57 protein-coding genes (1 of these 57 running past the window's edge) are annotated in these 55,245 nt (G+C 61.9%); 31 read left to right on the top strand and 26 right to left on the bottom strand.

Translation table 11 applies throughout. The features are described 5' to 3' along the window. The 5 genes from RA25_RS11235 to RA25_RS11215 form a co-directional block, all read right to left on the bottom strand. Window positions 1–214, bottom strand: partial view of a DUF3035 domain-containing protein gene (locus RA25_RS11235; protein WP_019295132.1) — the 5' portion only. It extends 308 nt beyond the left edge of the window; 214 of the gene's 522 nt are visible here — the first part of the coding sequence; its start codon is at window positions 212–214; its stop codon lies beyond the left edge, outside the window. Between the two features lie 55 nt (window positions 215–269). After that, complete coding sequence (lspA, locus tag RA25_RS11230) at window positions 270–752, bottom strand: signal peptidase II (RefSeq protein WP_019295133.1); 483 nt, start codon at window positions 750–752, stop codon at window positions 270–272. 16 nt (window positions 753–768) lie between these two features. After that, window positions 769–2,358: a bifunctional phosphoribosylaminoimidazolecarboxamide formyltransferase/IMP cyclohydrolase gene (gene purH, locus RA25_RS11225; protein ID WP_019295134.1), complete on the bottom strand. Its 1,590-nt coding sequence runs from the start codon at window positions 2,356–2,358 to the stop codon at window positions 769–771. A 24-nt stretch (window positions 2,359–2,382) separates the two neighbouring features. Beyond that, window positions 2,383–4,125, bottom strand: coding sequence for a heparinase II/III family protein (locus RA25_RS11220; RefSeq protein ID WP_039172226.1), 1,743 nt, complete (start codon window positions 4,123–4,125; stop codon window positions 2,383–2,385). 99 nt (window positions 4,126–4,224) lie between these two features. Continuing rightward, window positions 4,225–5,487, bottom strand: coding sequence for an RsmB/NOP family class I SAM-dependent RNA methyltransferase (locus RA25_RS11215; protein ID WP_039172224.1), 1,263 nt, complete (start codon window positions 5,485–5,487; stop codon window positions 4,225–4,227). Window positions 5,488–5,564: 77 nt separating this feature from the next. Between RA25_RS11215 and RA25_RS11210 the strand changes: the two genes are divergently transcribed. Beyond that, window positions 5,565–5,756 (top strand): DUF1674 domain-containing protein, encoded by a 192-nt coding sequence (locus tag RA25_RS11210; RefSeq protein WP_019295137.1) that lies wholly within the window; start codon window positions 5,565–5,567, stop codon window positions 5,754–5,756. A gap of 66 nt (window positions 5,757–5,822) precedes the next feature. On the opposite strand, the gene dapB is transcribed toward RA25_RS11210, so the two are convergent. Then, window positions 5,823–6,632, bottom strand: a complete 810-nt coding sequence (gene dapB / locus RA25_RS11205; protein ID WP_019295138.1) for a 4-hydroxy-tetrahydrodipicolinate reductase — start codon at window positions 6,630–6,632, stop codon at window positions 5,823–5,825. Between the two features lie 86 nt (window positions 6,633–6,718). Here dapB and rbfA point away from each other — a divergent pair, with 86 nt between their 5' ends. Together rbfA and RA25_RS11195 are read left to right on the top strand one after the other, a co-directional pair. Continuing rightward, on the top strand, window positions 6,719–7,114 hold the full coding sequence (gene rbfA, locus RA25_RS11200; protein WP_019295139.1) for a 30S ribosome-binding factor RbfA: 396 nt from the start codon (window positions 6,719–6,721) through the stop codon (window positions 7,112–7,114). Further along, a complete protein-coding gene (locus RA25_RS11195; protein WP_019295140.1) occupies window positions 7,111–7,860 on the top strand; it encodes a phosphodiester glycosidase family protein in 750 nt (249 codons plus the stop codon). Before rbfA ends, RA25_RS11195 begins: the two co-directional genes overlap by 4 nt. Window positions 7,861–7,865: 5 nt before the next feature. Here RA25_RS11195 and rarD read toward each other — a convergent pair whose 3' ends face one another. The 5 genes from rarD to mutM form a co-directional block, all read right to left on the bottom strand. Next, window positions 7,866–8,768: an EamA family transporter RarD gene (gene rarD, locus RA25_RS11190; protein ID WP_039147831.1), complete on the bottom strand. Its 903-nt coding sequence runs from the start codon at window positions 8,766–8,768 to the stop codon at window positions 7,866–7,868. 185 nt (window positions 8,769–8,953) lie between these two features. Beyond that, window positions 8,954–10,357, bottom strand: a complete 1,404-nt coding sequence (gene dnaA, locus RA25_RS11185) for a chromosomal replication initiator protein DnaA (RefSeq protein ID WP_019295142.1) — start codon at window positions 10,355–10,357, stop codon at window positions 8,954–8,956. 546 nt (window positions 10,358–10,903) lie between these two features. After that, window positions 10,904–11,167, bottom strand: coding sequence for a 30S ribosomal protein S20 (gene rpsT / locus RA25_RS11175; protein WP_039172221.1), 264 nt, complete (start codon window positions 11,165–11,167; stop codon window positions 10,904–10,906). Window positions 11,168–11,378: 211 nt separating this feature from the next. Then, window positions 11,379–12,155 (bottom strand): enoyl-CoA hydratase, encoded by a 777-nt coding sequence (locus tag RA25_RS11170; RefSeq protein WP_019295145.1) that lies wholly within the window; start codon window positions 12,153–12,155, stop codon window positions 11,379–11,381. A 63-nt stretch (window positions 12,156–12,218) separates the two neighbouring features. Continuing rightward, complete coding sequence (gene mutM / locus RA25_RS11165) at window positions 12,219–13,070, bottom strand: bifunctional DNA-formamidopyrimidine glycosylase/DNA-(apurinic or apyrimidinic site) lyase (RefSeq protein ID WP_039172219.1); 852 nt, start codon at window positions 13,068–13,070, stop codon at window positions 12,219–12,221. Window positions 13,071–13,156: 86 nt separating this feature from the next. Between mutM and ubiE the strand changes: the two genes are divergently transcribed. From ubiE to RA25_RS11140, 5 genes are all read left to right on the top strand, one after another. Further along, window positions 13,157–13,909 carry a bifunctional demethylmenaquinone methyltransferase/2-methoxy-6-polyprenyl-1,4-benzoquinol methylase UbiE gene (gene ubiE / locus RA25_RS11160; RefSeq protein WP_039147704.1) on the top strand — a complete coding sequence of 251 codons (753 nt, stop codon included), beginning with the start codon at window positions 13,157–13,159 and terminating at the stop codon, window positions 13,907–13,909. 3 nt (window positions 13,910–13,912) lie between these two features. Further along, complete coding sequence (gene ubiB / locus RA25_RS11155; protein WP_039147703.1) at window positions 13,913–15,442, top strand: 2-polyprenylphenol 6-hydroxylase; 1,530 nt, start codon at window positions 13,913–13,915, stop codon at window positions 15,440–15,442. A gap of 272 nt (window positions 15,443–15,714) precedes the next feature. Next, entirely contained in the window at window positions 15,715–16,104 is a 390-nt protein-coding gene (locus RA25_RS11150; RefSeq protein WP_019295149.1) for a response regulator, read from the top strand. A gap of 79 nt (window positions 16,105–16,183) precedes the next feature. Beyond that, window positions 16,184–19,447, top strand: a complete 3,264-nt coding sequence (locus tag RA25_RS11145; RefSeq protein ID WP_039172216.1) for a chemotaxis protein CheB — start codon at window positions 16,184–16,186, stop codon at window positions 19,445–19,447. 384 nt (window positions 19,448–19,831) lie between these two features. Continuing rightward, on the top strand, window positions 19,832–20,710 hold the full coding sequence (locus tag RA25_RS11140) for a sensor histidine kinase (RefSeq protein WP_241477395.1): 879 nt from the start codon (window positions 19,832–19,834) through the stop codon (window positions 20,708–20,710). Window positions 20,711–20,724: 14 nt separating this feature from the next. On the opposite strand, the gene RA25_RS11135 is transcribed toward RA25_RS11140, so the two are convergent. Both RA25_RS11135 and RA25_RS11130 read right to left on the bottom strand, forming a co-directional pair. Then, entirely contained in the window at window positions 20,725–21,111 is a 387-nt protein-coding gene (locus RA25_RS11135) for a response regulator (protein WP_019295153.1), read from the bottom strand. 265 nt (window positions 21,112–21,376) lie between these two features. After that, the gene (locus tag RA25_RS11130) at window positions 21,377–22,552 is read right to left on the bottom strand and encodes an acetyl-CoA C-acyltransferase family protein (protein ID WP_039172212.1); all 1,176 of its coding nucleotides are present in this window, start codon (window positions 22,550–22,552) and stop codon (window positions 21,377–21,379) included. A gap of 198 nt (window positions 22,553–22,750) precedes the next feature. Here RA25_RS11130 and RA25_RS11125 point away from each other — a divergent pair, with 198 nt between their 5' ends. Both RA25_RS11125 and RA25_RS11120 read left to right on the top strand, forming a co-directional pair. Further along, on the top strand, window positions 22,751–23,317 hold the full coding sequence (locus tag RA25_RS11125) for a helix-turn-helix domain-containing protein (RefSeq protein ID WP_039147698.1): 567 nt from the start codon (window positions 22,751–22,753) through the stop codon (window positions 23,315–23,317). A gap of 244 nt (window positions 23,318–23,561) precedes the next feature. Further along, complete coding sequence (locus tag RA25_RS11120) at window positions 23,562–23,768, top strand: cold-shock protein (RefSeq protein WP_019295156.1); 207 nt, start codon at window positions 23,562–23,564, stop codon at window positions 23,766–23,768. 67 nt (window positions 23,769–23,835) lie between these two features. Here the strand turns inward: RA25_RS11120 and RA25_RS11115 are convergent, their stop codons facing one another. Then, window positions 23,836–24,237 (bottom strand): VOC family protein, encoded by a 402-nt coding sequence (locus RA25_RS11115; RefSeq protein WP_019295157.1) that lies wholly within the window; start codon window positions 24,235–24,237, stop codon window positions 23,836–23,838. 163 nt (window positions 24,238–24,400) lie between these two features. Between RA25_RS11115 and RA25_RS11110 the strand changes: the two genes are divergently transcribed. Beyond that, window positions 24,401–25,588 carry a glycine C-acetyltransferase gene (locus tag RA25_RS11110; RefSeq protein WP_039172209.1) on the top strand — a complete coding sequence of 396 codons (1,188 nt, stop codon included), beginning with the start codon at window positions 24,401–24,403 and terminating at the stop codon, window positions 25,586–25,588. 14 nt (window positions 25,589–25,602) lie between these two features. Continuing rightward, window positions 25,603–26,631: an L-threonine 3-dehydrogenase gene (gene tdh, locus RA25_RS11105; RefSeq protein ID WP_039172206.1), complete on the top strand. Its 1,029-nt coding sequence runs from the start codon at window positions 25,603–25,605 to the stop codon at window positions 26,629–26,631. Between the two features lie 78 nt (window positions 26,632–26,709). On the opposite strand, the gene RA25_RS11100 is transcribed toward tdh, so the two are convergent. Further along, window positions 26,710–27,438, bottom strand: coding sequence for a metallophosphoesterase family protein (locus tag RA25_RS11100; protein WP_039172375.1), 729 nt, complete (start codon window positions 27,436–27,438; stop codon window positions 26,710–26,712). Window positions 27,439–27,618: 180 nt separating this feature from the next. Here RA25_RS11100 and RA25_RS11095 point away from each other — a divergent pair, with 180 nt between their 5' ends. After that, window positions 27,619–28,011: a hypothetical protein gene (locus tag RA25_RS11095; RefSeq protein WP_039172204.1), complete on the top strand. Its 393-nt coding sequence runs from the start codon at window positions 27,619–27,621 to the stop codon at window positions 28,009–28,011. Window positions 28,012–28,068: 57 nt separating this feature from the next. Here RA25_RS11095 and serA read toward each other — a convergent pair whose 3' ends face one another. Both serA and RA25_RS11085 read right to left on the bottom strand, forming a co-directional pair. Then, on the bottom strand, window positions 28,069–29,664 hold the full coding sequence (serA, locus tag RA25_RS11090; protein ID WP_039172201.1) for a phosphoglycerate dehydrogenase: 1,596 nt from the start codon (window positions 29,662–29,664) through the stop codon (window positions 28,069–28,071). A gap of 63 nt (window positions 29,665–29,727) precedes the next feature. Next, window positions 29,728–30,882 (bottom strand): phosphoserine transaminase, encoded by a 1,155-nt coding sequence (locus RA25_RS11085; protein WP_039172198.1) that lies wholly within the window; start codon window positions 30,880–30,882, stop codon window positions 29,728–29,730. Between the two features lie 280 nt (window positions 30,883–31,162). Between RA25_RS11085 and serB the strand changes: the two genes are divergently transcribed. The 5 genes from serB to RA25_RS11060 all read left to right on the top strand — a co-directional run bounded on the left by serB (window position 31,163) and on the right by RA25_RS11060 (window position 33,975). After that, the gene (gene serB, locus RA25_RS11080; protein WP_039172195.1) at window positions 31,163–32,038 is read left to right on the top strand and encodes a phosphoserine phosphatase SerB; all 876 of its coding nucleotides are present in this window, start codon (window positions 31,163–31,165) and stop codon (window positions 32,036–32,038) included. Between the two features lie 8 nt (window positions 32,039–32,046). Further along, on the top strand, window positions 32,047–32,805 hold the full coding sequence (locus RA25_RS11075) for a TSUP family transporter (protein ID WP_039172193.1): 759 nt from the start codon (window positions 32,047–32,049) through the stop codon (window positions 32,803–32,805). Between the two features lie 65 nt (window positions 32,806–32,870). Continuing rightward, window positions 32,871–33,191: an ArsR/SmtB family transcription factor gene (locus RA25_RS11070; RefSeq protein WP_039147687.1), complete on the top strand. Its 321-nt coding sequence runs from the start codon at window positions 32,871–32,873 to the stop codon at window positions 33,189–33,191. After that, window positions 33,188–33,625: an SRPBCC family protein gene (locus RA25_RS11065; RefSeq protein WP_039147685.1), complete on the top strand. Its 438-nt coding sequence runs from the start codon at window positions 33,188–33,190 to the stop codon at window positions 33,623–33,625. The genes RA25_RS11070 and RA25_RS11065 overlap by 4 nt, the downstream gene beginning before the upstream one ends. Window positions 33,626–33,654: 29 nt before the next feature. Next, entirely contained in the window at window positions 33,655–33,975 is a 321-nt protein-coding gene (locus tag RA25_RS11060) for a YciI family protein (protein WP_039147683.1), read from the top strand. 35 nt (window positions 33,976–34,010) lie between these two features. Here the strand turns inward: RA25_RS11060 and RA25_RS11055 are convergent, their stop codons facing one another. Beyond that, the gene (locus tag RA25_RS11055; protein ID WP_039172191.1) at window positions 34,011–35,009 is read right to left on the bottom strand and encodes an asparaginase; all 999 of its coding nucleotides are present in this window, start codon (window positions 35,007–35,009) and stop codon (window positions 34,011–34,013) included. A 181-nt stretch (window positions 35,010–35,190) separates the two neighbouring features. Here RA25_RS11055 and RA25_RS11050 point away from each other — a divergent pair, with 181 nt between their 5' ends. The 3 genes from RA25_RS11050 (at window position 35,191) to rlmN (ending at window position 37,511) form a co-directional block, all read left to right on the top strand. Further along, window positions 35,191–35,721 carry an invasion associated locus B family protein gene (locus tag RA25_RS11050; protein WP_029204711.1) on the top strand — a complete coding sequence of 177 codons (531 nt, stop codon included), beginning with the start codon at window positions 35,191–35,193 and terminating at the stop codon, window positions 35,719–35,721. A 100-nt stretch (window positions 35,722–35,821) separates the two neighbouring features. Continuing rightward, window positions 35,822–36,217, top strand: a complete 396-nt coding sequence (locus tag RA25_RS11045; RefSeq protein ID WP_052254216.1) for a lysozyme inhibitor LprI family protein — start codon at window positions 35,822–35,824, stop codon at window positions 36,215–36,217. 106 nt (window positions 36,218–36,323) lie between these two features. Continuing rightward, window positions 36,324–37,511: a 23S rRNA (adenine(2503)-C(2))-methyltransferase RlmN gene (rlmN, locus tag RA25_RS11040; protein ID WP_039147679.1), complete on the top strand. Its 1,188-nt coding sequence runs from the start codon at window positions 36,324–36,326 to the stop codon at window positions 37,509–37,511. Between the two features lie 38 nt (window positions 37,512–37,549). Here the strand turns inward: rlmN and RA25_RS11035 are convergent, their stop codons facing one another. Beyond that, window positions 37,550–38,791, bottom strand: coding sequence for a reprolysin-like metallopeptidase (locus tag RA25_RS11035; RefSeq protein ID WP_019295174.1), 1,242 nt, complete (start codon window positions 38,789–38,791; stop codon window positions 37,550–37,552). 46 nt (window positions 38,792–38,837) lie between these two features. On the opposite strand from RA25_RS11035, the gene RA25_RS23465 reads away from it, so the two are divergent. Further along, window positions 38,838–39,332, top strand: a complete 495-nt coding sequence (locus tag RA25_RS23465) for a hypothetical protein (RefSeq protein ID WP_342586127.1) — start codon at window positions 38,838–38,840, stop codon at window positions 39,330–39,332. 27 nt (window positions 39,333–39,359) lie between these two features. Here RA25_RS23465 and RA25_RS11025 read toward each other — a convergent pair whose 3' ends face one another. Further along, window positions 39,360–40,208, bottom strand: coding sequence for an LOG family protein (locus tag RA25_RS11025; RefSeq protein ID WP_019295176.1), 849 nt, complete (start codon window positions 40,206–40,208; stop codon window positions 39,360–39,362). Between the two features lie 148 nt (window positions 40,209–40,356). Between RA25_RS11025 and RA25_RS11020 the strand changes: the two genes are divergently transcribed. The 4 genes from RA25_RS11020 (at window position 40,357) to RA25_RS11005 (ending at window position 44,432) form a co-directional block, all read left to right on the top strand. Further along, window positions 40,357–41,277, top strand: a complete 921-nt coding sequence (locus tag RA25_RS11020; RefSeq protein WP_039172188.1) for a threonine/serine dehydratase — start codon at window positions 40,357–40,359, stop codon at window positions 41,275–41,277. Window positions 41,278–41,315: 38 nt separating this feature from the next. Continuing rightward, window positions 41,316–41,915: a GntR family transcriptional regulator gene (locus tag RA25_RS11015; RefSeq protein ID WP_029204714.1), complete on the top strand. Its 600-nt coding sequence runs from the start codon at window positions 41,316–41,318 to the stop codon at window positions 41,913–41,915. Between the two features lie 118 nt (window positions 41,916–42,033). Continuing rightward, window positions 42,034–42,861: a 2,3,4,5-tetrahydropyridine-2,6-dicarboxylate N-succinyltransferase gene (gene dapD / locus RA25_RS11010; RefSeq protein WP_019295179.1), complete on the top strand. Its 828-nt coding sequence runs from the start codon at window positions 42,034–42,036 to the stop codon at window positions 42,859–42,861. A 203-nt stretch (window positions 42,862–43,064) separates the two neighbouring features. Continuing rightward, window positions 43,065–44,432 (top strand): formimidoylglutamate deiminase, encoded by a 1,368-nt coding sequence (locus tag RA25_RS11005; protein ID WP_039172186.1) that lies wholly within the window; start codon window positions 43,065–43,067, stop codon window positions 44,430–44,432. Here the strand turns inward: RA25_RS11005 and RA25_RS11000 are convergent. Continuing rightward, window positions 44,429–45,046 (bottom strand): HutD/Ves family protein, encoded by a 618-nt coding sequence (locus tag RA25_RS11000; RefSeq protein WP_241477394.1) that lies wholly within the window; start codon window positions 45,044–45,046, stop codon window positions 44,429–44,431. The genes RA25_RS11005 and RA25_RS11000 overlap by 4 nt on opposite strands. Window positions 45,047–45,109: 63 nt before the next feature. Here RA25_RS11000 and RA25_RS10995 point away from each other — a divergent pair, with 63 nt between their 5' ends. Further along, complete coding sequence (locus RA25_RS10995) at window positions 45,110–45,457, top strand: hypothetical protein (RefSeq protein WP_029204715.1); 348 nt, start codon at window positions 45,110–45,112, stop codon at window positions 45,455–45,457. A gap of 2 nt (window positions 45,458–45,459) precedes the next feature. Here RA25_RS10995 and RA25_RS10990 read toward each other — a convergent pair whose 3' ends face one another. From RA25_RS10990 to RA25_RS10980, 3 genes are all read right to left on the bottom strand, one after another. Further along, complete coding sequence (locus RA25_RS10990) at window positions 45,460–46,479, bottom strand: transporter substrate-binding domain-containing protein (protein ID WP_039172367.1); 1,020 nt, start codon at window positions 46,477–46,479, stop codon at window positions 45,460–45,462. Window positions 46,480–46,622: 143 nt separating this feature from the next. Next, a complete protein-coding gene (locus RA25_RS10985; protein WP_241477393.1) occupies window positions 46,623–47,546 on the bottom strand; it encodes a Hint domain-containing protein in 924 nt (307 codons plus the stop codon). Window positions 47,547–47,701: 155 nt separating this feature from the next. After that, the gene (locus RA25_RS10980; RefSeq protein WP_039172177.1) at window positions 47,702–49,297 is read right to left on the bottom strand and encodes a Hint domain-containing protein; all 1,596 of its coding nucleotides are present in this window, start codon (window positions 49,295–49,297) and stop codon (window positions 47,702–47,704) included. Window positions 49,298–49,607: 310 nt separating this feature from the next. On the opposite strand from RA25_RS10980, the gene dapE reads away from it, so the two are divergent. From dapE to rnr, 4 genes are read left to right on the top strand one after another with little or no spacing between them, the layout of a single operon-like run. Beyond that, on the top strand, window positions 49,608–50,753 hold the full coding sequence (dapE, locus tag RA25_RS10975) for a succinyl-diaminopimelate desuccinylase (RefSeq protein ID WP_039172176.1): 1,146 nt from the start codon (window positions 49,608–49,610) through the stop codon (window positions 50,751–50,753). Next, entirely contained in the window at window positions 50,750–51,175 is a 426-nt protein-coding gene (locus tag RA25_RS10970) for a GNAT family N-acetyltransferase (protein ID WP_039172173.1), read from the top strand. The genes dapE and RA25_RS10970 overlap by 4 nt, the downstream gene beginning before the upstream one ends. Then, entirely contained in the window at window positions 51,172–51,744 is a 573-nt protein-coding gene (locus tag RA25_RS10965; protein WP_039172171.1) for a TIGR04282 family arsenosugar biosynthesis glycosyltransferase, read from the top strand. The genes RA25_RS10970 and RA25_RS10965 overlap by 4 nt, the downstream gene beginning before the upstream one ends. Window positions 51,745–51,795: 51 nt before the next feature. Next, window positions 51,796–54,069: a ribonuclease R gene (rnr, locus tag RA25_RS10960; protein WP_039172168.1), complete on the top strand. Its 2,274-nt coding sequence runs from the start codon at window positions 51,796–51,798 to the stop codon at window positions 54,067–54,069. Window positions 54,070–54,101: 32 nt separating this feature from the next. Here rnr and RA25_RS10955 read toward each other — a convergent pair whose 3' ends face one another. Next, window positions 54,102–54,524, bottom strand: coding sequence for a DUF1801 domain-containing protein (locus tag RA25_RS10955; protein WP_039147661.1), 423 nt, complete (start codon window positions 54,522–54,524; stop codon window positions 54,102–54,104). Then, window positions 54,521–55,174 (bottom strand): glutathione S-transferase family protein, encoded by a 654-nt coding sequence (locus tag RA25_RS10950; protein WP_275041668.1) that lies wholly within the window; start codon window positions 55,172–55,174, stop codon window positions 54,521–54,523. The genes RA25_RS10955 and RA25_RS10950 overlap by 4 nt, the downstream gene beginning before the upstream one ends. Window positions 55,175–55,245 lie beyond the last annotated feature (71 nt).

Genomic DNA, 55,245 nt, shown 5'->3' with positions numbered 1-55,245 from the left:
CAGCGCTCGGATTTGGGTCGGTCAGATTACTGCCACCGGGGGTCGGTGCGGGAAGGGCCGCATAACTGTCCGGTGCGGTCAGAGGCTTGGATGGCAGGATCAAAAACTCATCGGGGCCGGATCCGGGTTTCTGCAGGACACGCAGCCCTTTTTGCGCGCAGCCGGACACTGCCAGCGCGCCTGCAAGAACGATCACTCCGAACGGGATCCGCATTGCCCCAAACTCCTGCCTGTTTCCCAGCGCTTTTAACGCAATTGCCTGGCGAGGTCTACGCAGGCTTTTTACGGCGCCCGTCAAAGAAGATTAGCCCCGCTGCGCCCGCAAAAATGAAGATGTCCGCAACATTGAACACAAACGGGTTCTGAATGCCGCAGCAGGATGTGTTGAGGAAATCCAGGACATAGCCGTAAAGCAGCCGGTCCGCGACGTTGCCCAAGGCACCGCCGATCACAAGGCCGGCTGACAGCTGCATGCCTCTGGACTTGCTCTGCCCCCGCAATAACCACACGGCCAGAGCAATGCAGATCACCACAGAGAGCCCGATCAGGATCCAGCGGGCGGCCTCGTCGCCGCCGCCGAACAGGCCGAAGTTGATACCGGTATTCTCGCCGTAGCGGAAATTGAGAAACGGCGGCAGCACGTCGATCCGGTGGCGCTGATCCAGCCCCATCCAGTGGATCACCAGGTATTTGCTGGCCTGATCCGCCAGGAAGGAGAGGACTGCGCCCCAAATCATCCAACGTGCTGCCATGACTTAGTCGCTCTGCTTAGTGGCGGAAGTGGCGCATGCCAGTGAAGACCATGGCGAGGCCTTTTTCGTTGGCCGCCTTGATCACCTCGTCATCGCGCATCGAGCCGCCCGGCTGGATCACGCAGGCACCGCCCGCAGCCGCCGCTTCCAGCAAACCGTCCGCAAAGGGGAAGAACGCGTCCGATGCCACCGCACAGCCCTTGGCGAGGCTTTCCTCGAGGCCCAGTTCAGCAGCCATGCGGCCTGCCTTGGCGGCAGCCACATTGGCGCTGTCCAGACGGCTCATTTGGCCCGCGCCGACGCCGACGGTTGCGTTGTCTTTGACATAAACGATGGCGTTGGATTTGACGTGCTTGGCAACCTTCCAGGCAAACAGCAGGTCCTGCATCTGGGCGTCAGACGGTGCCTTTTCGGTCACCACCTTCAGATCGTCCATGCCGACATAGCCAACATCCTTGTCCTGCACCAGCATGCCGCCGGCCACCTGCTTGTAGGCTACGATGGGCTTGCGCGGATCCGGCAGGCCGTCAGTCAGCAGCAGGCGCAGGTTCTTCTTGGCGGCAAAGATTTCCTTGGCTTCGTCCGACGCGCCCGGAGCAATTACCACCTCGGTGAAGATCTCGGTGATCTTGGCGGCGGTCTCCGCGTCCAGCGGCTGGTTCAGCGCCACGATGCCGCCGAAAGCGGAAGTGCGGTCGCAGTCGAAAGCCTTCTGATAGGCTTCTGCCAGGGTTGCGCCCTTGGCAACGCCGCAGGGGTTGGCGTGTTTGATGATCGCAACGGCCGGGCTTTCGGACGGGTCGAATTCCGCCACCAGCTCATACGCTGCGTCCGTATCGTTGATATTGTTGTAGCTCAGCTCCTTGCCCTGCAGCTGCACGGCGGTGGCAACGCCCGGGCGGTTCGAGCCATCAGTATAGAAGGCAGCTTCCTGATGGCTGTTTTCGCCATAGCGCAGGGTCTGCTTAAGCTCGCCGGCAAAGGCGCGGCGCTTGGGCGCTTGCAATTCCAGTTCACCCGCCAGCCAGTTGGACACAGCCGCGTCATAGGCTGCAGTACGGGCATAAGCCTTTTGCGCCAGCTTGCGGCGGAAACGCGGGCAGGTCGCGCCGTCGTGCTGATCCATGTCGCCCAGCAGCTTTTCATAGTCCTCGACATCCACAACCACATTCACAAAGGCATGGTTCTTGGCTGCCGCGCGGATCATCGCCGGGCCGCCGATGTCGATGTTCTCGATGCAGGTGTCATAGTCTGCGCCTTTAGCCACAGTGGCCTCGAACGGATAGAGGTTAACGACCAGCAGGTCGATGGCGCCGATGCCATGCTCATTCATCGCGGCAACATGGGTGTCGTTGTCGCGCAGCGCCAGCAGGCCGCCATGCACCATCGGGTGCAGGGTCTTGACCCGGCCGTCCATCATTTCCGGGAAGCCGGTCACTTCGGAGACATCCTTCACGGCGAGCCCTGCGTCACGCAGCGCCTTGGCGGAACCGCCGGTCGAAAGCAGCTCGACACCGCGCGCGGCCAGCGCCTGGCCCAGCTCAATCAGGCCGGTCTTGTCGGATACGGAAAGCAACGCACGGCGTACGGGGTGAAGGTCGGTCATGGCAGGGCAGGTCCTTTTAAAGGCTCAGTCAAACGTCTCGGGTTCGTCCCGGTTCAGGTCTCGCACGGCAATGGCAGTCTCCTGCGCTTTGCTGAGCGTCCACCGGACGCGGGTGGCATATCCCATCGCCCGCCCGGATAAAACGATCTGCTTTGCCGCACGCGGCTTCAAGCGGGTCTTTTCCAGGAAAACGCTTGGCTCCAGCCGCAGATGGCAGGCGCCGTCATGCCGGAACACCCAGATTTCCCCGCTCTTGAGCGCCATGGATACTGCTGCGCCGCCCAAGTCAAGGGTTGCATCGACTTCAGGGTGCAGATGCAGGCGGATATCAAAGCTGACACCACCATCCGGGTTGCTGCTGCTGGCCTTGTCAAAGCGGGCCTTGGCCGAGTCTTCCAGCGCCAGCAGCATGTCCTCCCCGGCCAGGGCGCGGCCGTCAAAGGATAGATCCAGGGTGCGGGCATGGGTCAGGCCGAAATGCGCGGCATAGCCGTTGTGGCCGCCCTGGAAACGCAAGCCATCGGTCAGTTCAGCAAGGTCCAGCGGAACATCATCAGGCGCCTCGATCAGTTCCTCATGGCCGGTGGTTTTATGCGGCGCGGCCAGCCTGGCGCTGGAGTGGCCTTCGATGCACAACGTGCTGTGCGAGGGCGTCGCCCGGCCGGCGCGGCGCCACTCCACCCCAAAGGACTCGCCCGACCCGCAGTTAACAACGAGCGGCCTCCGGCCAGAGGTCAGTTCAAACGCAAGAGTCGAGGCATGGCCATTATAGGAGGCCTTGCCCGTGGGCGGCGCCGAGGCATCCACGATTACAGAGGTCCGCCGCGCCGACAGCCGGGCAAAGCCCATCGCCAGCCCGTCCGCATGACGCTCGGCCACATGGCTGGCTGCCAGCGCATGGTCCAGTCGCCCCTCCAGCCCGCGGCCGCCACCATGGAATCGCGCCAGCCCGCCGTCACTGTGGCGCAACGTGCGCAGGGTCGGCGCGATCCGTTCGATGGCGGCGATATGGGCAGGCGGCACCATCCGGCCGGCCTCATGCAGCGCCGCCGCCGCCCAGGTCAGGAGGGTGAACACCTCCAGCAGTTCTTCCGGGTTGCGGGTCGGCAAGCCGCCCTGCTCGTCGATCTGGGCCTCGCATTCCGCCGCCAGCGCCTTGACCGCCGGATCGGCCAACTCCTCGCGGCCTTGCAATGAAAGACCTGCATAGATCAGCCCGCACAGCGCCTCAAACCGCGGCAGCCCGGGCGCAGCCCCTTGCCAGCGTTGCGCCAGATACCATGTCTGCTGCGCCAGGGAGCCATAGAAGGCTTCGGTCTCGTCCTTATCCTTGCCGCTTAGCAGGAACAGCGCGTGGTTGATCCAGCGGATCACCCGCCGCCCGGTCAGGTCCGGCAGCCAGGCCAGCCCTCCGCCGCGACCGTGCTGTTCGATCCAGCCCCAGACCCATTTCTGCGCCTTGAGCCGGGCCTTGAAATCGCCAACAGCCGCCAGATCGTCGAGCCAGGCAAACCCGTGCCGTTCCGCGTCAAAGGCCGTGTCCGGCGCGGCAACCTCCCACAGGCCAGTGTCTGGCGATTCGACCAGGTAGCCGGCAAACAGCAGATTGCCCGCAACTAGCTGCCGCCCGCGGGCAAAGCTGCCAATGGTACGTGGCTCCGGCTGCGAGACAAAACCGGTTGCCGCTGGCTGGCTGCGCGCGCGCCAAGCGAAATACCGGTTCAGCAGGCGGGTACCGCGGCCTGCCATTCTGTCATAAGTGGACATGCTCTGTTGCCTCACGCCGGATTGTGCCAGGGCGTTTTGGCGGGAGCATAGCGCGGGCTTCGGGCCAAGTCACCGGCGAATGCCGGAGACGCCCCGGGGTCACGCGGATTTGCGCAAAAGGGCCATGTAGAAACCGTCCATGCCGCCACGCTCCGGCCAGTAATCCGGGCGCAGGCGCAGGCCGCCTTCCTCGGTGATCCAGTCCGCATTGACGCCAGGCACTGTCAGCGCCTCACGGTCTGCGGCCATTTCCGGGTACATGTCCAGCGCCTCCTCCACCTGGCATTCGCCTTCATCCGGCAGCAGCGAGCAGGTGCAGAACATCAGCCGCCCGCCGGGTTTCACCAAAGTCCAGGCATAGGCCAGCATTTGCGCCTGCAGCTCAATCAGCTCTCCGAATTCGCTGCCGTCTTTGGCCTGCGGCAGATCCGGGTGGCGGCGGATAGTGCCAGTCGCAGAGCAAGGCGCGTCCAGCAGCACGGCGTCATACTTGCCGGTCTGCGCCAGTGCGTCCCCCACGATCAGTTCCGCCTGCAGCCCGGTGCGTTCCAGGTTTTCCCTGAGCCGGGCAACCCGGCTCTCCGAAACATCAACAGCCGTCACCTGTGCTCCGGCAGCTGCCATTTGCATGGTCTTACCACCTGGCGCCGCGCATAGTTCCAGCACGCGTTCACCAGGCTGGACGTTCAGAATGCGGGCAGGCAGCGACGCGGCGGCGTCCTGGACCCACCAATCGCCAGCCTCATAACCCGGCAGGGCGGAAACCTGGCCTGCATTGGCGAGTCTGACAGAACCGGTTGGCAGCACCTCTCCGCCAAGCTCGACCAGATCAGCACCGGGTTTGCCGGTGATATCCAGCGGCGCGCCGGCAAAATGCGCGGCCTCGATGGCCAGCATTACCTCAGCGCCCCAGGCCTGCACCAGGGGTTTCCGGATCCAGTTCGGCAGGCGCGGCGTGCGCAGTTTGGCCCATTCCGCCGGACCTTCGTCAGCCACCTTGCGCAAAACAGCATTGACCAGCCCCTTGAGCTGCCCATGGCGGCGGTGCTTGGAGACAATCGCCACCATGGCATTGACCACCCCATGCGCGGCGGCGCCCGAGCACAGCTCCACCGTCCCCAGCCGCAAGGCATTCATGACAGTGAGCGGAGTTGATTTCTTCAGGTGTTTCTTGAGCACCCGGTCGGCACGTTCCAGGCTGCGCAGGGTTTCCGCTGCCAGCCGCTGTGCACGGGCTCGGTCTTCCGGTGCCAGCTTTTCCAGCGCCCCGGCGGCATAACACTCCGCCAGCAGCCGCCCCTCTCCCAGCACCTGATCCAGCAGGTAGACCGCAGTGCGGCGGGCGTGGTTGGCATCGGACATGGGGCAACTCCTTAGGGCGCGCCTTGTGCACGCGGGACAGGGGCGTATATCATGCGCAAAGAATAAAGGAACCCGCGATGAGCGACGACACTGCGCCTGTGAAGAAAGACCTGCCGCCCGCCGCACAACGCGCGCTGGCGGAGGCAGAGGAGCGCCGGAAAGCCGCCGAGGCTGAGGAACCGCGCCCCAAGGAACTAGGCGGGCGCGATGGCCCTGATCCGGCACGTTACGGCGACTGGGAGAAAAAGGGAATCGCTGTCGATTTCTGATAAATCGCGGGTGCCAGCTCTAACGCTCCCTAAGGGCAGCGGCCTATCAGGGCCGCCGTTCAGACTTTAAAGCCCCAGCACATCCACCATGTCGTACTGGCCAGGGCCCTTGTCCTGGCCCCACAGCGCGGCTTTCAGCGCGCCGCGGGCAAAGATCGCACGGTCGGTGGCCAGGTGGCGCAGCACGATCCGCTCACCCGCTGCGGCAAACAGCACGTCATGCTCACCCACGATGTCGCCGCCGCGGATGGCGGTGAAGCCGATGTCGCCCCGTTTGCGGGCACCAGTGATCCCGTCGCGGCCGGAGTCGCGTACATCCGCCAGTTTCACACCGCGGCCCTCGGCAGCGGCCTCGCCCAGCATCAGCGCGGTGCCGGAAGGCGCATCCACCTTGTGGTGGTGATGGGCCTCGATCACCTCAATGTCGAAATCTTCGTCCAGCGCGGCGGCGACCTTTTTGGTCAACTGCACCAGCAGGTTCACCCCCAGGCTCATGTTGCCCGCGCGCACGATCACCGCGTGGCGCGATGCCGGTTCCAGCTGGGCGATCTGCTCATCCGTCATGCCGGTTGTGCCGATCACATGCACCGCGCGGGCCTGCGCCGCGAGCTTGGAAAACGCCAGCGTTGCCTCAGGCGCTGTGAAGTCGATCACCGCCTGCGCCTTGGAAAACGCCTCCAGCGCATCCGAGGTCACGGTAACTCCAACCGGCGCCCCGCCCATGGCTTCGCCCACATCACGGCCAACCCAATCGTGACCCTCACGCTCCACGGCTCCGGCCAGCGTGGCCTTGTCGCTTTCCAGCACCGTCTTGATCAGCATCTGCCCCATGCGGCCCGATGCGCCGGTAATCACGATCCCTGGTTTGTGAGTCATTGGCCCATTTCCTTGTTCAAGCTGGTTTTGTCCTACATCGCCGGGCAGCGCTTGGCAAAGCCTGCGATCCGGCATAGATCGGAACTATGGCAAAGAACAAATTCCACGATGGGCCCGGCCCCTCCCAGCGCCAGCTTCGCGTCGGCGAACTGATCCGCCGCTCGCTCTCTGAAGTGCTGGCGCGCGGCGATGTGCATGACCCGGACCTGAACCGCATGTCGATCACCGTGGGCGAGGTACGCACCTCACCCGATCTGAAAATCGCCACTGCCTTTGTGCTGCCCTTGGGCGGCAAAGGGCAGGAGGATGTATTGAAACTTCTGGCCCGCAACAAGAGCGAACTGCGCCGCATGGTCGGCAAGAAGCTGGGCTTGAAATTCACCCCGGATCTGCGGTTCCGGCTGGATGAGACCTTCGACCAGATGGACGAAACCCGCCGGATGCTGAGTCAGGACGCGGTGCGCCGCGACGTGGAAGAGTGATCCGCAAGGCCGCATTTCTGCTGACGGCGCTATGGACCGCACCCGCGGCCGGCGCGGTCGAGTGCAGCGATGTGGCCTATGAGGGCAACCGGTACTCGATCTGCGAAGTCGACGCCGCACAGGAACAGCTTCAGCTGTTCCTGAAGGATGGCGAAAACCAGGTCTACGGACACTTCTCCTCGCTGGAGGATGCGCTGGCAAAGGACGGCAAGACGCTGGCCTTTGCGACGAACGCCGGCATGTATCACACGGACCGCTCCCCCGTCGGCCTGTATGTAGATGAAAACGGTGAGGCGATGCGGCTGGTGACCAATGCCGGTCCAGGCAACTTTGGCCTGCTGCCAAACGGGGTACTATGCATCGGTGAACGCCGTGCCGATGTGTTCGAAACCCTGGATTTCGAACACAGAGCGCCCGCCTGCACCTATGCTACCCAGTCCGGACCGATGCTGGTGATCGACGGGGAGCTGCATCCGCGCTTCCTGGCGGATTCAGACAGCTATTACATCCGCAACGGTGTAGGCACCTCGGCAGATGGCAGCCGCGCAGTCTTTGCGATCTCGCGCAATGCAGTGACGTTTCACCAGTTCGGCAGCCTGTTCCGCGACTATCTGAAGCTGCCCAATGCGCTTTACTTCGATGGAAATATCTCGCGCCTGCACGCGCCGGAACTTGGCCGCAGCGATGCCGGTTTCATGATGGGCCCGATTGTGGGTGTGATCGAGGACGCGCAGCCGTCCGATTGAACCCCTCAGCCTGTTCGCTTGCGCATCTGACGAATCATCGGCACTGAGTAGATCACCAGCGCCGCCCAGATCATCGGAAAGGCGATCATCCGGGCGCTGCCGAATTCCTCGCCGAACAGCAGCACCGCCGCCAGCATGATCATCGTCGGCGCAATGTACTGCAGGATTCCCATGGTTGAGAGCCTGACCAGCTTGGCGCCATTGGCATAGACGATCAGCGGCACGGCGGTCACCAAACCGCAGCCCAGGAGCAGCCAAGTGTCCGTCAAAGAGGCACCAAAGCTGCCGCTGCCCGTGGCAGCCAGATATGCGAAATACCCAAGTGCCGGCGCCAGCAGGATCAGCACCTCAAGCAGGAAGCCCTGGTTGGGGCCGATCGGCAGAGACTTCTTGAAGAAGGCATAAAACCCCCAGGACAAGGTCAGGCCAACTGCCACCCAGGGCACCCTGCCCGCCTCCAATGTCAGCACCAGCACCGCCGCCGCGGCCAACGCCACGGCGGCCATTTGCGCCTTGCCAAGAGGCTCCCGCAGCAGCAGAGCGCCCAGCGCAATGCTGAACAACGGGTTGATATAATAGCCAAGCGCGGCATCCAGCGCCCGCCCTGCTGCGATGGACCAGACATAGATCCCCCAGTTGACGGAAATCAGCGCCGCGGTGATGCAAGCCATGCCGAGCATGCGGGTATTTTTCAACGCAGCGCGCAGATCTTTGGTGCGGCGCAGGACTATCAGCAGTGCGCCGGCCACCGGCACCGACCAAATCACCCGGTGGGTAACAACCTCAGCCGCCGGAATATGCGACAGTGCCTTCATGTAGAGCGGCAGAAATCCCCACAGCAAGTAGGCGGTGACGGCGAAGGCCAGCCCGCGGGGCGTGTCCAAGTTCTGTGGCGTCTGATCAGTCATGCCGCGCTCCTCATCCAGGGCGCTGTTATGACCGGTTTTCCGCGTCATGAAACTTCGTTTTCTGTGATACCGGGCATTCACCGCTGTTATGGGTCTTGGCGGCCGCCGTTGAGCCAACAAAAAACGGCCCCGGAAACCGGGGCCGCAGTGCAATTTGGGGTTTGCAGTTCTAGCTTTTTTGCGCGTCAGGCTTCCAGCGAACGCCGCAGCATTTCGACGTCCTCGGCGATCTGGCCGTCGGTCAGCTTCAGCTCCTCGATGCGCTTCACGCCGTGCATCACGGTGGTGTGGTCGCGCCCGCCAAAGCGGCGGCCGATCTCTGGCAGGGAGCGGCTGGTCAGCTGTTTGCACAGATACATCGCCACCTGACGCGGGCGCGCATAAGAGCGCAGGCGCTTGGGGCCGATGATATCGGACATGCGGATGTTGTAATACTCGGAGACCTTGCGCTGGATTTCCTCGACGGTGATCTTGCGCTCGGAGGCGCGCAGCACGTCTGCCAAACAGTCCTGGGTCAGGTCCATGTCGATCTCACGGCCGACCAGAGACGCAAATGCGAACAGACGGGTCAGGGCGCCTTCAAGCACGCGCACATTGGTCGAGATCCGGTGTGCCAGGAATTCCAGCACACCATCCGCGATACGCAGGTCGGGGTAGGTCTCACGCTGCTGCTGCACCTTGGTCTGCAGGATGCCCAGACGCAGTTCATAATCGGTCGGGTGCAGGTCCACGACAAGACCGCACTGCAGGCGTGACTTCACCCGGTCTTCCAGATCCTTGATCTCACCCGGGGCGCGGTCGGCCGAGATGATGATCTGCTTGTTCTGATCCACCAGCGCGTTGAAGGTGTGGAAGAATTCTTCCTGGGTCGAATCCTTGCCGGCGATGAACTGAACATCATCCACCATCAGCACATCGACCGAGCGGAACAGGTGCTTGAAGTCCATCATCTTACGCTCACGCAGAGCTTGCACAAAGCGGTACATGAACTGTTCCGCCGACAGGTACAGCACGTTCAGCGAAGGGTTCTTTTCCTTCAGCTCCCAAGCGATGGCGTGCATCAGGTGGGTCTTACCCAGACCCACTCCGCCATACAGAACCAGCGGGTTGAAAGTGACCGGACCGCCCTCTCCGACGCGGCGTGCGGCAGCGTGGGCCAGTTCGTTCGGCTTGCCGACAACAAAGCTGTCGAAGGTAAAGCGCGGATCAAGCGGTGCAGCTTGCAGCGCTTCCAAGGTGTCCTTGCCAGCGGAAGAAGCCGCGGGCGCAGTCATGACGGCCACATCACCATCGGCGCTGCTATAAGCCTCTGCGCCAGCTGCGGGCTCTGCCGGGCGGACCGGGCTGTTAGCAGCAACCCGGAAAGCCAGCCGCTGGACCTGTTCCCCGGACATCGTCAGCTCATGCAGAATCAGATCTGCAAAGTTTTGGCTGACATAGTTGCCCATGAAATTCGTCGGCACCTTGAAGACGGCAACCCCACCGTCCACGGCGTCAAATTCAAGCGGCTCGATCCAGGTCGTGAAATTGTTCTGGCCGACCGTTTTCAACAGCCGGTTTCTGAGCTGTCCCCATTTTTCTTCTGTCATGCTGCGCCTCACGCATCCCCAAAAAGCAGCGGCCCATTTGCCGGGCCAGTTCTATTCTTACCCCCAACCACCCGGGGGGCATCCACGCACAGGGTTATCGTGTGCGGGCCAGCAGTGGCCGCATTACCCGAAGGCTTGACGTTCGCCTTGAACAGCAAAAACGGCCGCAAAAAGCGGCGGATTTGCCGTCACGAACAGTATCGCACACAATTGAGACAAGGCTGCTGACCCTTAACGATACAGCAGTGGATCCCGGCAACTAGCGCGCATCAGATGCGCGTCGTGCCGAGCAACCTGGCAATCTTGATGCCCGTCAAGATCGCCTCGAGCAGCCTGTCCCCCCAGCGAGTGAATCGCTGAAACAGTGGTAGCAATTTGAGGGGGGCAGCGGCAACGAAACTATGATGTTGACTCAGTCTTTGGCAGCAAAGAATCTCCTGCGCCCAGCGAGTCCCGGCAAGGGTTTTCCCAAAAAACAAGGCGCTGCAATCTGCAGCGCCCTGACAACTTTTTGACGGCCCGTGAGCCTGCTCAGCGGAGCGAATCTCAGGCCAGTGTCTTCACGCGTGCGGACAGGCGCGAGATTTTCCGGGAAGCGGTGTTTTTGTGATACACACCCTTGGTGACGCCGCGCATCAGCTCGGGCTGAGCCGCGCGCAGAGCTGCGGTTGCAGCTTCTTTGTCGCCGGAAGCGATGGCTTCTTCAACTTTACGCAGGAAGGTGCGGATGCGCGAACGACGGGCTTTGTTGACGGCAAAGCGCTTCTCGTTCTGACGTGCGCGCTTCTTGGCCTGGGGCGAATTTGCCATGGTGTCTGACCTTATCTTCGGGTTCTGTTTCTATCGGACGCAATGCCAGCCAGCCCCGGATCATTCACCGGTGTGATTCTAGCCAAAGCGGGCTGCACGCGCATGTATGAGGGCGGCGTTTATCCAACTCTGCATGGAATTGCAAGGGCACCGGCCCGGAATGTAAAACGGCGAGCCGAGCGGCCCGCCGTTCCGTTTTCGGATGTACCGCTTACTTGTCGCGGAACTGTGCTTCGCGTTTTTCCAGGAAGGCGGCCATGCCCTCTTTCTGGTCTTCGGTCGCAAACATCGAATGGAACACGCGGCGTTCGAACAGAATGCCTTCGCTCAGCGGCAGCTCATAGGAGCGGTTCACCGCTTCCTTCACTGCCATTGCAGTCAGCTGCGATTTCTCGGCGATCTTCTGTGCTGCCGCTGTGGCTTCCTCGATCAGCTTCTTCGCTGGCACCACGCGCGACACCAAGCCTGCGCGCTCAGCCTCTTCGGCGTTCATGAACCGGCCGGTCAGGTTCATGTCCATCGACTTGGACTTGCCCACGAACCGGGTCAGGCGCTGGGTGCCGCCGATGCCAGCTACGACACCCAAGTTGATTTCCGGCTGGCCGAACTTGGCGGTCTCGGCAGCGATGATGAAATCGCACAGCATCGCCAGCTCGCAGCCGCCGCCCAGTGCGTAGCCGGCCACCGCGGCGATCACCGGCTTGCGGATCGCCGAAATGCGGTCATTGGCGTCGGCAAACAGATTGGTGGAAAACACCTCGGTGAAACTCAACTCCGACATCTCTTTAATGTCGGCACCGGCGGCAAAGGCCTTCTCCGAGCCGGTCAGGACAATGCAGCGCACCTTGTCGCTGGCATCGGCCTCTTCCAGAGCATCGCAAAGCTCGCCAATGAGCTCCTTGTTGAGAGCGTTCATCGCCTCAGGGCGGTTCAGCTTGATAAGGCAAACGTGGTCCTGCACATCGACGTTGATCGTCTCGTAGGCCATGATTTCTCTTTCGGTTGTTCCGTTCAGTCCTGAGTCCTTACCAAAAGGGTCCCTCTGATCAAGCTATCTTTGGCACTTTACACAGTAGAAGGTGGAACGCCCCGACTGGGTGATTCTGGCAATTGACCCGGCGCAGCCCTCTCGGCGGCAGGCCTCGCCCTCGCGGCCGTAGGCATCAAAACTATGCTGAAAATATCCAAGTTCACCAGAGGCTTGCCTGAAATCCTTGAGCGATGAACCGCCCGCTTGGATGGCATCCTGCAGCACCTTCCGGATGATCGGCACCAACGCCGCTACCCGATGCGCGGCAATCTGCCCGGCCCTGCGGCGTGGCGAAATTCCCGCACGGAACAGCGCTTCGCAGACGTAGATGTTACCGAGACCAGCAATGATTCCCTGATCCAGTAATGCGGATTTCACCGGCGTGTTACGCCCCTTGAAGGCAGCCACCAGGTGGTCCTCGTGAAAATCATTGCCCAGCGGCTCCGGCCCCAGAACGGCCAGCAGCTTGTGGCTTTCAGCCGTTGCGGTCTCCAGCAGATCCATCGCCCCGAACCGCCGTGGGTCGTTGAAGGTGATGCGGGCGCCATTGTCCATGTCCAAGACCACATGGTCATGCTTCTCCGCCTTTGGATGCTCATGCACGAACTGCCCCAAGGGGTCGCCTGACACCGTCATACGGCCCGACATGCCGAGGTGAATGAGCAGCGTCTCGCCTGTGTCGAGATCAGCCAGAATGTATTTCGACCGCCGCCTGAGGGCATTGACCCGCGCGCCTGTCAGCCGCTCGGCCATCCGCTCCGGAAACGGCCAGCGCAGATCCGGGCGGTTCACCTGCGCCTTCACGATCACTGCGCCCTCCATCGCAGGCGCCAAACCGCGTTTCACCGTCTCGACCTCGGGCAATTCTGGCATTACACCCCTCCTGAACCAACGGGCCGCATTGTGCCTGCCCCACAGCGCCTTATAACAAGGGCGAAACTCAGCAAACGGCAAGCCTGATGAGCAACACGAGCGACAACACCACCCATTTCGGGTTCGAAACCGTCCGCGAGGAGGAGAAGGCAGGCCGCGTGCAGGGGGTCTTCAACTCGGTCGCCTCGAAATACGACATCATGAACGATGTGATGAGCGTGGGCATCCACCGGGTCTGGAAGGACGCGATGATGGACTGGCTGGCGCCGCGGCCCGGTCAGCGGCTGCTGGATGTGGCAGGCGGCACCGGCGACATTTCCTTCCGTTTCCTGAAACGCGCAGGCTCCGGCCACTCCACCGTGCTCGACCTCACCCGCCCGATGCTGGAGGAAGGCCGCAAGCGCGCCGAAGCAGAGCAGATGGCCGACAGCCTCGACTGGGTCACCGGCGACGCGATGAAGCTGCCGTTCAAGGACAACACTTTCGACGTCTATACCATCTCCTTTGGAATCCGGAATGTAACGCGGCCGCAGGAGGCACTGAACGAGGCTTACCGGGTGCTGCGCCCCGGCGGGCGGCTTATGGTGCTGGAATTCTCGCAGCTGCCGAACGACGGGCTGCAAAAGCTTTACGACCTCTATTCCTTCAACGTGATCCCGCGGATGGGTCAGCTGATCGCCAATGATTACGACAGCTACCAGTATCTGGTGGAATCGATCCGCAACTTCCCGGATCAGGAAACCTTCCTGGGCATGGTGAAACAGGCGGGGTTCGAGAACGCCAAATACCGCAACCTGTCGCTGGGCATCGCCTGCCTGCATTCCGGCTGGAAGATCTGACCCATGCGCGGCCCCCATAATATCCTGCGCCTGATCCGAACAGGCGCCACATTCGAACGCACCGGCGCCATGCATTCCGTGCTGGAGGCGTTTGAGGCGCCAAAACCCCTGCGCATACTCGCCCGCACCTTGGGCTGGCCGTTCAAATGGCTGGGCTACAAGGGCGATCCGGCAATGCCGCCCGAAACCCGCGCACTGAACGCGCTGGGGCCTGCCTATATCAAGTTCGGACAGGTGCTTTCGACCCGGCCGGACGTGGTGGGCAAGGATCTGGCCAACCAGCTGCGCGTGCTGCAGGACAAGCTGCCGCCGTTTTCCCGCGCCCAGGCGCTGGCTGAGGTGGAAAAGGAGCTGGGCCGTCCGGTCTCCGAGATATTCTCGGACTTCAGCGACCCGATCGCCGCCGCCTCCATCGCCCAGGTGCACCGGGCGACGCTTGCGGAAACCGGCGAGGAAGTGGCGGTCAAGGTGCTGCGCCCCGGCATTGAGCGCGCCTTCAACAAGGATGTGGATGCGTTCTATTTCGCGGCCCGCATCGTGGACCTCTTCGCCCCCGGCGCCCGCCGCCTGAAGCCGATGGATGTGATTGAGCACTTCGACGGTGTGGTGCAGGGCGAACTGGACCTGCGGCTGGAAAGCGCCGCCGCCTCGGAGTTCGCCGCCAATACCGCCAAAGACGAAGGTTTCCAGCTGCCGGAAATTCGCTGGGGCTATTCGGCGCGCCGGGTGATGACCATGGGCTGGGCCGATGGCATTCCACTGGGCGACAATGAGGCGCTGGATGCAGCCGGCCACGACCGCAAGCTGCTGGCCAACCGGGTGCTGTCGCTGTTCCTGCGCCATGCGCTGCGCGACGGTTTCTTCCACGCCGACATGCACCAGGGCAACCTCAAGGTGGCTAGCAACGGCGATATAATCGCCTATGATTTCGGGATCATGGGCCACATCGACGAATATACCCGCCGGGTCTATGCCGAAATTCTCTACGGCTTCATCAAGCGCGACTACAAACGCGTGGCCGAGGTGCATTTCGAGGCCGGCTACGTGCCTGCCAACCGTGACGTCGATGAATTCGCCCGCGCCCTGCGCGCGGTGGGTGAGCCGATCTTCGGCATGGACGCCTCGCAGATTTCAATGGGCCGGCTGCTGAACTACCTGTTCGAGGTGACTGAACGCTTCGGCATGGAAACCCGCACTGAGCTGATCCTCTTGCAGCGCACCATGGTGGTGGTTGAGGGCGTTGCCCGCTCACTGGATCCGCGTATCAACATCTGGGAAGCCGCCCGGCCGGTGGTCGAGGATTACATCAAGAAATCCATCGGGCCCCGCGCAGTCGTTACCGACCTGCTGGACACCGCCAAGGTGATGGCCCGCTTTGGCCCCCGTCTGCCTGCACTGGTGGAACAGGCGCTGATCGCGCAGGCCGCACAGAACGGTGCACGGCCACGCAGCAGCAGAAGCTGGGCGGTCCCCGCCGTTCTGGGTGCTGCCGGCGCCACCAGCCTCTTCGCTGTCATTGCCTTGCTGACTTGATAAAGGCCGCGGATTGAAGGTGTTACCACGTCAGCACCGCAAGACGTGTGTCTCAAACTAAAAAACTCGCAAAAGAAGATTATCAGCCAGCTCGGACACGTTGACCGGAGGTTGAAAGAGTCCCATGATGCCAAAGGGACCCAAATCCGGCCACCCCGCTGAAATACCTGACTTTGCGGAACCGATTAGGAGCCGGCTTGGTCACCCTCGAGACAATGCCGTGACCGGATCCCTGTTTCTGATCGCAGCCGCAGCACAGACGGAATCAGCTGATGAACAACCCGCGGAAAGTCCTGCTCGTCGAAAATGACGAATTCACGCGATACATGATGCGAGAGATCATTGTGGCGCTTGGGGTTGACGTTGAGATTGCCGAAGACGGTCAGGCCAGCATCGACATGCTCAGCAGCGCGCCGAACGAGTATGGCCTGGTGCTGATGGATCTGCACATGCCGCGGCTGTCGGGGATTGAGGCGACACAGCAAATCCGGGAAGCTCCGATGGATCCTCCCAGCAGCGTGCCTATCATCGCCGTGACTGCTGATGCTGCCTATCACGATGATACGATCGTCAAGGACTTGGGCATGAACGGGTTTGCACCAAAGCCAGTGACACCCGGCCAGATTCTGAACCTAATCGACAAATTTTGCGCTGCCGCATAGGCCGCAAGCGCCGCCTTTCAGGCACAACGAGTGCAGGAAGATTTTTTGCACCGCTACTTTGCATTACGGTTGAATATTCATGGAAGACTTAGAAAAGCGCATGTCCACCGAAACGTCAGCAGCCTCACCGGAAAATGATAGCGCGGATGCCTCAGCTGAAGACAGCGGCCTTCACGTGGTCGGTGTGGCCGCTTCGGCGGGCGGGCTGGAAGCGCTTTCGCAACTGGTGCAACACCTTCCGCAATCCGCCAACGCAATCTACGTGATTGCGCAGCATATGTCGCCAACCCATAAAAGCGTGCTGACATCTTTGCTGGCCCGCGAAACCTCCCTGCCAGTAGAAGAGCTGGGCCGGGAAACCGACCCTGTACCGGGAACCATTTACATTACCCCTCCGGATACTGATGTTATGCTTGAGGGCGGCAAGCTGCGCTTGCGCAACCCCGCAGGGCACCCGGCATCCCCGAAGCCGTCCGCTGACCGGCTGTTCAAGAGCATTGCTCAAGAGTGCGGAGAAAACTGTGTAGGTATCGTGCTGTCGGGCACTGGAAGCGACGGCAGCTATGGCGTGCAAGCGATCCGTGAATGCGGCGGAATCACCATCGCCCAGGATCCCAGCTCCGCGAAATATGATGGCATGCCAGCCTCGGCGATTGAAACCGGTTGTATCGATCTGACCCTGACACCGGGGCAAATCGGCGACCATTTCGAGAAAATTCTGACCCGGCCGCGCGATCTGGCATTGCTGCGCCCCGAAACGGATGAACCCAGCAAGCTCAGCGAACTGTTCGGCATCCTTCTAGCCCGCACCCAGGTCGACTTTGCCAACTATAAGGAAAACACACTGAACCGCCGCATTGCCCGGCGGATGACGGCACTGGGTATCGAAGACTACGACGGCTATGTCGATTATTGCAGGTCAAACGTGGACGAAGTCGACGCGCTGCACCGCGATTTGCTAATTTCGGTGACCCGGTTCTTCCGCGATCCTGAACAGTTCCGGAAATTGAATGAACAGCTGGCAAACAGCGGCCCGGGCCCCGTTCGGGTGTGGGTCGCGGGATGTGCGACCGGCGAAGAGGCTTATTCCATCGCGATCCTTATCGCGGAACTGCTCGGCGGGCTCCACGCGCTGACCAAGACCAATGTTCAAATCTTCGCCACGGATATCGACCAGAATGCCATCGAAGTTGCGCGAAAGGGGATTTACCCCATTTCAGCAGCGCAGGACATTCCGCCCCAATATCTGAAGGAATACTTCACCGTCGGCGAAAACGACATCTCGGTCCGCCAGGAGCTTCGAAATGTGACACTGTTTTCGCAGCACAATGTGTTCCAGGACCCGCCCTTTATCAATCTCAACCTGGTCACCATCCGAAACGTCCTGATCTATTTTAACCTGGCACTGCAGGAACGTGTGCTGACCCGCCTGCACTATTCCCTGGCCTCGGGCGGGCTGCTGTTTCTGGGCACTTCGGAAACAGTGGGCGAAATGGGCATCTACTTCGAAGCCCGCCAGGGGGCCGATAAGATTTTTGGCAAACGCCGCGGCATTTCCAGGGAACTGACCGTATTGCCCAGCACGCCGGGCAGCTCCTATCTGCGGTCGCAGAGCATGCGGCGGTCAGCGGCGCAAACGGCGGCCGATCAGGCTGCGCAGGCCGACCTTTCGCTTGCCCGGGCAGTTGCGCCGAATGGCGTTATTTGCACCCGTAACGGCGACATTATCGAAATCCTCGGGGATATCAGCGTCTACAGCGAAATCCGGGCCGGCATGTCGACGTCGCTGAACGTTAGGATGCTGATCGACCCGCTGCGCACCGAGGCCGCCAGCCTGATTGCGGTGGCCACCCGCACCGAAGAACGGCGGGACGGGCGCTGGCATAAAGCCTCCTTGCCCAATGGCAACCGCGTTCAGCTGCAGGCCTTCCCCTTCTTCAACCACAAGGGTGGCGAACTGCATTGCCTGCTGGCGATCAATTCCAAGTTCGAGGAGGAAAAGGAGCTGAACTTCAGCGAAATTTCCGACCGGGAACAGCGGGACTATGTCGAGCGGATGGAGCTGGAAATCCGCTCCACCCAGGAGGCGCTGCAGCAGACGATCGAGGAACTTCAGACCGCCAACGAGGAGCTGCAGTCCACCAACGAGGAGTTCCAGGCCACAAATGAAGAACTGGAAACCTCCAACGAAGAACTGCAATCCACCAATGAAGAGCTGCTGACCGTCAACGAGGAATTGCAGATCAGCTCGGCAGAGCGCCAGGCGCTGGCCTCCGAGCTGGAAGCGATGCTGGTCTCTTCGCCTTATGCCATTGCGCTGGCGGATCAGGCGCTGATCATCCGGCGGCTGTCGCGCGTCGCGCAGGAGGTATTTGGCATTGGCGAGCTTCCTCCGACCGGCCTGCACCTCAGCCATTGCAACCTGCCCAATGGCTTCCCGGCACTTGCGCCAATTGCCAACACAGTGCTGCGGCTGCAGGAAACGCGCCGCATTCCCGTCCTGTCAGGCAGCGACTACTACACCCTGATCCTGTCACCCGTTCTGGACATGCACCAAAGGCTCATCGGCATCTCTATCACTGTGTCCCGGTTCGACAACGAACCTTTCAATGATGTCCTCCGGCAGATCAGCAAAGTAACCAGGGTCGGGTTCTGGACGCAGAACCTGCAATCCAACGATACCTACGTCTCGCCAGAGGTGCATGCCATTCTGGGGATGGATGACACCGCAGCCGGCCTGAGCCTTGACACGATTCTGGCGCGCGCCCACCCCGAAGACCGTGCAAGCTTGCAGTTGCAGCTTGACCCTCTGTTCAAGGACGGCGGCTCCTTCGAATTTGATGCACGCTTCTTCGATGACAGCGGAAACACCCTGAACATCGGGGGCAGCCTGATGGTTTTCCAGGATTCCCATGGCGAAAACATCCAGTTGATCGGCGTGTGCTGGGACAAGGCAAAGTTTGACGAGCGCGACCTCATGCTGGGCTGCAGCGCAGCGGTGCAGAATCATTTCGCCGTTGGCATTTTCTCCTTTGATGTGGTCAACAACGTGCCGTCCTGGAACCCGCCGATGTACGATCTTCTGGGGTATGCTCAGGGAAAGCACGTCCCGTCGGTGGAAATGATGCTGGAGCGCATCCACCCTGAGGACCGGGATTTTGCCAAGGACGGGCTGCAGGATGTCCTGACGATGGGACAGCCGTTCCACTACCCGCTGCGCCTGCAGACCAGCGATGGCAGCTACGCCGCAGCAGAACTGTTTGCACAAGCCCGGAGCGGCGATGCAGACCGCATAACCCATGTCTTTGGCGGCCTGCAGCTTTACCGGCGTGAACCGGAGTAAAACGCGCGTGTTGTGTTGCACTAAACCTTTCAAGGTCATGCAGGCGGACCAGGCTCATCCCGCGTCCGCCCGCATTTTGCAGCCTGCACCCGCGGACAAACCGGCCCCTAGGCGGTGACTGCATTGATGCCGGATGGGAACAACCTGGACGCTGAGGTCTTGGGAAACGCCTTTTTCTGGTCTCCCTATGCGTCCTTTGTCCTCGATTGGAATGGCCGCATTCTTGCGTGCAACCGCAGGGCCGAACGCAGTTTCGCACCGGGTTGCGAACCCGGCAGCGGTGCGCTTCAAGGCACATGCATCAGCAGCCTGACCCTGCTGGATCCGGACCGGGTGATTGCAAGGCTCAGGCAAGGCACAGCGCATGGCGCAACGACTTTGCCCATGAATGCGAACATCCGCCCGTCCACGGCGCCAGAAACGGATTTCCGCGTTTCGCTGTTAAAGTCTGACGCCAAGGGTGAGCGGCTGATCATGTTGACCCATGACCAGCTGCGAGTCACCGCTGAGTCGTTCCGGCAAATGAATGACCTGCGCAGCAAGCTCAACGATGAGCTGCGCAGCGCCAAGGAAGCCAACCTGAAACTGCAGGAAACCTTGCTGTCGATGGAGGCCTTTGCCCACGCCGCCTCTCATGATCTGCGAACACCGATCAGCACCCTGAATGGCGCCTTGCACTACTTCTCGCAGCACTATGCCGCCGGTCTGCCGGAGACAGCCCAGGAATTCCTGAAGCACATGAGCCGGGCCACCAGCCAGATGGACCGGCTGACAACGGAGCTTTTGGAACATTCGGTTTCAACGTCCGCCCGGATCAACATTCAGGAAATTTCAATTCAGGACGCAGTATCAGAGGCCTGCGCAGGCCTTGCCCAGGAGCTGCAAGCCTGCGGCGGCCAAATCAGCGTGTCAGGCAACGGTTTCCGGCTGCATGCCGACCCTACCCTGCTGCACCTCGTCCTCACCAACCTGTTGACCAACGCAATCAAGTACCGGCACCCTGGGCGCCCTCTGGAAATCAAAATCAGACAATCTTCCGCAGGGCCGAACAAATGGCAACTGTCAGTTTCGGATAATGGAACCGGTTTTGACCCCAAAGACAAGTTCTTGATCCTCCAGCCGTTTCATCGCGCACACCGTGAAATCGAAGGCAGCGGCATCGGACTGTCGACTTGTGCGGAGATTTGCCGCCGCCACAACTGGCAGTTCACAGCCGATGCAGACCAAGGCAAAGGCGCCATCTTTACAATTGCCTGCAGCTAGGTCCCGGAACCTGCTCAGCTTGCTTCTGCGGTAACACTCTGGCCGGTTACATAGTCGACCATGCTTACAAGGTCCGGCAGGTTAACCGGCTTGTGCAGCACCCACCGGATATTGCGGCTCAGCCCAAACAGTTCTCCGCCGGTGAACAGCCGGCTGCCGGTGATGTAGACCACCGGAATATCGGGGCGCATGAGCGCGGCATAATCCGCCACTGGCAAGGACATTTCCTCCCCGATCTTCAGATCAAGGATCAAAATACCGGTTTCGATGCCGGAAAGAGCTGAGATGGCTTCGGAACAACTGGCAACGGCGGTGACATCATATCCGGCGTCCCGCAAAGCCATCTCGAACGTGAACCGGACACCCTTGTCGTCTTCCAGAAGCAGGACCTTGGCTGTCATTTTACCCCCTTACCATCCAGCAGGCTGCCCTGGCAGCGCGCGAGCCTTGTGCCGGATCGCTGGTCAACTATCCCGTAGAAGTTATTCCAGCGAAGCTTCGGTAAGAAGTTGTTAATATTCTTTGATTCCTACCGTTTCTTTATTTCTACTTTGAATTGCATCTCCTGTATATGAAAGAAGCGTAATATGCCCGTTAAACAAAGAGCTCCCAATGGTGAAGGCCAGACATGGGACCCCGTCATTCGCAATCCCATGCCGTTTGCAATCAAATGCGCTCAACCGCCAGTGCGATACCCTGACCGCCGCCAATGCACATGGTGATCAGCCCTTTGGAACCGCCGGTTCGCTCCAGTTCATAAAGTGTTTTCAAGGTGATAATGGCACCTGTGGCCCCCACCGGGTGGCCCAGCGCAATGGCGCCGCCGTTGGGGTTCACCTTGGCCGGATCCAGCCCCAGCTCCTTGTTCACCGCCAACGCCTGCGAGGCAAAGGCCTCGTTCGACTCGATCACGTCGAAATCGCCGGCAGACAGCCCGGTCTTCGCCAGCAGGTTGCGCACCGCGGGCACCGGGCCGATGCCCATCACCTCGGGGCGCACACCTGCATGGGCATAGCCCAGAATCCGCGCCTTGGGTTTCAGCCCGGCCCGCTCTGCAGCGGCGGCAGTGGCCAGTACCATGGCCGCGGCGCCGTCGTTGATTCCACTGGCATTTCCGGCAGTTACCCGGCCGTCCTTCTGGAACACAGCGCGCAGGCCCGCCAGCGCCTCTGGCGTGGTGGGCTTGGGGTGCTCGTCCACTTCGAAGGGCACCATGTCGCGCTTCACCTTGACCTCCACGGGCGTGATCTGGGACTTGAAATGGCCCGCCTCGATCGCCGCCGCGGCGCGGGTCTGGCTGGTGAGGGCAAACTCGTCCATCTGCGCGCGGGTGATGCCGTGCTCATCGGCGACGTTCTCAGCCGTCACCCCCATATGGCCGGTGCCGAAGGGGCAGTTCAGCGCGCCCAGCATCATGTCGAGCGATTTCACATCACCCATCTTGGCGCCCCAGCGGCTTTGCTGGAGGATATAGGGGCTGCGCGACATATTCTCGGCGCCGCCGGCCAGGGCAAACTCCGCATCCCCTAGGGCAAGCGATTGAAAGGCTGAGACAATTGCCTGCACGCCGGAGCCGCAGAGGCGGTTCACATTCATTGCAGGTACCACGTCCGGGACGCCTGCCTGCATCGCCGCAACCCGGCTCAGGTACATGTCGCGGGGTTCGGTGTTGATGATATGGCCGAACACCACATGGCCGATCTGGCCGCCCTCCACCCCGGAGCGTTCAAGTGCTGCCTTGGAAACGGTGGCAGCCAGGTCGATCGGCGCGGTGTTTGCCAGCGCGCCGCCGAAGGTACCGATGGCGGTGCGGGCGCCGTCCAGGATCACGATCTCTGTCATTGGTCTTACTCCTCAACTCCTGCGTTGGCGCCAGTATGCGCCCGCAGCATCGACCTGTCTGCCGGGACGTGCCGTCATGGGAACGCGGCGTCACCCCCCGTGCACCCCCTGTACACCCCCTGTGCACCGCCGCGGCGCAGCATCTGCAGTTTGCCGGATCAATTGACAAATGCAGCCCATCGGCGCAGAGAATCCGTCATGACGGAAAACACAGACGATATCCTGACCCTGCTGCCCGCCCGCCTGAAGGAGGCGCGCCGCGCCCAGGGCCTGAGCCTGGAGGCGGTGGCGAACCTGTCGGGCGTCAGCCGCTCGATGGTGAGCCAGATCGAGCGCGGCGAAAGCTCCCCCACCATTGCAACGCTGTGGAACCTGACCCGCGCGCTGCAGGTGGATTTTGCGGGCCTTCTGGAAGCGGGCGACATGCAGGACCGGATCGAGGTGCTGCGCGCGTCGGATGTGCCCAAGATCGAGAACATGGGCCAGGGCTGCCGCATCCGCATCCTGTCACCGCCGGAAGAGGCTGGCGGGCATGAGGTCTATGACATCCGGTTCGATCAGGGCGGCGCGCTGGTCAGCCAACCGCACACCCGCGGCGCGGTGGAGCAGCTGACGGTACTGGAAGGCGAGATTGCAGTCAGCTCCGGCAACGCAAGGGACCAGCTGCAGGCCGGCGACACCGCGCGCTATGCCGCCGACGTCGCCCATTCGATCACCGCACCGGAGGGGCCGGCACGGGTGTTTCTGATTGTGAAGAATGCGTAGTCCAACCCCGTTCCAGCCGTACTGGTAAGTTTTGCCTGCACTTTTCGGCAGGAAATCCCCACCTTGTGCCTTTTATGCACATTCCCCTTGAACGACTCGGGGGTCCGGCCCATATGTGGTCCGCTAACGTTATTCTTGTCGATCCACTGTCTCCCGTTTACCGGCGCTTTCAGTCTCTCGATCCAGACCGACTACGCCAGGCTGCCGCACTTCCGCGGGCAGCATCAAAAAGGAGACTACGGATATGGCCACCGGCACCGTAAAATGGTTCAACACCACCAAAGGCTACGGCTTCATCGCGCCCGAGGGCGGCAGCAAAGATGTGTTCGTGCACATTTCCGCTGTTGAGCGTTCCGGCCTGACCGGCCTGGCGGACAACCAGAAAGTTACCTTCGACATCGAGCCCGGCCGTGACGGCCGCGAGTCGGCGGTGAACCTGCAGCTGGCATAAGCCTCGCAGCAGTACTGATCGGAAGCGCGGTCCCTGAAAAGGGGCCGCGTTTTCTTTTGTGCGGGTGTCAGCCTTTGTTCTTCTCATCCCAGAGCTTGGGTTCCCACAGTTCAACCTTGTTGCCTTCAGGATCCATGATCCAGGCGAAGCGGCCGTTTTCATGGGCATCCGGCCCTTTCAGCACCGGGATGCCTGCGTCCGTGAGCTGTGCGATCATCCCGTCCATATCGTCGATCCGGTAGTTGATCATGAAACCGGCGGTGCTGGGGTCAAACCAGGTGCCGTCCGCATCTGCGGTGCCCCAGACGGTCAGACCGCCATCCTCTGCGGTGTCGTCCTGCCAGTTCAGGACCGCACCGCCGAATTCCTGCAGGTCCAGTCCCAGATGGTCGCTGTACCACTTGGCCAGTGCTCTGGCGTCGCCGCGTGCCTTGATGAATACCCCGCCGATTCCTGTGACCTTTGCCATGGACGCACGCCTCCCTGTTTCAGTGGCAGATAGTCCGGTTTGGCGGATTTCCACTCACACATTCCAGTTTCACGGATTTTTTTCCGCAATCCTGAAATCCTGTATTCCGGAAACGCATCCGCTATGATAGACACGCGACTCGAGACACCAAGGGAGTTTGCGCATGTCCACTGCTTTTCTGACCGACATCTCCAACACGCTGGCCCAGATCGAGGGCGAGGGGCTGTACAAGCGCGAGCGAATGATCACCTCCCCGCAGGGGGGCGAGATCACGGTTGGCGGGCGCGAAGTGATCAACCTGTGCGCCAACAACTATCTGGGTCTGGCCGACCACCCCGCCCTGATCAATGCTGCAAAGGACGCGATGGAGCCGAAAGGGTTCGGCATGGCGTCGGTGCGGTTCATCTGCGGCACCCAGGACATTCACCGGGAGCTGGAGCAGCGGCTGGCGAAGTTCCTCGGCAAAGATGATGCGATCCTGTTTGCCGCCTGTTTCGACGCTAATGGCGGGCTGTTCGAGCCGCTGTTGGGGCCGGAGGATGCGATCATCTCCGACAGCCTGAACCATGCGTCGATCATCGACGGGATCCGGCTGTGCAAGGCCAAGCGCTACCGCTACCTGAATAGCGACATGAACGACCTGGAGGCCTGGCTGAAGCAGGCCCGCGAGGACGGTGCACGGCATATCATGATTGCAACCGACGGCGTGTTCTCGATGGACGGTTATCTGGCCAAGCTGCCGGAGATCCGGGCGCTGGCGGACAAATACGATGCGGTGGTGATGGTGGATGACTGCCACGCCACCGGTTTCATGGGTGCGACAGGCGCCGGCACGCCGGAGCATTTCGGGGTGGACGTGGACATCCTGACGGGAACTTTGGGCAAAGCACTTGGGGGGGCCATCGGCGGTTATATCGCCGGGCCGCAGCCAGTGATCGACCTGCTGCGGCAGCGGGCGCGGCCCTATCTGTTCTCCAATTCGCTGCCGCCATCGATTGTTGCTGCCGGGCTGGAGGCGATCCGGCTGGTGGAGGAAGGGGACGGGCTGCGGGCGCAGCTGTTCGAGAATGCCAAGTACTGGCGCGCGGGGCTGGAAAAGCTAGGTTTTGACCTGCTGCCGGGTGAGCATCCGATCATCCCGGTGATGCTGGGCGAGGCGCAGCTGGCGCAGGACATGGCGGCCAAGCTGTTTGATGAGGGCGTCTATGTCTCCGGCTTCTTCTTCCCGGTGGTGCCGCGCGGCCAGGCGCGCATCCGCACCCAGATGAATGCGGCTCTAACCAAGGAAGAGCTGGACCGGGCATTGGCCGCCTTTGGCAAGGTGGGCAAGGAATTGGGAATTGTATCATGAGCCGTCCGAACACGATGAAGGCGCTGGAGAAGAGCCATCCGCAGGAGGGTCTGTGGATGGTGCAGGCGCCGGTGCCGGAGATCGGCCCCGACGAGGTGCTGATCAAGGTGAAGAAGACCGGCATCTGCGGCACCGATATCCACATCTGGAACTGGGATGAATGGGCATCGCATACCGTGCCGGTGCCGATGATCACCGGCCATGAGTTTGCCGGCGAAATTGTCGAGATCGGGCGCAATGTCACCGATCTGGAGGTGGGGCAGCGCTGCTCCGGCGAGGGGCATCTGATCAAGACCGACTCGCGCCAGAGCCGGGCCGGCAAGTTCCACCTGGACCCCGGAACCCGCGGTATCGGGGTGAATGAGCAGGGCGCCTTTGCCCAGTATCTGAAACTGCCGGCCTTCAACGTGGTGCCGCTGCCGGAGGATATTCCGGATGAGATCGGCGCTATCCTCGACCCGCTGGGCAATGCGGTGCATACGGCGCTGAGCTTTGATCTTTTGGGCGAGGACGTGCTGATCACCGGCGCAGGTCCCATTGGCATCATGGCGGCAGCGGTGGCGAAACATGCCGGCGCGCGGCATGTGGTGATCACCGACATCAACCCGGACCGGCTGAGCCTTGCGGAACATGTGGTGCCGGCGGTGCGCGCGGTGAACGTGGCGCAGGAGGACCTGCAGGATGTGGTGCGCGAGTTGGGTCTGAAACAGGGCTTCGACGTCGGGCTGGAGATGTCCGGGTCGCAGGCGGCCCTCGACCAGATGGTGGAGGCACTGGTGATGGGCGGCAAGATTGCCCTGTTGGGCATTCCACCGGGCAAATCGCCGGTCGACTGGTCGCGCATTGTGTTCAAAGCGATCACCATCAAGGGCGTCTACGGGCGCGAGATGTTCGAGACCTGGTACAAGATGATCGCGATGCTGCAGAACGGGCTGGATGTGAGCCGGGTGATCACCCACCGGTTCGGCGTCGATGATTTCGCCGAAGGCTTTGCGGCGATGAAATCAGGCTCCAGCGGCAAGGTGGTGCTGGACTGGACGTGATGTCCGGTTGAGGGGGCTTTGCCCCCTCGCGCCTTTGGCGCTCACCCCCAGAGTTCTTGTGGAAAGATGAAAAGCGGATCAGGGTTCCAGCAGCACCCTGCCTGCGTCTGTCAGCAGCCAGCAATCGCGGCCTTCGAACACTGCAGCGGTGAGCGGGCGGCCGTAGCCGGCGCCGCTGTCGAGGTTGACCCGGTTCACGTGATGCTCCGCCCGTTTCCCCGGAGTGTGCCCATGCACCACCAGCCAGGGGTGGGCGCGTTCGTCGTTCAGGAACTCCTGCCGGATCCAGATCAGGTCGTCTTCGCTTTGGCTCTCCAGCGGAAGGCTGGGGCGGATGCCTGCGTGGACGAACAGCAGTTCACCCTCCTGATGATAAGGTTTCAGGCCCGCAAGAAAATTTAGATGCGCCTGCGGAACCGCGGCGCGGGCGCGGGCGTGGGTCTGGTAGATGCGGTCGCCGTCTGCGACCTCCACGCCGTAGGATTGCAGAGTCTCAATGCCGCCAATGCGCTCGTGCAGCCAATGATAGCCGACCAGCAGCCGGGCATCGTTGCGCGGGTAATCCTCGAGGAACATTGAGAACATGCGGTCGTGGTTGCCCTTGAGGAAGACCCAGTTTCGGCCCGCGGCCTGGCCCTGGACCAGCCGTTCGATCACGCCGCAGCTGTCCGGACCCCGGTCGGTGTAATCGCCAAGGAAGACGATGCGGGCATCTGCGCCGCCGTCCGCCTCAATCAGCGCCAGCGCCTGTTCCAGCATGGCAAGCTGGCCGTGGATATCGCCAATGGCGTAGATCGGGGAAGTCATCACATGTCCTTTGCTGCTGATGTTTTGATGCCGGATCAAGCCTTGCACCTCAACCCCGCAGAAATGTCCCACCCCGCCGGTTTTCCCAAAAGATCAGTGAAGTATGCTAGGCTGGCGTTTCGAAATCCGCGGCGTTCCGGTGATGGGAGAAACGGAACCGCGACATGGGAGGGACAAGTGATGAATGGAATTGCACGGCCGTTCATGCTGATTGCAGTGGTGTGTGCCCTGGGCGGCATGGTTTGGGGGGTCCAGATGTCGGCGAGCCAGGATCACCTGCTGTCGCCGGCGCACGGGCATCTGAACCTGCTGGGCTGGGTCAGCTGCGCGATCTATGCGTTTTATTATCATCTGGTGCCAAGCGCCGGTGAAGGTAGGCTGCCGCGGCTGCATCTGGCTGCAACCGTGCTGTCTCTGGGGCTGCTGGTTCCGGGTATCCCGCTGGCGATCCAGGAGCGCACAGAGGTGCTGGCCCAGGCCGGATCACTGGCGGCGCTGGTGTCGATGCTGGTTTTCGGCGTTATTGTTCTGCGCAGCCGGCCGGAGAAGGCAACGATCGCGCACCAGAGGTGACAACGGAAAAGCCCCCGCAGCAATGGCGGGGGCTTTTGCAAGATTATGCCAGACGGGTCAGACGACGTCGAACTGCAGCGGCTTGATCTGGTTGAACAGACCGGTTTCCGCCAGTTTGGCGCGCACCTCTGCCGGGACTTCATTATCCACATAGAGAAGCGCAATGGCTTCGCCGCCGGCCTCGGAGCGGCCCAGGGTGAAGTTGGCGATGTTGACGCCGTGGTCGCCCAGGGTGTGGCCCAAGGTGCCGATGATGCCGGGCACGTCCTCGTTTGTGGTGTAGAGCATATGCGCGCCGACGTCGGCGTCGATGTTGATGCCCTTGATCTGGATGAACCGCGGCTTGCCGTCGGAGAACACAGTGCCGGCCACCGAGCGTTCGCGCTTGGAGGTCACCGCGGTCACTTTGACATAGCCGTCGAAGGAGCCGGATTTGTCCTGGCTGGTGGTGGAAATCTGCACGCCGCGCTCCTTGGCAACAACGGGCGCGGAGACCAGGTTCACCTCCGGGTTGGCGCGTTTCATGATGCCGGCAACCACCGCGCAGTTCAGCGCATCCAGGTTCATGCCGGCGGCGACACCGTCATAGAGGATGTTGATCGCCTTGATCGGCTCATCTGTCATCTGGCCGACGAAGCTGCCCAGATGATCGGCCAGCTTGATCCAGGGGCCCATGACCTTGGCTTCCTCAGCGGTGACGCTGGGCATGTTGAGCGCGTTTTCAACCGCGCCGGTCAGCAGGTAGTTGGACATCTGCTCTGCCACCTGCAGGGCGACGTTTTCCTGCGCCTCGGTGGTGGCGGCGCCCAGGTGCGGGGTGCAGACCACGTTGGGCAGGCCGAACAGGGCGTTTTCCTTGGCCGGCTCCTCCGAGAAAACGTCGAAGGCGGCGCCGGCCACATGGCCGGAGGTCAGCAGTTCCGCCAGCGCGCCCTCGTCCACCAGGCCGCCGCGGGCGCAGTTGATGATGCGCACGCCCTTCTTGGTCTTCTCAAGGTTCTCCTTGGACAGGATGTTGCGGGTCTGGTCGGTCAGCGGCACGTGCAGGGTGATGAAATCGGCACGGGTCAGCAGCTCATCCAGCTCCACCTTCTCGACGCCCATCTTGTCGGCTTTCTCGGTGCTCAGGTAGGGGTCATAGGCCACCACCTTCATCTTGAGGCCGCGGGCGCGGTCGCAGACGATGCCGCCGATGTTACCGGCGCCGATAACGCCCAGGGTCTTGGCGGTCAGTTCGGTGCCCATGAACTTGGACTTTTCCCATTTGCCGGCATGGGTGGAGGCCGAGGCCTCCGGCAGCTGGCGGGCAACCGCGAACATCATCGCAATCGCATGTTCGGCGGTGGTGATCATGTTGCCGAACGGGGTGTTCATCACAATGACGCCGCGCTTGGAGGCGGCCTCCTTGTCGATGTTGTCGGTGCCGATGCCGGCGCGGCCGATCACCTTGAGGTTCTCGGCGTTCTCAAGGATCTTGTCGGTCACCTTGGTGGCGGAGCGGATCGCGAGGCCGTCGTACTGGCCGATGATTTCCGCCAGTTTATCTTTGTCCTTGCCCACGTCGGGCAGGAAGTCGACGTCAATGCCGCGGTCGCGGAAGATCTGAACGGCGGCCTCGGACAGCTTGTCGGAGATGAGTACTTTGGGAGCCATGTCTGTGGTCCTTAGAATGTCTGTGCTGGGACGGCGGGCGTAGCCGCCCGCCTTTGAGGTTGCTCAGGCCGCTTCGGTCTGCGCGGCGATCTCGGCCTCGAAGGCCCATTTGATCCAGGGCATCAGGGTTGCCACGTCAGAGGCTTCCACCGTGCCGCCGCACCAGATGCGCAGGCCCGGAGGCGCGTCGCGGTAGGCGCCGATGTCGTAGGCGACGCCTTCAGCTTCCAGCCGTTTGGCGACGGCCTTGGCAAAGGCAGCGCCGTCCTGGATGCGCTCGTCGGTGAACTTGAGGCAAACAGACGTGTTGGATCGGTATTCCGGCTGTTCCGCTAGGAAGGCGATCCAGGGGTTGTCCTGCACGAAGCTTTGCACTGCGGCGAGGTTCGCGTAGGCGCGCTCGCGCAGGCCTTCCATGCCGCCTACCGAGCGGGCCCAGTCGAGCGCCAGCAGGTAGTCCTCCACCGCCAGCATCGAGGGGGTGTTGATGGTCGCGCCCTGGAAGATGCCGTCGATCAGCTTGCCGCCCTTGGTCAGGCGGAAGATCTTGGGCAGCGGCCATGCAGGTGTGTAGCTCTCCAGACGCTCCACTGCGCGGGGGCTGAGGATGATCATGCCGTGCGCAGCTTCGCCGCCCAGCACCTTCTGCCAGGAGAAGGTGGTCACATCCAGCTTGTCCCACGGCAGATACTGCGCAAAGGCGGCGGAGGTGGCGTCGCAGATCGTCAGGCCTTCGCGGTCCGCCGGGATCCAGTCGCCGTTGGGGACGCGCACGCCGGAAGTGGTGCCGTTCCAGGTGAAGACGACGTCGTTGGTGAAATCGACGGTGCCGAGGTCCACGATCTGGCCATAGTCGGCGGTTTTGACGGTGGCGTCGAGCTTCAGCTGTTTAACCGCGTCGGTGACCCAGCCGGAGCCGAAACTTTCCCAGGCCAGCATCTCGACGCCGCGGGCGCCGAGCAGGTTCCACATCGCCATTTCCACCGCGCCGGTGTCGGAGGCGGGAACGATACCGATCTTGTAATCAGCGGGGATGTTCAGGATCTCGCGGGTGCCTTCGATCGCTGCTTTCAGCTTCTCCTTGCCCACCGCGGCGCGGTGTGAGCGGCCCAGCGGCGCGCCTGCAAGTTTGCTCAGATCAAAGACGGGGGGTTTGGCGCAAGGGCCGGACGAAAAACGCGGATTGGCCGGCCGCGCGGCAGGTTGTTCAATAGCCATAAATGCTACCCTTCCAGATAAGCGCCCCTCGTTGGGGAGGGGTGTCCCGTGATCAGAGCTAGTGTGCTGCAGCGCGGCACGCAACAGAAATTTCAGAAAAATGCGGCTGTTCATCTGTTTTTTGCGACATGAATTTCCACCATCGGAAACAGCCGCGCTGAAATGGCGCAAAGGGCCGCTCCTTATGATGCCTCCGGATTTCCGCAGTTTTTTGCTGTCTGGCTGTTCCCGCGGCAGGGCGCTATGACATAGGCAAACAGCGCTGGAACGGAGCCTGCCGATGTACACCGCCACCCTGCTTTGCAACCCTGCCCGACCGGTGCTGGAGCCCGCGCTGATCGAATCGCTGCGCAATGCCTGGGGCGGTGATGAAGCGGTGTGGCTGGCGCTGGGAGTCGCGGCAGAGTTTCCGTTGAAGCAGATGCCGGATAACCGCTGGGACGTCTGGGCGGACCTGCAGGGCATGGGCGTGGATCTGGTCATTCAGCCCAGCGCCGGGCGCAGGAAAAAGATGCTGCTGGCCGACATGGATTCGACCATGATCCAGCAGGAATGCATTGATGAGCTGGCCGAGGAGGCAGGCGTCGGCGCGCGGGTGAAGGACATCACCGCGCGGGCGATGAACGGCGAACTGGATTTCGAAGGCGCGCTAACAGAGCGGGTCGGGCTGCTGAAGGGGCTGCCGGAGACGGTAATCGCCAAGGTTCTGGAAGAGCGCATTACCCTGATGCCCGGCGGCAAGCAGCTGCTGGCGACGATGAAGGCGGAGGGCGCCTATGCGGCGCTTGTTTCTGGCGGCTTCACGGCGTTCACGGCGCGGGTCGCAGAAGTACTGGGATTTGACGAGAACCGCGCAAACACGCTGCTGACCGAAGACGGCAAGCTGACCGGCGAAGCGGGCCGGCCGATCCTGGGGCGGGAGGCCAAGGTGGAGGCGCTGGAGCAGATCTCCACCCGGCTTGGTATCGCGGAGGCGGATGTGATTGCGGTGGGCGACGGCGCCAATGACCTGGGGATGCTGAAGCGCGCGGGCGCAGGTGTGGCGCTGCATGCCAAGCCCTCGGTCGCGGCGGAATGCGATATCCGCATCAATCACGGCGACCTGACAGCGCTCTTGTACATCCAGGGCTACGCCCAGGACGAATTCAAAGGCTGATCAATTAGATGCTGGAAGTGGGTTTCGAGACCCTGCTGCTGTTGCTGGCGGCGGGGTTTGCTGCCGGGTTCATTGACGCAATTGCAGGCGGCGGCGGGCTGGTCACGGTCCCGGTTCTGATGCTCGCCGGCGCCAATCCGGTCACCGCGCTTGCAACAAACAAGGTTCAGGCATTATTCGGCGCCGGCACCGCGGCGGCCGCCTATGCGCGCGCCGGGCATGTTGACCTGAAGACGCAGACTGGGCCTGCGCTAATTGCCTTTGCGGCGGCAGTTGCGGGCGCGTTTCTGGTGGCCTACCTGCCAACCGAATGGATCCGGGTGATCCTGCCGGTGCTGCTGATCGGGATCGCCATTTTCTTTGCGCAGAAGAAGGGGCTGGATGATCTCGACCGGCACCGCCGCTTGTCCCCCGCCCTGTTCACCGCCCTCATCGTTCCGCTGTGCGGGGCCTATGACGGGCTGCTGGGGCCTGGCGCGGGCAGCTTCTACATGCTCGCCTTTGTGTCGCTGGCGGGCTACGGCATCCTGCGTGCAACCGCCCATACCAAGCTGCTGAATTTCGCCTCCAATGCAGGCGGTCTGCTGGCGTTTTCCTTCTTTGCGACGCCCTGGTGGATCACCGGCCTGCTGATGGGCTGCGCCCAGATTGCCGGTGCGCGGGCGGGAGCGGGGCTGGCCAAGAAGCAGGGGGCAAAGGTGATCAAGCCGCTGCTGGTGGTGACCTCTGTCTCGCTCGCGGCCAAGCTGCTGTGGGATATGATGTAAGGTCGGCTCTGGCTTTGCCCCATATTTAACATTTCCATTAATTAACAAACATGCTAATAAATAGCATGGTACCGATTCTGAAATCCTTTGCCGCGCTGTCAGACGAAACCCGGCTGATGATCGTGGATCAGTTAATTACTGAGGGCGAACTGCCCGCCGGGGATCTGGCCCCCGGAGCAGGCATTTCGGCTCCGGCGATCTCGCGCCATCTGAAAGTCCTGCGCGAGGCCGGGCTGATAACCCAACGGGCTGAGGGCACTAAGCGGCTCTATTCTGCCCGGCCTGAAGGGCTGCGGATGATCGCCGAATGGACGCAATCGCGGCGCGCCTTCTGGGAAGGGAGCCTGGACAGGCTGGAAGCGGCCCTGATGGAGGACGAGGCATGAGCGACCTGCAGCTGAAGCGGACATTTCCGGTCAGCCCGGAGAAACTGTTTGCCTGGGTGACAACGCCGGACAAGCTGCTTCAATGGTGGGGGCCGGAAGGGGTTACCATTCCGGAACATGACCTGAACCTGAGCCGCACCGGCCCCTGGTACTCGGTCATGCAGAACAGCGACGGCCAGCGGTTCCATGTTTCCGGCCAGGTGACCCATGTGGATGCGCCGAAATCGGTTGGCTTCACCTGGGCCTGGCACGGCGACGACGGCAGCCGCGGCGATGAGAGCCATGTCACTCTGACCGTTGCAGCCACTGGGGATGGCGCCATGCTGGTGGTCGACCACCGGGATCTGGGCGATGACGGCATTGCCGCGCGCCACGAAGACGGCTGGACCTCAACCCTGCGAAAGCTGGAGGCGCTGCTGTCCGCAGAAGACTGAACCATCAACAAAACCAAGGGAGTAGACCAATGCCACAGTTCGTTTTTGCCTATCACGGCGGCAAGACCCCGGAGAGCGAGGAGGAAGGCGCCAGGGTCATGCAGGCCTGGAAGGACTGGATGGGAGGTATGGGTGATGCCCTGAAAGTGCCGGGTGCACCGGTTGGGATGTCCAAAACCGTCAGCGCTGGCGGGGTGGTCGATAATGGCGGCGCCAATCCACTGTCAGGCTATTCCGTGGTGGAAGCCGCCGATCAGGACGCGGCCTGCGAGATGGCCAAGGGCTGCCCGATGGTGGCAGACGGCAGCGGCTCAGTTGAAGTCGCTGAAATCATCGACATGGAAATGTAAGAAAATGCCCCGGTCCTGAACCGGGGCATTTGTTTTCAGAACAGCAGCTCGGCGGCGGGTCGGATGGATCCGCATTCCAGCCCGCGGCGGCTGTAGAGCATTTTGTTCATGTACTTTGCGGTCTCGGGGTTATCCGCATCCAGCACGCCGAGGCTGACCATCAGCGCCGCAATCGCGCATTCGCTGGCGCGGGTGCTGCCATCGGAGATCTTCAGCGCCACGCCCAATTTTTGTTCCGGCAGGATGGCGATGAACACCGCCTCAGCCCCGGTTTTGATCGCCACCTTGCCGCCCATTGCCCGCATCAGGTTGGTGCAGCAGCGGGTTTCGCCGGCCACCAGATCGGGATGCGCGGTCATGGCGGCGACCAGCTGCTGCGCTGCCTCGGACGCGCGATCGGAGCGGTCCGCGGCGCTGGCAAACCAGGCCATTGAGCGCGCCAGCCCGGTGACGGTAGTGGCAAAGTTCGGCGCCGAGCAGCCGTCGATGCCATAGCCGGGGCTGTCCTGGCCGGTGGTTTCCTCAAACGCAGCCAGACAGGCCTGCTGCACCGGGTGGTCCACCTCGATGTATTCAGTACCGCCGCCCAGGTACTGGTTCAGAGTCAGGAAGCCCGCGTGCTTGCCGGAGCAGTTGTTGTGCACTTGGCAGGGGCTGTTGTCGGTTTTGATCAGCTCATTGCGGGCGGGGATGTCGTCCGGCAGCTGCGGGCCGCAGCGGAAGTCGTCATCAGTCATACCCAGCTGACTAAGCCAGGCGTTAACCCGGTCCGTGTGAATATGCGCGCCGTTGTGCGAGGCGCAGGCCAGCGCCAGCTGTTCCGGGTTCAAACCATACCGCGCGGCAGCACCAGAGGTGATCAGTGGCAGCGCCTGGATCATCTTGGCGGAGCTGCGCGGATAGATCACTGCGTCCGGATCGCCCCAGCTGCGCACCACCTGGCCGCTGTCGTCACAAATGACGGCATGGCCCAGATGCAGGCTTTCCAGCAGCGGGCCGCGCCAGACTTCGGCCATGGGCACTGGATTCGGCATGATGTCTCCCCTCATGTTTTCTGGGCGAATTCCTGCCAAAACGCACTTTCGCCCGTGGTGCTAGTTACGTTAGTGTGCTTGTGTAGCGCAAGCGAAGGGATCGGGACCAGACAGCGGAAGAACGCTGCGGGCCCTTTGCTTGGTTTTGAGGTATGAGAGAACAGTCTTGGAGTCGGGACAAATGGCATTGAAACTCGCCCGCGTGGCTGCGGGCCTGTGTCTGGCAGCATTGGCAACCGCAGCAACTGCACAGGAAACGTCGAACAACCGGGTTGCGGCCAAGGTCGATTGGAGCGTTTTCGAGGGCAATGACCCCAACGAGTGCTGGGGGGTTTCCGCACCGAAGGAGACCGTGAACACCCGTGACGGCCGTGTCGTGGCGGTGCGCCGCAGCGAGATCCAGCTGTTTGTCACCTTCCGCAGCAGCGATGCGCCCAAGGGCGAGGTGAGCTTTACCGGCGGCTATCCGTTTGCGCCGGGGTCCACCGTGAACATGGCAATCGGCGAGTCCGAGTTTGAGCTGTTCACCGAAGGCGAATGGGCCTGGCCGGCAACGCCAGCGGACGATTCCAAGATCGTCACCGCCATGAAACGCGGCGCCAGTGCGGTGCTGACTGCGCGGTCGGCGCGGGGCACCCAGACCAAGGATACTTTCTCGCTGCTGGGCTTCACCGCGGCGATTGAAGATGCGGAAAAGCGCTGCAGCAAGTAACCCTCTGCATGTGCGGAAACACACGAAACCCCGGCCTGCGCCGGGGTTTTCTTGTTTGAAAGGCGCAGGGGGCGTAGCATAGGGGCAGGAGGTGTCTGCCATGCTGAACTCTGCCTTTCTTCCGGTCCCTATCCTTGCGGTTGCGCTGTTAACCCTGCCCGCCAATGCCAATCCGGCACTGGAATGCGGCACCGGCAGCCAGGAGGAGGTTGGCTCTTGCGTGGCTGATGACGAGGAAGGTGTGGAAGCGGCGCTGTTCAACGCACTGGAGGCGGCCATGATTGCCGCAGCGGAGCGGGACAACGATGCCGGCGGGACAAACACAGAGGCCGCGCTCATGGCGAGCCAAACAGCCTGGGAAGCGTTTCGCGCCGCCCATTGCAGTTTTATCGGGACGGCGCATCCGGTGCCGGAAGACGCCGGGATTGCCACCCGGGCCTGTTGGACAACCTTGGGGCGGGCGCGGGTCGACGAGCTGGTGCGGCTGGGCCAGTGACCGCCCGGAACCCGATGTGAAAGCAGATTTTCGCGGATTCCTTTTGATCTCTGTTCGAAATCCTATATAGAGCCGCATCCGCTCACCATGACCCGAGGCTTTTGCCATGACCGCCAGCGCGCCGATCACTCAGGATGTAATGACCCTGCCCCGCAAGGAGCCCGAGGGCGGCAAGATCAATCTTGTGGGCCTGACCCGCGAGCGCATGCGCGAAGTGCTGATTGAGCACGGCACACCGGAGAAGCAGGCCAAGATGCGGGTCGGCCAGATCTGGCAGTGGATCTACCAATGGGGCAAGCGTGACTTTGGTGACATGACCAACCTGGCCAAGGCCTACCGCGCGCAGCTGGCGGAGACCTTTGAGATCCGCATCCCCGAGGTGGTGAGCAAGCAGGTGTCGACCGACGGCACCCGCAAGTATCTGGTGCGGATCAACGGCGGCCACGAGGTCGAGGTGGTCTATATCCCCGAGGATGACCGCGGCACCCTATGCATCTCCAGCCAGGTGGGCTGCACCCTGACCTGCTCCTTCTGCCATACCGGCACCCAGAAGCTGGTGCGCAACCTGACCCCGGCGGAAATCGTCGGCCAGGTGATGATGGCGCGCGACGACCTGGAGGAATGGCCGGTGCCGGGCGCGCCAAAGGAAGAAACCCGGCTGCTCTCTAACATCGTGCTGATGGGCATGGGTGAGCCGCTTTATAACTTCGACAACGTGCGCGACGCGATGAAGATTGCGATGGACCCGGAAGGCATCTCACTGTCCCGCCGCCGTATCACCCTGTCGACCTCCGGCGTGGTGCCGGAGATTGCACGGACAGCCGAGGAAATCGGCTGCCTTCTGGCGATTTCCTTCCATGCCACCACCAACGAAACCCGTGATGTGCTGGTGCCGATCAACAAGCGCTGGAATATCGACGAGCTGCTGCAGGCACTGGCGGATTATCCCAAGGCGTCGAACTCGGAACGGATCACCTTTGAATATGTGATGCTGGACGGGGTGAATGACAGCGATGAGGACGCGCACCGGCTGATCGACCACATCAAGCGCTACAACATCCCGGCGAAGATCAACCTGATCCCGTTCAACGAATGGCCGGGCGCACCCTATAAGCGCAGCTCCAACAACCGGATCCGGGCGTTTGCCAATATCATCTATCAGGCCGGCTATGCGTCGCCGATCCGCAAGACCCGCGGCGAGGACATCATGGCGGCCTGCGGCCAGCTGAAATCAGCCACCGAACGCGCCCGCAAGAGCCGCAAACAGATTGAGGCCGAAGCCGGGATGAAATAACCCGGCTCCGGCCCCGCTGCGGCAGGTCCCCGGCTGCCTTAACTGAAAAGGAAATCGTCTGCGGACAGCCCGCCGGTGTAGCCGGTGAGCTCGACGTTGTGATTGCCGTAGTAGCTAATATGCGTATCGCCGCCTTGCTGGGTGATGGTCAGGTCACTGAAACTGTCAGGGCTGGTTCCGGAGAACCGGATCCTGTCATTGCCATTGCCGAAGTCGGTGATTGTGTTCGAATCCCAATAGTCAGCGGAAACAAAAACAAAGACATCGTCGCCTGTTCCGCCCGTCAGAACATCGGAACCGTCACCGCCGGAGAGGCGGTCCCGGCCGCTGCCGCCATGCAGTGTGTCGTTGCCGCGGCCGCCATACAGCTTGTCATTTCCGGAATTGCCGCGCAGGTCATCGTGTTCACCGCTGGCGCCTGAATATTTCGACGTGTTGATCCCGCCAATCAGGATATCGGCACCGCCGCCGCCCTTCAGCGTATCATTGCCATAGCCGCCAAAAAGCTTGTCTGCTCCTTTGCATCCGGCAAGCATGTCATCAGCCTCGCGGCCTTTGACCGTGTCATTGCCGCCATGCGCGAAAATCCTGGTGTCCTCTCCGGTTGCCAGAATGACTTCGGACCGGCCGCTGGTCTTGATCACTACGATATCGTCAGAGTTTTTGTACGCGTTCCAGCCTTCGGTCTTTGACGAGTTTCCATAGATATGCTGCAGCGCCTGAACATCCAAAGTGCCAAGTTCCGTGGCATTGTAGCCGGCATAATTGTAGGTCATCACGGTGTGCGCCTGATCGTCCAGATGATCGGCCAGCGTATGATCGCCATCATGCGGATGTTCCAAACCTACTGCGTGGCCGATCTCATGCAGGATCGTTTCATAGCCATAGGTGCCCGGCGCCATGCTGCTGCCCTGGATTGCCAGATCCCCCTTGCCGGTAGAAGTGGCGCTGGCCCAGGAGTAATTTGCCCAGCCGGCCGCTGAGCCGCCGTTGTAGCCGAATACATCAATCATCGCCGGACCGTCGGTTTCGACGAAGAGCAGCCCGGAGACTTCCTCGAACTCTTCCAGTGCCTGCCTGAAGTAGCTGCGCTGGGTGCTGTTGAATGACCAGTAGCTGGTTGCGCCGTAAGGGTCATCGGACGCGTTTCCCAATTCACCACTGCCGAGAAAACTGTATGTCACAACAGATTGGGTGCCGAGCTTGACCTGGCTGTTCCAGCGGTAGTTGCTGTTCGAGGTATAGGCCAAAAGCGCCGTGTAGTCTGTTACTTCGGACATCGGAAATCTCCACTGCTCCACCGCCGATAAGTTTTTGTTTGCAAATGTGGCCAAGTTTGGCCGGTTTCCTGGCGCAGAAGGTGCAAACACCGAAGAGTTTTCTGCAAAAGGCAAATACCAGCGTGTTCACGCTCTGGCGGACCGCGGCTTCCCGCCTAATTTCCAGGGCGACAGCCTTCAGACCGCTTATAAGCCCGACTGTTGCCTGACGGGCACAGCGGCAACCGCAGCACGTGCTGCCGCATTCTTTCCCCAATCCAGCTTCAATTCCGCCGCTTGGCACAAACAGTTTCCAGATTACGGACAATCCAATTTTCAGAAGGAATCACCGATGGCTCCGATGGAACGAAAGACCGCCCCGATTGACCCCAGCGTGCTGGACCTGATCCGCAGCGAACGCCAAAAGGCGCTGAGCCCGCGGGAATGGCAATTCCGCCTGCGCGGATACGGTTATGCCGTGAAAACCGTGGGAGGCGCCCAGATCCTCACCCGGCTCACGACCGGCGATGAAGTCGGCAAGCTGCCGCCGGAATTCGCCTGATCCCGGCAGCAGCGGTTCTTGCGGCGTTCAGCGCTCGCGGCCTGGCAGGCTGTCGCGCGGCGGCGCGGGCTCCCAGTTGTCGATGATCTGAACCGCTTCCTGCGCGGTATCGACCACACGGAACAGGTCCAGGTCCTGATCGGAGATGGTGCCGGCATCGGCCAGCGCCTCCCAGTTGACGATCTTATTCCAGAATTCCTTTCCGAACAGCAGGAACGGCACCCGTTCCATGCGCCCGGTCTGGATCAGGGTCAGGCTCTCAAACAGCTCATCCAGGGTGCCGAAGCCGCCCGGGAACACCGTGATCGCCCTAGCCCGCATCAGGAAATGCATCTTGCGGATCGCGAAATAGTGGAAGTTGAAGCTGAGATCCGGCGTCACATAGCCGTTGGGCGCCTGCTCATGCGGCAGCACGATCGACAGGCCGATGGAATGGCCGCCCGCATCCAGCGCGCCGCGGTTGCCTGCCTCCATCACACCGGGCCCGCCGCCGGTGACCACGACGTTATGGCGGCCGCCGCTCTCCTTTGACTTTTCTGTCATCAGCCGGGCGAACTCGCGCGCCTCATCGTAGAAATGCGACAGATCGGCCAGCGTCTGGGTGCGTGCCTTGTCCTTATGCGCAGGATCCGGAATGCGGGCGCCGCCGAACATCACGATGGTGCTTTCTATGCCATGCTCGTTCAGCATCAGCTCCGGCTTCAACAGCTCCAGCTGCAAGCGCACCGGGCGCAGTTCCTCGCGGCACAGGAATTCCTCATCGGCAAATGCCAGCCGGTAGGCCGGCGCCTGGGTCTGCGGCGTGGCGGGCACATGTTCGGCCCGGTCCCGGTCTGAGTGTGCGTCGCGGAAACGGCTGTGGCGGTCTTCGGTCATAAGCAATCCAAATAAAAATAACAGGATCTCCTTTGTAACCGTCCTTGGCCGTTAGCGCCAATCAAGAATGCATCAGAACGCGCCGTTCCGCTTGCACGGCGGCCCGGTGCGGATAAGGTTCCGGCCAAGCAGGCAAGGAGGACCGCGCATGAACTGGCAGGATGAAGTCAAGGCAGCGGCAGAACGCATCCGCCCCCATGTGCAGCAAACGCCCGTAATGCAGACCCGCGGGTTCGGCCTGGACTACCCGGTGGAACTGAAGCTGGAGCACATGCAGCACACCGGCAGTTTCAAGGCGCGCGGCGCCTTCAACACGCTGCTGAGCCAGGAAGTGCCTGCCGGCGGCCTGGTCGCGGCCTCTGGCGGCAATCACGGGGCGGCGGTTGCCCATGCTGCGCATCAACTGGGCCACAGGGCGCGTATCTACGTTCCGGAAATGGCAGGCCCCGCCAAAATCTCGCTGATCGAACGCACCGGTGCCGATCTGCAGGTGGTGCCCGGCGCCTATGCCAATGCGTTGGAGCAAGCGCAGGCCTATGAGGCTGAAACCGGCGCCATGCAGGTCCATGCCTATGACGCGCCTGCCACCGTCGCAGGGCAAGGCACCTGCTTCGCCGAATGGCAGGCACAGGGGCTGCAAGCCGACACCCTGCTGATTGCAGTAGGCGGCGGCGGGCTGATTGCCGGCGCGCTGGCTTGGTTTCAGGGCGCCCGTAAGATCATCGCCGTGGAGCCGGAAACCTCCTGCGCTTTGAACGCGGCGCTGGCAGCCGGGCAGCCGGTAGATGTAGAGGTTTCAGGCGTTGCCGCCAACGCGCTGGGTGCCAAGCAGATTGGCAATATCTGCTTTGAGCTGGCCGCTGCGCAGGGTGTCACATCCCTCACCGTGCCGGACAGTGCGATCACCCAGGCCCAGACGGCGCTCTGGCGCGAACGCCGGATCCTGGTAGAGCCTGCGGGCGCTACCGCGCTGGCGTCGCTGATGTGCGGTGCCTACCGGCCGGAGCCAGGCGAACGCGTGGCGGTACTGGTCTGCGGCGGCAACATTGCCCCGGATCCGCTGGGATAACCCTTGCAGCAATCCCCAGGCAGCCCTATCGGAATAGCATGTCCGCAACCATCGCCGATACAATCTATCTGAGCCTGAGCGAACGCATCATTACCGGTGCGCTTCCGGCTGGCGAAAAGTTGCGCCAGGACCATATCGCGCGGGAGTTTGCGGCCAGCCATGTGCCGGTGCGCGAGGCGCTGCTGCGGCTGGAGGCGCACGGGCTGGCGGTGTCCGAACCGCGGCGCGGCACACGGGTCAGCGCCCTGAACCCTGCTGAGATCCGCGAAGTGATCGAAATGCGGGTGGCGCTGGAAGTGCTGGCTTTGACGCACGCCTTTGGCCGGCTAACCGCCGAGGACATCGAAGACGCCAACGCTGCCCGTTTAGCCTGCGATGCAGCTGAGGACATGGCCAGCTGGGAACGGCTGAACCGCGCCTTTCACCGGGTGATCCTGGCACCCTGCGCAATGCCGCGGCTGCTGGCCTCGATCGACGATCTGCATATTGCCGCTGCCCGGCATCTGTTCGCCAATTGGCAGCATCAATGGAGCCGCCGGGTGGACGCCGATCACGCCGCCATTGTCCAGGCGATGACCCGGCGCGATGCTGCAGGAGCCTGTGAGATCCTGCGCCGCCACTTGCGCCGGGTGCGCTGACCGGCTGGAACCCGGCAAAACGCCGTCAGGGGCGGCAATTTGGACGCAATCCGGACATGACCTGCGGGCAGTTTGCCGGTATGAAGCTCCGAATCTAACCGATGCCGGAGGAACATCCATGTCCAACGCCCAGCTGGAAGCAGCAATCGAAGCCGCCTGGGAGGCGCGCGACACCATCACCCCCGCCACCACCGGCGAACAGCGAGAAGCGATCGAAGACACCCTGAACGCGCTTGACTCAGGCAGGCTGCGGGTGGCCGAGAAACTGGACAGCGGCGACTGGCATGTGAACCAGTGGGCCAAGAAGGCCGTGCTGCTGGGCTTCCGCATCAAGGACATGGAAATCCACGAAGGCGGCCCGCAGGCCGGCGGCTGGTGGGACAAGGTCGACAGCAAGTTCAACGGCTGGGGCGAGGCCGACTGGAAATCCGCAGGCTTCCGCGCGGTGCCGAACTGCGTGGTCCGCAAATCCGCCTATATCGCGCCGGGCGCGGTGCTGATGCCCTCCTTCGTGAACCTTGGCGCCTATGTCGACGAAGGCACCATGGTCGACACCTGGGCCACCGTCGGCTCCTGCGCCCAGATCGGCAAGAACGTGCACCTGTCGGGCGGCGTCGGCATCGGCGGTGTGCTGGAGCCGATGCAGGCCGGCCCCACTATCATTGAAGACAACTGCTTCATCGGCGCCCGTTCCGAGGTGGTCGAAGGCTGCATCGTGCGCGAAGGCTCTGTCCTGGGCATGGGTGTCTTCATCGGCAAGTCGACCAAGATCGTCGACCGCGAAACCGGCGAAGTGATGTACGGCGAAGTGCCGCCCTACTCGGTGGTTGTCGCAGGCTCGATGCCGTCCAAGAACAACATCAGCCTTTACTGCGCGGTGATCGTGAAGCGCGTGGATGAGAAGACCCGTTCCAAGACCGGCATCAACGAGCTGCTGCGCGACTGATCCACGCCGCGCAGTCTATGACCAGAAACGCGCCCCGGCCGGGCGCGTTTTTTTCGTTTATGCAGAAGCGCCTGCTTCTTTATGGTCCCAAATACTCCGGGGTGAGGCCGCCAGGCCGAGGGGCAGCGCCCCTTCTGCTCAAAACTCTTGCAGTGCAATAAACGTGGCGCTAATGGTATTATATCTACACATAAGAGAGTCAGATGCAGACCATTTTCGCCCAGCGCGCCCGCCTGCCCCAGGGATGGGCTGAGAACCTCCGGCTGACAGTTGATAACGGCCGGATTGCCTCAGTGGAAACCGGTGCCGGGCCGCAACCCGGGGACGCGCGGGCGGATGTGCTGCTGCCATCTCTGGGCAACCTGCACTCGCACAGCTTCCAGCGCGCGATGGCGGGCATGACGGAGTACCGCGCGGCCGGCAAGGACAGCTTCTGGACTTGGCGCGAGCTGATGTACCGCTTCATGGACTGCATCACGCCTGAGCAGTACGAGGCTATTGCAGCGCTGGTGTTCATGGAAATGCTGGAGGCCGGCTACGCATCTGTCGGCGAGTTCCATTACGTTCACCACCAGCCGGGCGGCGCGCATTTTGCCTCGATGACAGAGCTGAGCGAGCGGGTGTTTGCGGCGGCCAGCCAGACAGGCATCGGCCTGACGCACCTGCCGGTGCTTTACACCTATGGCGGTGCCGGCAAGCAGGAGCTGAGCGGCGGTCAGCAGAGGTTTGGCAACTCCGTGGCGGACTTTTCTGATCTCGTCAGCCGCGCCCGCGGGATTGCAGCGCGCGATCTGCCCGCGGATACCTGTGTCGGCATTGCGCCGCATTCGCTGCGTGCCACCTGCCCCGAGGATCTGGCGGATGTGCTGCGGATCCAGGACCGGCTGCCGGTGCATATCCATATCGCAGAGCAGCCCAAGGAAGTGGCGGATATCAGCGATTGGCTGGGTGCGCGTCCCGTTGAATGGCTGCTGGAAAACGCGCCCGTGGATGGCAAATGGTGCCTGATCCACGCCACCCACATGACCAGCACCGAAACTATCGCCATGGCGCGTTCCGGCGCCGTTGCAGGCCTTTGCCCGATCACAGAGGCCAATCTGGGCGACGGGCCGTTCAACGGCGTGGAATACCTGGCGCATTACGGCGCATTTGGGGTTGGTTCAGACTCTAACGTGCGGATTTCACTGCCGGAGGAATTGCGCACACTGGAGTATTCCCAGCGCCTGCGGGACTTGGCCCGCAATGTGCTGGTGCCGGGCGAAGGCTCGGTGGGCGAGACGTTGTACTTGGGTGCAGCCAAGGGCGGCGCGCTGGCTTTGGGGCGCGATGCCGGGCGGATCGAGGAAGGCGCGCTGGCGGATCTGGTGGCGATTGACAGCACAATGCCCGCCCTCTGCGCGCTGAAGCCGGAGCAGTTGCTGGACGGTCTGTGTTTTGCCGCGGGCGATGACACCGTAACGGACGTCTGGAGCGCAGGCCGCCACGTAGTGCAGCAGGGTCGCCACATTGCCCGAGACACTGTGGTTGCGGGATATCAGACAGCCATCAAAGAGCTGCTGAACAGTCTCTAAACAGGCGAAAACTGCACATGGATAACCGCGCCGCCGTCGGAAACCTTTCCGGTGGCGGCACCTTGTGCGATAACACCCTCGCCTGGAAAAAAGCGTCCCTTGCCAGGAATCTCCAGACTGCCGGAAACCACAAAGAAGGCTTGGATGCCCTCACAGTCACGCAACGCACCTCCATTCAGAATTTCCGCCTTTGCCGTGACACGGTTCGGATCATAAATCACATTGAACGCCTTGCAGACGCCATCGCGCAGCCGGCAATCCAAAGCCAGGCCGCCATCAAAGGACACCGGTTTCAGCGGCCGGGCCTCCAGCCGGATGTGTCCATCCGACAGGGTGTGGCCGGCGCCTTGGACGATGCAATGAATGCGGGCGTATCCTGAAAAGGCTGAAAACGGGCCGCTTCGCTCAATTTCTGCCAGGCTGAGACGCCAGGCAATTTGGCCGTCTTCTTCTTGCACGGCCAGTTCGCGGGTAATGCCGCCGCCGTTTTTCCAGGGCACCGGCCGGGCAGTCAGGGCGGAAAAACGCATCGGGTATCCTCGGGGGCCATTATTAATAAGCTTAGACATAGAGCCCGGCTGCAAACCGCCGCAAGCCTTCAGTTGATTGCGCATCACCCCGGTACAGGTGTGTCAAATGGATTGACCATCCCCCTGCCCCGGCGCTATGGCGGCGGCATGGAAAAGAAGAAACCCTCCCGCCAGCAAGTCTATACCCTGCTTGTCCAGATCGGACGCAAGGAGGGAGACGGCCTGCCCGACGGCGCCACCGGCGCTGCGCTGATGATCTATGCATCCGGTATTGATGAAGCCGAGGCGGTGCGGGAAACAGTGGCGATCCTAAAGCAAGCCGATACTGCACCGCTGGACGTGACCGGATACGGCACCCTGGAAGAGCGCGAGGCCGAAGGCCATGAAATCGGCGATGAGGAACGCGATCTGATGCAGCGGGCCCTGGAGGAAAACGCGGTGATTGTCGCTCAGATGACCCCGTTCTTTGACGGCGAAGAGCCTGTTTTTCACTAACTTCAGTTCTGGCTGCCGAACCATTTGCGGTAGAGGGCGTCATAGCTGCCGTCCTCCTGCATCGTCAAAAGCGCCTGGTTGACCTCTTCCACCAGCGGCGAGCCGGCCGGGAACACCAGCCCGTAGTTTTCCCGCAGGAACGGCTGGCCGATGGTGTGGCCGTATTGATGGCCGCCTTGCTGCACGTAGAAATTCAGTACCGGCGCATCAAAGACCACGGCCTTGATCTCCCCCGCTTCAAAGGCAGCCAGCATCTCCTCCAAACCAGAGAAGGCAGCATAGTCGATCTCGCGCCGGTCCAGGAAACCGGCGGCTGTGGAGCCGCCGATGGTGCCGACGGATCTGCCATAGAGGTCATTCACCGAGTTCACTGAGCCGGTGATTGCCTCCACTGTCATAACCGCTGTGATCTTGGCGACAAAGATTGAGACGATGAACAGCGAAGATACCACCAGCACCACGCCGAACATCCGGCCAATGGGTGTGCGCGGCACCCGTTCCTCGAAGCCTCCATTCACCACCAGATTCAGCGCCCACCAGAAAGAGGGGAACCATGCCTCTTTCAGAGGGCGGTCGAAATAGGGCTGTGCGCGGCGTTCGAACGTCCACATCATCATGCCGCCGCCAAACAGCAGCAGAAAGGCGATCCCGATCGCCGCTGCCAGGTCCCAGGACATGATCGCCCGCAGCAGCGATGGCTCGCGGACGTCATCAGCCTGCACCATGATCTGCAAACCGCTTTCAAAAATCGGGTGGCTGAAATCCATTTCGATCTCCCGCGAGGCGGTGATCGAGATATTGGCGGCTGCCAGATCGGCCTCTCCGCTCCGCACGCCTTCCAGCATGTCCGAAAAGCTGTCAGCGCGGCTGACGCGGTAGTCCAAATCCAGCCGCTCTGCCAAGATTTTGAACAATTCCAGTGAGAAGCCGGTGTCGCGCCCCTCTTCCACCATTGAAAAGGGCGGCCGGGTGACGGTATTGACCGTCAGCACCTGCGCGGAAAGCAATTGCCCCCATAGCATAAACAGGACGGCTGGGATCAGGCGGAGATACGGCACGGAAACGCTCGGATTGGCCTCTGAAAGGGTTTTAACGTCCTTAGGCGGATCACGGTTTTCACGCAAGCATCAAGGATGCAGAGGCAGAAATTGCGTCAAAGACTGTGTCAGGCCGTCCGCCTGTCAGCCAGCACCGCAGCGTCAAAGGCACGCAGAACCGGGAATTTCGGCTGCCGGTGTTCCGGCAGAGCAGCGGCACCGTGCGGCGCCACAAGACTGGCCGCCAGGCGCTGCGGGTCGCGGCGCAAGCGGCCCAGGTACAGGCTCTCGGTCATCGACCCGGCGGCAATCAGCGGCTCATGGTCCGGCAGGACCGCCTGGCAATAGGTTATCAGAGGCGCGCCAGCCTGGCCCGGCTGCGCGGTGCCGGTACCCAGCAGATTGCCGGCTGGCACCAGAACCGCGGGCTTGCCAAACAGGTATTCGACCTCTGAGCCGGTCAATACCAGCCGTTGAAACGGCGCGACCTGAATGTCTTGCAGCAATCCGAAGTACGGTGCTCTGAGACGCACTGGAGCGAAGGAGCCCAGCGCAGGCACCTGGCGCTCCACCACCTGCAGCACGGGTACTGCCGCACCGCCGCTGGTCAGCACCAGGTCCCCCCGTTTCAGGCAGCCCAGTGCGCGGTAGCCTTGCGGTACGGCAATTGGCGTGGCTGGCAGCAGCCCGGGGGCTGGACCAGCTGGCTCAACCTTGGCGGACAGGGCCAGATATTCCACTGAAGCTCCCCTGTAGCCCAGCGGCCCCGCCAGCGCCTGCAGATCACGCAGCCGCCAAGGTTTTGGATCCGCCAGCGCGGCAATCTGCATCTGCCCGCCATCCGGCTGTTCCAATGTCAGCTGCCCTGTTCTTGCAGGGGCATCCCAGGCGTAGCTCAGCCGCAACCGTCCGGCGCGTCCAGAACTGGTCGGATTCAGTGTCTTATGCAGAACGGCCCCGCACTGCTCCAGAACGAAACTCAGACCGCCGCCCGGAACCGCCTGAATTGCCAGCCGCAGAGGCCAGTCTCCGCCCTGGGAATAAAGGAGCAATGGCTCAGGACGGGTGATTTCCGGCAAGTGGCATTCAAGCATGATTGTGCCGCACACAAGCAAACTGTCTCCGTCGGCTGTCCCGCCAGAGCGCAGCGCCTGCGTATTGCACCAATCGAGCCCGCTGCCAGAGGCCGAAAACCAGGACACCTTCCTCAGGCCGCCTGCGCTGCGGCCAGAAGCTGGCCCTCATAAGACTTAAGCGCAGGCCGGGCAGCAGCGCTGTAGCCCGCGCCGGTTTCCGGGTCCAATTCGGGAAACAGCGCGCAAATCTCCTCAGCCACCGCCTGTTCGAAAAGATTAACGATCTGCGGTCCCGGCAGGAAACTTTCCGTCTCCAATCCTTCCGAGTAGATCACTTGGTGGCTATCGAACATAAGGTGCACATAGGTGACCTCACCGCCCGGACAGCAGGTAACGCTGCGGCCGTTCACCAGATCCTTGGCCGCTACCAGAACCTCTTCTTCACCGAAGAACAGCTCAGCATGGGCCCCGCGCACAAGCACCCGGTGCTGCGGCGAGACCAGCAGCGCGCCATGCCGCCCAAAGGTATCCGCAGCAATACGAATTGGTGCAAAATCCCCTTCAGCTGCAACCGAGCGGCCACCGGTCCAGCTTAGCGGCTGGGCCCCCTCGTCGCGGGTTTCAACCAGGTCACCTGGCATCAGATCCTCAACCGGCACTTCTCCGAGCGGAGTGCGGATAAGAGTTCCGGCCACAAAACAGGGGATTGAGCTTGCGTTGACAAAGCCGGTGTCGCTGATGGTGCCGTTGCTGACTGTATAAGTGAAATTGAAATGCTCGGTATCACCGTCACCCGCCAGGGTGATTGTGCCATCTTCGTTCAGCGTCACCTGCTGGCCTGAGGGCAGCGTGACTACGGACCCTGCGGTGACTGCAACCCCGTTGATGTGTGTCACGGTCAGAGTGCTGCCGTCAGCTCCATCCGTGCCGCCGTCCCATATGTTGATATCGTTTTCCAGAATATCGATGGTCTTGCTGCCATCCGGCGTTACAAACACTTTGTCTGTAATGGCAATCAGATTGGTCTGTCCCGACTTGCCTGCAATCAGGAGATTGCTGTCATAGCTGCTGTCGCCAACGTCGGCTATGCCGATCCGGATGTTGTTCACCTGATCCGGGTTCACCCGCATCGTCAGGGTCATGGTGACCGTCAGGCCGTCCATCTCCGTGTTGAAATCATCGCTGGTGTTGTCGAGATATAGGTTCTCATTAATTGAGGCACTTACATTTGCCGGGTTCGCGGCACCGCCTGCAATTTCCAATTGGGCCGGTTCGCCATTCACCCAAACCGCAACCATGTCCTGGTAAACGGAGTTCTGAAATTCGGGAAACTCCTCAGAAGAGAATACAAACTGCAGCGTCATCACCTGCGAATCCGGAATAAAGCTCACATCCAGATAGGAGGCGTCATAGGTTCTGGTGCCGGCGATTTCATTGAAATCGGCTTGGTTGCTTGGCCCCCAGGTGTTGGTGGATTGGTTGGTGTCCTGATTGGCTTGGCCGCGCGAATTGGTGAACTGATCGGCGCGCCCCGTCGACAGTATTACGCCTGTGTCACTGGGTGTCGCACCGGGTGCCAGCGCATCGCCGTTGGAATAAATCGCTGAAGAACGGCTGTCACCGGTATAGCTGGCATCTAGAACGGTAATCCCGTCACCAAAGATGGTGTCTGCCATCTCCAATGCGGATGCATTGGTATCGTAATTAAGCTCTCGTGCCCTGACCATTGCGCCGCCTGCTCCCGCCATCCGGACAAGCGTCCCGCGCAGACAGCTGCCACTGCCGCGTCGCCAGCGGACCCGCCGCCAGTCAGTTCTGCGCGCCCCGCTGTTACGGTGGTGCTGCTCTCGGGATACCCTGCCTCGGGTTAATTATGATTAACAAATCATTAACATGATTCCCGGATACTGGGCAGGCTCTCCTTTGCAGGGCCGTGAAACCGCTGCTTTTGCGCCACATTTACGGGCCTCCCTGCGAATTGCACAGCGCTCCGTTCCGCGCTAGGCCTGTGGCAACCGGAACCTGAGGAGCCCGCCAATGCCGCAAACCGATCCCGCCCGCCTGACTGCCGACCTGATCCGCTGCCCGTCGGTCACGCCTAAGGAAGGCGGCGCATTGGTGCTGCTGGAAAAACTGCTGAGCGAGGCCGGATTCACCTGCACCCGCACCGACCGTGGCGAGGTCAGCAACCTGTTTGCCCGCTGGGGCGCCAAGGGCCACGCCAAGACTTTTGGCTTCAACGGCCACACCGATGTGGTGCCGCTGGGGGACGAGGCCGCCTGGACCATGCCGCCGTTCGGGGCAGAGGAAAAGGACGGGTTCATGTACGGGCGCGGCGCGACCGACATGAAATCCGGGGTTGCGGCCTTTGCGGCGGCGGCCGTGGACTTTGTGCGGGACACACCGCCAGACGGGTCCATCATCCTGACCATCACCGGCGACGAGGAAGGCCCTGCCGTGGACGGCACCACTGCGCTGCTGGATTACATGGACCGCGAAGGTGAACAGATGTCGGTCTGCCTTGTGGGCGAACCGACCTGCCCCAATGAGATGGGCGAGATGATCAAGATCGGCCGCCGCGGGTCGATGACGGCCTGGTTCACGGTGACCGGTGTGCAGGGCCATTCGGCCTACCCACACCGGGCCAACAATCCGCTGAACGCAATGGCGCGGCTGATGGACCGGCTGGCGAGCCATGAGCTTGATCAAGGCACTGAACACTTTGACGCCTCCACCTTGGCTGTTGTCACTATCGACACCGGAAATACCGCGACCAACGTGATCCCGGCTCAGGCCACTTCAGCCGTGAATATCCGTTTCAACGACGCCCACACAGGTGCCGGCCTAACGGACTGGCTCCAAAGCGAGGCGGACAAGGCAGCAGCGGAGTTCGGCGTTGATATCGGGATGAAGGTGAAGATCTCAGGTGAGAGCTTCATAACCCCGCCGGGCGCGCTCTCGGATCTGGTTTCAAAAGCGGTCGAGGCGGAGACCGGCCGCAAGCCGGAACTGTCGACCACTGGCGGCACCTCGGATGCGCGGTTCGTCAAGAGCCACTGCCCGGTGGTGGAGTTCGGGCTGGTTGGCAGAACCATGCACCAGGTGGATGAGCGCGTGGAGGTCGCACAGATCCACCAGCTGAAAGCCATCTATACCCGCATCCTGCAGGACTATTTCGCATGAGTCTGAGCATTTCAGTCACCGAGGATCTAGAGACATGCTTTGCCTTGCGCCACCAAGTGTTCGTGGAGGAGCAAGGGGTGCCGGTGGAGGAGGAGCAGGACGCGCTGGACGGCTCTGCCACCCATCTTCTGGCGCTGCAGGACGGTGTCCCGGTTGGGACGGCGCGGATTGTGTTCAATGGGAACACCGCCAAGATCGGCCGGGTTTGCGTGCTGTCCTCGACCCGCGGCACCGGGCTTGGCGCCAAATTGATTGAGGCTGCAGTGGATACCGCCCGGGCGCGTCCCGGGGTAATCAAGGCCAAACTTGGTGCGCAGATCCATGCGCTCAGGTTCTATGAGAAGCTTGGCTTCACCGCCTTTGGCCCAGTCTATGACGATGCCGGTATCGATCATCGGGACATGGTGCGTGATTTCACGTGAAACGCACCCTGATCATCATGGTCAAGGAACCTCGTCCCGGACGAGTCAAGACACGTCTGGGCCGCGATATCGGCGTGCTTCCTGCCACCTGGTGGTTCCGTCATCAGTCCGCCCGGCTGATCCGGTCCCTGCGGGATCCGCGCTGGCAGATTGTGCTGGCGGTAGCGCCGGACCTGGCGGTGCGCTCCAAGGTCTGGCCTGCTGATTTGCCGCGCTGGCCGCAAGGGCAAGGCGATCTGGGCGCACGCATGAAGAGGATGCTTCAATCCGCGACAGGCCCTGTCTGCCTGATCGGTGCCGACATTCCCGGCATCACCCGCAACCATATCTCTCGTGCTTTCTCGGCCCTCGGCAATCACGACGCAGTCTTCGGCCCGGCAGCGGATGGGGGTTACTGGCTAGCGGGCGCTAAACATCCGTCCCGCCTGCCGCAAGACATGTTCGAGGATGTTCGCTGGTCCAGTGAACATGCGCTGGCCGACACGCTAAACACTCTGCCCGGCTGGCGCATCGCGCTGACCGATACCCTGCAGGATGTTGACACCGCCACGGATCTGCCACGGCGCTGACGCTTCGCTTTTCACCATGACGCCGCCCCCGCGCCATGCTAGGCGGGAGGTATGAGCCGCATTCCCTCCAAGGCCGAAATCCTCGACTGGATCTCCGCCAACCCGACCCATACCTCCAAGCGCGACATTGCCAAGGCCTTTGGCATCAAGGGCGCCGACCGCATCGACCTCAAGCGCATCCTGAAGGAGCTGGAGGCCGAAGGGCATTTGCAGAAGCGCAAGAAGACCTACCGCGACCCGGACCAGCTGCCGCCGGTGACGGTGCTGCAGGTGAAGGCACTGAACGAGGATGGCGACCTGTACGGGCGTCCGCTGGAATGGCATGGCGAAGGTGTAGAGCCGATCATCCTGATCCTGACCAAACCCTCGGACCCGGCACTGGGCGAGGGCGATAAGATCCTGGCCAAGCTGCAGATGGTCCCGGATCAGGACCACAATTACGAGGCGCGGCTGATCCGCCGGATCGGCACCAACCCCAAGCGGGTTCTGGGCATCTTCCGCAAAGGCTCCGAGGGCGGGCGGATTGTTCCAATCGACAAGGCCGCGTCGAATGAGTGGATGGTGGCGCCGGACGCGGTCAATGGCGCCAAGGACGGCGAACTGGTCGAGGCTGAGCAGGCAGGCCCCAAGGGCCGCATGGGCCTGCCGCGCGCGCGTATCGTGGAACGGCTGGGCGACCCGACCGCCCCCAAGGCAGTGTCGCTCATCGCCATTCACCAGCATGGCATTCCCGACCATTTCCCCGATCCGGTGATGGCAGAGGCTGATGCCGCAAAACCCGCGGGCCTGAAGGGCCGCAAGGATCTGCGGGAACTGCCGCTGGTCACCATCGACCCGGCGGATGCGCGCGATCATGACGACGCGTGTTATGCCCACGCCGATGACGATCCCAAAAACCCGGGCGGCCATGTGATCTGGGTGGCGATTGCCGATGTGGCCGCCTATGTGCGCCCCGGCTCGGCGCTGGACCGCGAGGCGAAGAAGCGCGGCAATTCCAGCTATTTCCCCGACCGCGTGGTGCCGATGCTGCCGGACCGGTTGTCGGGCGACCTGTGCAGTTTGCACGAAGGCGTGCCGCGCGCCTGTATCGCGGTGCGGATGCAGGTGGACGCCGAGGGCAACAAGATTGCCCACACATTCGTGCGCGGGCTGATGCAGTCTGTAGCCTCACTCAATTACGCCGAAGTGCAGGAGGCGCAGGGCGGCAATGCGAACGACAAGACAGCACCCCTGCTCGATGATGTTATCCAGCCGCTGTTTGCCGCATATAAGGCTCTAACAAAGGCCCGGGCTGAGCGCGAGCCGCTGGATCTGGACCTGCCGGAACGCAAGATCGTGCTGGATGAGGATGGCAACGTGACCTCGGTTGCCTTCCGCGACCGGCTGGATGCGCACAAGCTGATCGAGGAATTCATGATCCTCGCCAATGTGGCCGCAGCTGAAACGCTGATCAAGAAACGCTCGCCCTTGCTGTTCCGGGTGCACGAGGAGCCGGCACAGGAGAAACTGGAAAGTTTGCGCGAGACCGCGCAGGCGGCGGGCCTCAGCCTGGCCAAAGGGCAGGTGCTGCAGACCCGGCATTTGAATGCGCTTTTGAACCAGGCGGCAGGAACGGACGATGCGGAACTGATCAATATCTCCACCCTGAGATCGATGCAGCAGGCCTATTACAACCCGGAGAACTTCGGGCACTTTGGCCTAGCGCTTAGGAACTACGCGCATTTCACCTCGCCGATCCGCCGTTATGCCGACCTGATCGTGCACCGCTCGCTGGTCTCCTCGCACGGCTGGGGCGACGACGGGCTGGATGAGACCCAGATCGAGCGGCTGGAAGATACTGCAACCCATATCTCGGATACCGAGCGGCGCTCAATGATTGCGGAGCGGGACACCACGGACCGTTATTTGGCCTCTTACCTCAGCGAGCGTGTGGGCAACGAGTTCGAAGGCCGGATCAGCGGCATTGCCCGATTTGGTGCCTTTGTGAAGCTGGACGAGACCGGCGCTGACGGTCTGGTGCCGGTGCGCTCCATCGGACGGGAGTTCTTCCACTTTGACGCCCAGTCCGGCACGCTGACAGGGGCGGACACCGGCATGACCCTGACTATCGGCCAGCGCGTGACGGTGCGGCTGACTCAGGCGGCACCTGTCACTGGCGGGCTGGAGCTGGAACTGCTGGCGCTGGAAGAGGTCCCGATACCCGCAGGCGGAGGCCAGCGCGGCCGCCGCAGCCCGGCAGGCCGCACGGTGAAGCGGAAGGCGGCCAAGTCCAAACACAAGGCTGCCAAGGTGAAGCGCAAGGTGGAGCGCAAGCGGCGCAAATAAAGTCTGCCCCGATAGGGCAGACCTGATCGGGTCTATGCCGGAATTTCCAGCGGCGCGCGGATCTTGTAGGTCAGCGCCCGCTTGATCAGCCAGCCGTGACGCAGCGGCTCCACATTCTGCGGGTCGTCAAACAGGACGGCGCGGGTCCCCTCAAACCGGTCCCAGGCAGGGAATGCCAAGGCGAACTCCGAGATCAGGCGGCTTTGGCAATGCACAAAGAGCGCAAAGCGTGCACCCTTCGGCACCCCCAACCGGATGGTGGACCCCGTTCTGGTTTCTGGCGTGACGTAAGAAGGCTGGCCCCAGCGCAGCACTTCCTCCACCCGGCCCGCTTCCGGCGTTTCGGCGGCGGTTTCAAAGATCAGCTGCCGGAGCCTAAGCAACCCCTCCCGCGCCAGCGGGTCGGAGACCGCAAAGGCGGCCTCGATCTCCGGGTTGGCAAAGGCAGGTTTCATGGCAAGGGCACCGTTTCGGTTACACGGCTTAGATAGGCGCACAGAACCGCATCATCGCGCAAGCGTTTGCTGATCTGTGACGCCTCAGACGTCTGCAGCATGGAGATCAGGAACGGAGCCACGCTCAAGTCAGCCGAGGTGATGCGGTCCCCCATCAAGTACGGACGTTCACTGGTAAGTGCTTTTATGGGTTTCAGATCCTGTTCCAGCCGGTGCATCCGCTCCCCATCGGTGAAACGTGCGAGGCCCTGCCACTGAAGCCCGTTCTGGATTTCCTTCCTGACCGGGGCGCTGATCTCTTCGCGCATGGGTTCGGGAACCGGCTGGAAGATCTGATCCCGCACCTCGGGCCAGACCGCATCGTCATTCCAGCGCATTTGCAGCAGGTGCAGGCCCAGGTGGTATTCCGCCAGCCGGACCCAGGCACGAGTGTGGGCGCGATCTGCAGTGGTCAGACCTTCGTCGAAGTCGGCCCCCTGCCCCTCAAGCCAGTCGCGGATGCCGTCGCTGTCAGCAATCTGCCCGTCAGGCGTCGCAAGAACCGGCAGCTTCCGGTGCGGCATTTCGGTCGGGTCCAGCATGTCGCTGCGCTGCCAGGGCTGGCCGGACAGCTCCAGCATCAGAGCAGATTTTATGCAGAAGGGGCTCATGCTGAACAAGCCGAAGCCTTTAGGGAAGGTGAGGAGGGAAAGCATTTGTCAAATCCTGTTCGTTGCGTTTA

Source organism: Leisingera sp. ANG-S5, from assembly GCF_000813925.1.
In the GTDB taxonomy this organism is placed as follows: Bacteria; Pseudomonadota; Alphaproteobacteria; order Rhodobacterales; family Rhodobacteraceae; genus Leisingera.
This window is presented reverse-complemented; position numbering and strand designations above follow the sequence as displayed.

Excerpts from the sequence above, each read along its gene's own strand:
- RA25_RS11150 (WP_019295149.1), top strand. The coding sequence starts at position 15,715 with ATGAACAACCCGCGGAAAGTCCTGCTCGTCGAAAATGACGAATTCACG.
- RA25_RS11125 (WP_039147698.1), top strand. The coding sequence starts at position 22,751 with ATGACGGAAAACACAGACGATATCCTGACCCTGCTGCCCGCCCGCCTG.
- RA25_RS11170 (WP_019295145.1), bottom strand. The coding sequence starts at position 12,155 with ATGGCCTACGAGACGATCAACGTCGATGTGCAGGACCACGTTTGCCTT.
- ubiB (WP_039147703.1), top strand. The coding sequence starts at position 13,913 with ATGCGCGGCCCCCATAATATCCTGCGCCTGATCCGAACAGGCGCCACA.
- RA25_RS11085 (WP_039172198.1), bottom strand. The coding sequence starts at position 30,882 with ATGGCTATTGAACAACCTGCCGCGCGGCCGGCCAATCCGCGTTTTTCG.
- RA25_RS11065 (WP_039147685.1), top strand. The coding sequence starts at position 33,188 with ATGAGCGACCTGCAGCTGAAGCGGACATTTCCGGTCAGCCCGGAGAAA.
- RA25_RS11055 (WP_039172191.1), bottom strand. The coding sequence starts at position 35,009 with ATGCCGAATCCAGTGCCCATGGCCGAAGTCTGGCGCGGCCCGCTGCTG.
- RA25_RS11035 (WP_019295174.1), bottom strand. The coding sequence starts at position 38,791 with ATGTCCGAAGTAACAGACTACACGGCGCTTTTGGCCTATACCTCGAAC.
- RA25_RS11020 (WP_039172188.1), top strand. The coding sequence starts at position 40,357 with ATGAACTGGCAGGATGAAGTCAAGGCAGCGGCAGAACGCATCCGCCCC.
- RA25_RS11045 (WP_052254216.1), top strand. The coding sequence starts at position 35,822 with ATGCTGAACTCTGCCTTTCTTCCGGTCCCTATCCTTGCGGTTGCGCTG.
- serA (WP_039172201.1), bottom strand. The coding sequence starts at position 29,664 with ATGGCTCCCAAAGTACTCATCTCCGACAAGCTGTCCGAGGCCGCCGTT.
- dnaA (WP_019295142.1), bottom strand. The coding sequence starts at position 10,357 with ATGACAGAAGAAAAATGGGGACAGCTCAGAAACCGGCTGTTGAAAACG.
- RA25_RS10990 (WP_039172367.1), bottom strand. The coding sequence starts at position 46,479 with ATGCTATGGGGGCAATTGCTTTCCGCGCAGGTGCTGACGGTCAATACC.
- purH (WP_019295134.1), bottom strand. The coding sequence starts at position 2,358 with ATGACCGACCTTCACCCCGTACGCCGTGCGTTGCTTTCCGTATCCGAC.
- RA25_RS11060 (WP_039147683.1), top strand. The coding sequence starts at position 33,655 with ATGCCACAGTTCGTTTTTGCCTATCACGGCGGCAAGACCCCGGAGAGC.
- mutM (WP_039172219.1), bottom strand. The coding sequence starts at position 13,070 with ATGCCAGAATTGCCCGAGGTCGAGACGGTGAAACGCGGTTTGGCGCCT.
- serB (WP_039172195.1), top strand. The coding sequence starts at position 31,163 with ATGTACACCGCCACCCTGCTTTGCAACCCTGCCCGACCGGTGCTGGAG.
- lspA (WP_019295133.1), bottom strand. The coding sequence starts at position 752 with ATGGCAGCACGTTGGATGATTTGGGGCGCAGTCCTCTCCTTCCTGGCG.
- RA25_RS11075 (WP_039172193.1), top strand. The coding sequence starts at position 32,047 with ATGCTGGAAGTGGGTTTCGAGACCCTGCTGCTGTTGCTGGCGGCGGGG.
- RA25_RS11095 (WP_039172204.1), top strand. The coding sequence starts at position 27,619 with ATGAATGGAATTGCACGGCCGTTCATGCTGATTGCAGTGGTGTGTGCC.
- RA25_RS11130 (WP_039172212.1), bottom strand. The coding sequence starts at position 22,552 with ATGACAGAGATCGTGATCCTGGACGGCGCCCGCACCGCCATCGGTACC.
- RA25_RS11210 (WP_019295137.1), top strand. The coding sequence starts at position 5,565 with ATGAGCGACGACACTGCGCCTGTGAAGAAAGACCTGCCGCCCGCCGCA.
- rnr (WP_039172168.1), top strand. The coding sequence starts at position 51,796 with ATGAGCCGCATTCCCTCCAAGGCCGAAATCCTCGACTGGATCTCCGCC.
- dapE (WP_039172176.1), top strand. The coding sequence starts at position 49,608 with ATGCCGCAAACCGATCCCGCCCGCCTGACTGCCGACCTGATCCGCTGC.
- RA25_RS11015 (WP_029204714.1), top strand. The coding sequence starts at position 41,316 with ATGTCCGCAACCATCGCCGATACAATCTATCTGAGCCTGAGCGAACGC.
- rpsT (WP_039172221.1), bottom strand. The coding sequence starts at position 11,167 with ATGGCAAATTCGCCCCAGGCCAAGAAGCGCGCACGTCAGAACGAGAAG.
- rlmN (WP_039147679.1), top strand. The coding sequence starts at position 36,324 with ATGACCGCCAGCGCGCCGATCACTCAGGATGTAATGACCCTGCCCCGC.
- RA25_RS11115 (WP_019295157.1), bottom strand. The coding sequence starts at position 24,237 with ATGGCAAAGGTCACAGGAATCGGCGGGGTATTCATCAAGGCACGCGGC.
- RA25_RS11135 (WP_019295153.1), bottom strand. The coding sequence starts at position 21,111 with ATGACAGCCAAGGTCCTGCTTCTGGAAGACGACAAGGGTGTCCGGTTC.
- RA25_RS11025 (WP_019295176.1), bottom strand. The coding sequence starts at position 40,208 with ATGACCGAAGACCGCCACAGCCGTTTCCGCGACGCACACTCAGACCGG.
- tdh (WP_039172206.1), top strand. The coding sequence starts at position 25,603 with ATGAAGGCGCTGGAGAAGAGCCATCCGCAGGAGGGTCTGTGGATGGTG.
- RA25_RS11110 (WP_039172209.1), top strand. The coding sequence starts at position 24,401 with ATGTCCACTGCTTTTCTGACCGACATCTCCAACACGCTGGCCCAGATC.
- RA25_RS11005 (WP_039172186.1), top strand. The coding sequence starts at position 43,065 with ATGCAGACCATTTTCGCCCAGCGCGCCCGCCTGCCCCAGGGATGGGCT.
- dapD (WP_019295179.1), top strand. The coding sequence starts at position 42,034 with ATGTCCAACGCCCAGCTGGAAGCAGCAATCGAAGCCGCCTGGGAGGCG.
- RA25_RS11145 (WP_039172216.1), top strand. The coding sequence starts at position 16,184 with ATGGAAGACTTAGAAAAGCGCATGTCCACCGAAACGTCAGCAGCCTCA.
- RA25_RS11050 (WP_029204711.1), top strand. The coding sequence starts at position 35,191 with ATGGCATTGAAACTCGCCCGCGTGGCTGCGGGCCTGTGTCTGGCAGCA.
- RA25_RS11220 (WP_039172226.1), bottom strand. The coding sequence starts at position 4,125 with ATGTCCACTTATGACAGAATGGCAGGCCGCGGTACCCGCCTGCTGAAC.
- RA25_RS11120 (WP_019295156.1), top strand. The coding sequence starts at position 23,562 with ATGGCCACCGGCACCGTAAAATGGTTCAACACCACCAAAGGCTACGGC.
- RA25_RS11100 (WP_039172375.1), bottom strand. The coding sequence starts at position 27,438 with ATGACTTCCCCGATCTACGCCATTGGCGATATCCACGGCCAGCTTGCC.
- RA25_RS11070 (WP_039147687.1), top strand. The coding sequence starts at position 32,871 with ATGGTACCGATTCTGAAATCCTTTGCCGCGCTGTCAGACGAAACCCGG.
- ubiE (WP_039147704.1), top strand. The coding sequence starts at position 13,157 with ATGAGCAACACGAGCGACAACACCACCCATTTCGGGTTCGAAACCGTC.
- rarD (WP_039147831.1), bottom strand. The coding sequence starts at position 8,768 with ATGACTGATCAGACGCCACAGAACTTGGACACGCCCCGCGGGCTGGCC.
- RA25_RS10955 (WP_039147661.1), bottom strand. The coding sequence starts at position 54,524 with ATGAAACCTGCCTTTGCCAACCCGGAGATCGAGGCCGCCTTTGCGGTC.
- RA25_RS11215 (WP_039172224.1), bottom strand. The coding sequence starts at position 5,487 with ATGTCCGATGCCAACCACGCCCGCCGCACTGCGGTCTACCTGCTGGAT.
- RA25_RS10950 (WP_275041668.1), bottom strand. The coding sequence starts at position 55,174 with ATGAGCCCCTTCTGCATAAAATCTGCTCTGATGCTGGAGCTGTCCGGC.
- RA25_RS10980 (WP_039172177.1), bottom strand. The coding sequence starts at position 49,297 with ATGGTCAGGGCACGAGAGCTTAATTACGATACCAATGCATCCGCATTG.
- RA25_RS10970 (WP_039172173.1), top strand. The coding sequence starts at position 50,750 with ATGAGTCTGAGCATTTCAGTCACCGAGGATCTAGAGACATGCTTTGCC.
- rbfA (WP_019295139.1), top strand. The coding sequence starts at position 6,719 with ATGGCAAAGAACAAATTCCACGATGGGCCCGGCCCCTCCCAGCGCCAG.
- dapB (WP_019295138.1), bottom strand. The coding sequence starts at position 6,632 with ATGACTCACAAACCAGGGATCGTGATTACCGGCGCATCGGGCCGCATG.
- RA25_RS11140 (WP_241477395.1), top strand. The coding sequence starts at position 19,832 with ATGAATGCGAACATCCGCCCGTCCACGGCGCCAGAAACGGATTTCCGC.
- RA25_RS11000 (WP_241477394.1), bottom strand. The coding sequence starts at position 45,046 with ATGCGCAATCAACTGAAGGCTTGCGGCGGTTTGCAGCCGGGCTCTATG.
- RA25_RS10995 (WP_029204715.1), top strand. The coding sequence starts at position 45,110 with ATGGAAAAGAAGAAACCCTCCCGCCAGCAAGTCTATACCCTGCTTGTC.